Source organism: Stutzerimonas stutzeri, assembly GCF_009789555.1.
GTDB lineage: Bacteria > Pseudomonadota > Gammaproteobacteria > Pseudomonadales > Pseudomonadaceae > Stutzerimonas > Stutzerimonas stutzeri_R.
This window is the reverse complement of the sequence record NZ_CP046903.1, coordinates 222664-265581: the sequence shown is the minus strand read 5'-3', so window position 1 is coordinate 265581 and position 42918 is coordinate 222664. Positions and strand designations below refer to the sequence as shown.

The 42918-nt window shown below is 55.8% G+C and carries 40 protein-coding genes (1 of these 40 only partly in view); 8 read left to right on the top strand and 32 right to left on the bottom strand.

Going from position 1 to position 42918, the window contains the following annotated elements; all coding sequences use genetic code 11:
* Window positions 1-438: 438 nt before the first annotated feature.
* Window positions 439-1203, bottom strand: a complete 765-nt coding sequence (locus GQA94_RS23200) for a TerC family protein (RefSeq protein ID WP_017244576.1) — start codon at window positions 1201-1203, stop codon at window positions 439-441.
* A gap of 553 nt (window positions 1204-1756) precedes the next feature.
* Complete coding sequence (locus GQA94_RS23195; protein WP_017244578.1) at window positions 1757-2848, bottom strand: calcium/sodium antiporter; 1092 nt, start codon at window positions 2846-2848, stop codon at window positions 1757-1759.
* Window positions 2849-3111: 263 nt separating this feature from the next.
* Here GQA94_RS23195 and GQA94_RS23190 point away from each other — a divergent pair, with 263 nt between their 5' ends.
* The 3 genes from GQA94_RS23190 to GQA94_RS23675 all read left to right on the top strand — a co-directional run bounded on the left by GQA94_RS23190 (window position 3112) and on the right by GQA94_RS23675 (window position 4985).
* On the top strand, window positions 3112-3591 hold the full coding sequence (locus GQA94_RS23190; RefSeq protein ID WP_063543707.1) for a hypothetical protein: 480 nt from the start codon (window positions 3112-3114) through the stop codon (window positions 3589-3591).
* A gap of 316 nt (window positions 3592-3907) precedes the next feature.
* Window positions 3908-4516, top strand: a complete 609-nt coding sequence (locus tag GQA94_RS23185; protein WP_045735839.1) for a DUF6088 family protein — start codon at window positions 3908-3910, stop codon at window positions 4514-4516.
* Between the two features lie 154 nt (window positions 4517-4670).
* Window positions 4671-4985, top strand: a complete 315-nt coding sequence (locus GQA94_RS23675; protein WP_224490795.1) for a hypothetical protein — start codon at window positions 4671-4673, stop codon at window positions 4983-4985.
* A 71-nt stretch (window positions 4986-5056) separates the two neighbouring features.
* On the opposite strand, the gene xseA is transcribed toward GQA94_RS23675, so the two are convergent.
* The 10 genes from xseA to GQA94_RS23135 all read right to left on the bottom strand — a co-directional run bounded on the left by xseA (window position 5057) and on the right by GQA94_RS23135 (window position 11824).
* Window positions 5057-6463 carry an exodeoxyribonuclease VII large subunit gene (gene xseA / locus GQA94_RS23180; RefSeq protein ID WP_231098860.1) on the bottom strand — a complete coding sequence of 469 codons (1407 nt, stop codon included), beginning with the start codon at window positions 6461-6463 and terminating at the stop codon, window positions 5057-5059.
* The gene (locus tag GQA94_RS23175) at window positions 6456-6668 is read right to left on the bottom strand and encodes an exodeoxyribonuclease VII small subunit (RefSeq protein ID WP_019406848.1); all 213 of its coding nucleotides are present in this window, start codon (window positions 6666-6668) and stop codon (window positions 6456-6458) included. The genes xseA and GQA94_RS23175 overlap by 8 nt, the downstream gene beginning before the upstream one ends.
* A 66-nt stretch (window positions 6669-6734) precedes the next feature.
* Window positions 6735-7364 (bottom strand): hypothetical protein, encoded by a 630-nt coding sequence (locus GQA94_RS23170; protein WP_063542756.1) that lies wholly within the window; start codon window positions 7362-7364, stop codon window positions 6735-6737.
* A 326-nt stretch (window positions 7365-7690) separates the two neighbouring features.
* Window positions 7691-8188 (bottom strand): hypothetical protein, encoded by a 498-nt coding sequence (locus tag GQA94_RS23165; RefSeq protein ID WP_063542754.1) that lies wholly within the window; start codon window positions 8186-8188, stop codon window positions 7691-7693.
* Between the two features lies 1 nt (window position 8189).
* Window positions 8190-8903, bottom strand: a complete 714-nt coding sequence (locus tag GQA94_RS23160) for a DUF2786 domain-containing protein (RefSeq protein ID WP_063542752.1) — start codon at window positions 8901-8903, stop codon at window positions 8190-8192.
* 87 nt (window positions 8904-8990) lie between these two features.
* Entirely contained in the window at window positions 8991-9455 is a 465-nt protein-coding gene (locus GQA94_RS23155; RefSeq protein ID WP_063542750.1) for a hypothetical protein, read from the bottom strand.
* Window positions 9455-10003, bottom strand: coding sequence for a hypothetical protein (locus tag GQA94_RS23150; RefSeq protein WP_063542748.1), 549 nt, complete (start codon window positions 10001-10003; stop codon window positions 9455-9457). Before GQA94_RS23150 ends, GQA94_RS23155 begins: the two co-directional genes overlap by 1 nt.
* A gap of 77 nt (window positions 10004-10080) precedes the next feature.
* A complete protein-coding gene (locus GQA94_RS23145) occupies window positions 10081-10431 on the bottom strand; it encodes a hypothetical protein (protein WP_063542746.1) in 351 nt (116 codons plus the stop codon).
* A 10-nt stretch (window positions 10432-10441) separates the two neighbouring features.
* A complete protein-coding gene (locus GQA94_RS23140; RefSeq protein ID WP_044316133.1) occupies window positions 10442-10645 on the bottom strand; it encodes a hypothetical protein in 204 nt (67 codons plus the stop codon).
* Between the two features lie 642 nt (window positions 10646-11287).
* A complete protein-coding gene (locus GQA94_RS23135; RefSeq protein ID WP_019406841.1) occupies window positions 11288-11824 on the bottom strand; it encodes a hypothetical protein in 537 nt (178 codons plus the stop codon).
* Between the two features lie 278 nt (window positions 11825-12102).
* Between GQA94_RS23135 and GQA94_RS23510 the strand changes: the two genes are divergently transcribed.
* The 4 genes from GQA94_RS23510 to GQA94_RS23120 all read left to right on the top strand — a co-directional run bounded on the left by GQA94_RS23510 (window position 12103) and on the right by GQA94_RS23120 (window position 14967).
* Entirely contained in the window at window positions 12103-12669 is a 567-nt protein-coding gene (locus GQA94_RS23510; RefSeq protein ID WP_233270281.1) for a hypothetical protein, read from the top strand.
* 46 nt (window positions 12670-12715) lie between these two features.
* The gene (locus GQA94_RS23505; protein ID WP_019406840.1) at window positions 12716-13084 is read left to right on the top strand and encodes a hypothetical protein; all 369 of its coding nucleotides are present in this window, start codon (window positions 12716-12718) and stop codon (window positions 13082-13084) included.
* Between the two features lie 311 nt (window positions 13085-13395).
* Window positions 13396-13941 carry a transglycosylase SLT domain-containing protein gene (locus GQA94_RS23125; protein ID WP_037002714.1) on the top strand — a complete coding sequence of 182 codons (546 nt, stop codon included), beginning with the start codon at window positions 13396-13398 and terminating at the stop codon, window positions 13939-13941.
* A gap of 3 nt (window positions 13942-13944) precedes the next feature.
* Window positions 13945-14967, top strand: coding sequence for a hypothetical protein (locus GQA94_RS23120; protein WP_125869359.1), 1023 nt, complete (start codon window positions 13945-13947; stop codon window positions 14965-14967).
* A gap of 610 nt (window positions 14968-15577) precedes the next feature.
* Here the strand turns inward: GQA94_RS23120 and GQA94_RS23115 are convergent.
* The 6 genes from GQA94_RS23115 to GQA94_RS23090 all read right to left on the bottom strand — a co-directional run bounded on the left by GQA94_RS23115 (window position 15578) and on the right by GQA94_RS23090 (window position 23011).
* Window positions 15578-18403: a conjugal transfer protein TraG N-terminal domain-containing protein gene (locus tag GQA94_RS23115; RefSeq protein WP_158190237.1), complete on the bottom strand. Its 2826-nt coding sequence runs from the start codon at window positions 18401-18403 to the stop codon at window positions 15578-15580.
* Between the two features lie 3 nt (window positions 18404-18406).
* The gene (locus tag GQA94_RS23110) at window positions 18407-19816 is read right to left on the bottom strand and encodes a conjugal transfer protein TraH (protein ID WP_019406567.1); all 1410 of its coding nucleotides are present in this window, start codon (window positions 19814-19816) and stop codon (window positions 18407-18409) included.
* Window positions 19813-20865: a conjugal transfer protein TraF gene (gene traF / locus GQA94_RS23105; protein WP_019406566.1), complete on the bottom strand. Its 1053-nt coding sequence runs from the start codon at window positions 20863-20865 to the stop codon at window positions 19813-19815. Before traF ends, GQA94_RS23110 begins: the two co-directional genes overlap by 4 nt.
* A gap of 72 nt (window positions 20866-20937) precedes the next feature.
* Complete coding sequence (locus GQA94_RS23100; RefSeq protein WP_080587306.1) at window positions 20938-22056, bottom strand: DUF7146 domain-containing protein; 1119 nt, start codon at window positions 22054-22056, stop codon at window positions 20938-20940.
* Between the two features lie 50 nt (window positions 22057-22106).
* Entirely contained in the window at window positions 22107-22694 is a 588-nt protein-coding gene (locus tag GQA94_RS23095; RefSeq protein ID WP_019406564.1) for a hypothetical protein, read from the bottom strand.
* Complete coding sequence (locus GQA94_RS23090; protein WP_019406563.1) at window positions 22691-23011, bottom strand: hypothetical protein; 321 nt, start codon at window positions 23009-23011, stop codon at window positions 22691-22693. Before GQA94_RS23090 ends, GQA94_RS23095 begins: the two co-directional genes overlap by 4 nt.
* Window positions 23012-23467: 456 nt before the next feature.
* Between GQA94_RS23090 and GQA94_RS23085 the strand changes: the two genes are divergently transcribed.
* On the top strand, window positions 23468-24142 hold the full coding sequence (locus tag GQA94_RS23085; RefSeq protein WP_125878296.1) for a DUF1845 domain-containing protein: 675 nt from the start codon (window positions 23468-23470) through the stop codon (window positions 24140-24142).
* Window positions 24143-24488: 346 nt separating this feature from the next.
* Here the strand turns inward: GQA94_RS23085 and GQA94_RS23080 are convergent, their stop codons facing one another.
* From GQA94_RS23080 to GQA94_RS23015, 14 genes are all read right to left on the bottom strand, one after another.
* The gene (locus GQA94_RS23080; protein ID WP_063541250.1) at window positions 24489-25163 is read right to left on the bottom strand and encodes a nuclease-related domain-containing protein; all 675 of its coding nucleotides are present in this window, start codon (window positions 25161-25163) and stop codon (window positions 24489-24491) included.
* Window positions 25164-25177: 14 nt separating this feature from the next.
* A complete protein-coding gene (locus GQA94_RS23075) occupies window positions 25178-26221 on the bottom strand; it encodes a TraU family protein (RefSeq protein WP_019406559.1) in 1044 nt (347 codons plus the stop codon).
* On the bottom strand, window positions 26221-27426 hold the full coding sequence (locus GQA94_RS23070; RefSeq protein ID WP_019406558.1) for a TrbC family F-type conjugative pilus assembly protein: 1206 nt from the start codon (window positions 27424-27426) through the stop codon (window positions 26221-26223). Before GQA94_RS23070 ends, GQA94_RS23075 begins: the two co-directional genes overlap by 1 nt.
* Window positions 27420-27998, bottom strand: coding sequence for a S26 family signal peptidase (locus tag GQA94_RS23065; RefSeq protein WP_019406557.1), 579 nt, complete (start codon window positions 27996-27998; stop codon window positions 27420-27422). Before GQA94_RS23065 ends, GQA94_RS23070 begins: the two co-directional genes overlap by 7 nt.
* Entirely contained in the window at window positions 27998-30472 is a 2475-nt protein-coding gene (gene traC, locus GQA94_RS23060) for a type IV secretion system protein TraC (RefSeq protein ID WP_019406556.1), read from the bottom strand. The genes GQA94_RS23065 and traC overlap by 1 nt, the downstream gene beginning before the upstream one ends.
* Before the next feature lie 10 nt (window positions 30473-30482).
* The gene (locus GQA94_RS23055) at window positions 30483-31184 is read right to left on the bottom strand and encodes a DsbC family protein (RefSeq protein WP_173425588.1); all 702 of its coding nucleotides are present in this window, start codon (window positions 31182-31184) and stop codon (window positions 30483-30485) included.
* Window positions 31185-31315: 131 nt separating this feature from the next.
* A complete protein-coding gene (gene traA, locus GQA94_RS23050; protein WP_026012508.1) occupies window positions 31316-31660 on the bottom strand; it encodes a TraA family conjugative transfer protein in 345 nt (114 codons plus the stop codon).
* 146 nt (window positions 31661-31806) lie between these two features.
* Complete coding sequence (locus GQA94_RS23045) at window positions 31807-38391, bottom strand: tandem-95 repeat protein (RefSeq protein ID WP_158190236.1); 6585 nt, start codon at window positions 38389-38391, stop codon at window positions 31807-31809.
* 40 nt (window positions 38392-38431) lie between these two features.
* Window positions 38432-38908: a type IV conjugative transfer system lipoprotein TraV gene (gene traV / locus GQA94_RS23040; RefSeq protein WP_063542793.1), complete on the bottom strand. Its 477-nt coding sequence runs from the start codon at window positions 38906-38908 to the stop codon at window positions 38432-38434.
* A 10-nt stretch (window positions 38909-38918) separates the two neighbouring features.
* Window positions 38919-40232 (bottom strand): TrbI/VirB10 family protein, encoded by a 1314-nt coding sequence (locus tag GQA94_RS23035; RefSeq protein ID WP_063542791.1) that lies wholly within the window; start codon window positions 40230-40232, stop codon window positions 38919-38921.
* Between the two features lie 14 nt (window positions 40233-40246).
* A complete protein-coding gene (locus GQA94_RS23030) occupies window positions 40247-41314 on the bottom strand; it encodes a TraK domain-containing protein (RefSeq protein ID WP_125878294.1) in 1068 nt (355 codons plus the stop codon).
* Between the two features lie 129 nt (window positions 41315-41443).
* Window positions 41444-42079, bottom strand: coding sequence for a TraE/TraK family type IV conjugative transfer system protein (locus GQA94_RS23025; RefSeq protein WP_063542787.1), 636 nt, complete (start codon window positions 42077-42079; stop codon window positions 41444-41446).
* Window positions 42079-42369, bottom strand: coding sequence for a type IV conjugative transfer system protein TraL (gene traL, locus GQA94_RS23020; RefSeq protein ID WP_019406471.1), 291 nt, complete (start codon window positions 42367-42369; stop codon window positions 42079-42081). The genes GQA94_RS23025 and traL overlap by 1 nt, the downstream gene beginning before the upstream one ends.
* Window positions 42366-42918, bottom strand: the 3' portion of a protein-coding gene (locus tag GQA94_RS23015; RefSeq protein WP_019406472.1) for a DsbA family protein. 221 nt of this gene lie beyond the right edge of the window; only the last 553 of its 774 coding nucleotides appear in the window; the start codon falls outside the window, past its right edge — the gene reads right to left on this strand; its stop codon occupies window positions 42366-42368. The genes traL and GQA94_RS23015 overlap by 4 nt, the downstream gene beginning before the upstream one ends.

Here is a 42918-nt window from a genome sequence, read left to right as displayed (position 1 = left end):
GCTCGGCATGAAAGCGCTCGCTCCCAGCCGCGGAGCCAATCAGCCATGTGGAGAAGAAGCACGGCAACCCGCGGGGATAACACCTAAAGACAGGGCGGATTTCCGCCTTTACTCAGGGTGTGAGGGCGGAGTTCCGCCAGAATTGTCGCGGCGCAGACCAAGCGCAACGGACAAGACCCGCCGGTGCTGGTCGGCGTAAGTTCAGGTGAGAGAAGCGAGAAGCAGGATGAACGTTGCCGGTGGAGCATGGCGATACGAAAGCAGGCGGTGGGCCCACACCGAGTGCCACTTATCTACCAGCAGCGTTGCGCGGCTGGGACGAGCCGATGGTAGGGAGCAGAGGTGTGAAGCAGAAGACTTTCGCCGATTCGTAATAGTCTCGGCTGGACCGGTGCCCGATTGCAGGCACCGGCGTTTATTGAACAGTACGGCCGCCGATTACTCTCGAGGCAGTGCTGCCTTTTTTTGATTGGCGCGCCGCGCCAACATGTTCAGCACCTCAACGCCAGCGGAGAACGCCATGGCGGCATACACATAGCCCTTGGGGACGTGGGCACCGAAACCCTCTGCGATCAGCGTCATTCCGATCATGAGCAGGAAGCCTAGGGCAAGCATCACTACGGTCGGATTGTCGTTGATGAACTTAGCCAGCGGGTTGGCCGCGACCAGCATCACGGTTACTGCGACAACGACCGCGATGACCATGATCGCCACATGGTCAGTCATGCCTACCGCCGTGATGATGCTGTCGACCGAGAACACCAGATCGAGCAGCAGGATCTGTGCGATCGCGGCGCTAAAGCCCATCACCGCAGCGTTCTCCAAAGGCTTGCCTTCAAACATGTCCCCGCCCGGCGTAGGGTCCATGCTGTGGTGAATTTCTTTGGTGGCCTTCCAAAGTAGAAACAGACCGCCTGCAATGAGGATCATGTCTTTCCACGACAAGGCATTGCCAAACAGCTCGACTACCGGCTCGGTGAGCTGAACGATCCACGCCACTGTGCCAAGCAGGCCCAAGCGCAGGATCAGCGCGAGGCCGATACCGATGCGCCGCGCTCGCTCCCGCTGATGCTCGGGAAGCTTGTTGGTTAAAATCGAAATGAAGATCAGGTTATCAATACCGAGAACCACCTCCATCGCGATCAAGGTGGCCAGGGCCACCCAGGTGGTGGGTTCGGAGAACAGCTGGATAAGCGATTCCATCAAGGGTCTCGAGGGTTAGGATGTGATGATGACGGTCCCGAAACAGAGGACCAAGGCGGCGAGAGCATATCCGGAACCCCTCATCGCAGAGAGCAGCAAGCCTGGGCTATTTGTTTCAAGACGATTCAACTCAAACTCGACGTCAAGCCGCCCGCGTCATTGCTCGAAAAACCAGTTGATCGCCGTTCGAAATAGGAGTGGGATACGCCTCGATCACTATCGATCACACCTTCTTCCTACCTCTCGTGAGCTTCTACATGAACGCCTATCACATAGTCCTTTGCACCATCCTCAGCTTGGGTGTCTTGGGTACCGGGGTCCTGCTCGACTATCGCAATGCTGAAAGAGATCGCGCTGCGCGTACAACCGACTATTCGAACCCCAACACCCTTCTGACGGGACGGGCCAAGCCACGAGACGAGGAGGCGAACGGGAAAGTCTAGTCACTGGCCATTGAGCGAGGCTCCGTTTGCTGCCCGCCCAAGCTCGACCGGAGCGGCAATAAGCCGAATGCACGGCATGGGCTTCACTCGATCTGTGGGTGGATATCCGCTTAGCCTCGCTGCTTCTTCCAAGCCTGGCTGGCGATCACCAATAACGTCACCGCAGTCAGCGGCAGTACATAGCCCATCATTGCATCGCCGAAGGTTTCAGCGAACGACTCGCCAGCGCTTGTCATGACCAGATAGGCGGTATAAGCGATGTAATAGGCCAGGAACAGCAGACCTTCCCAGCGACTGATGCTGTAGCCAGTGAAAAATATAGGCAGACACGCCAGCGCCACCGCAATCATCACCGGAAAATCGAACGCCAGGGCACTCGCCGCCACCGCAACGTCCTGCGGTGCGACTAGCGCCGACAGCCCCAGCACGCAAAGCAAATTGAAAATGTTGCTGCCAACGATGTTGCCCACCGCGATGTCCCGCTCGCCCCGAATTGCTGCAAGTATCGAGGTGGCCAGCTCCGGCAGGGAGGTGCCAACGGCAATCACCGTCAAGCCGATCACCAATTCTGACAACCCCAGCGCGCGCGCCAGCGATACGGCGCCCTCCACCAGGAAGTTGGAGCCGACCACCAACAAGACCAGGCCAACGATGACCAGACCTGCATTGATGAAGCTGGAGTAGCGCTTGGGGTGCGCGTCGGCGCTGAACTCTTTGGCAAACTCGTCGCTTGCGGCGGCCTCGGCATTCGCGCGGCGGCTGCTTTGAATGAGGAACAGCGTGTAGCCGATTATCGCGGCGAACAGCAACGTTCCATCGAGACGGCTAAGCGTGCCGTCCCACGCCAATGCATAGGTGACCAGACTGGCACCGATCATGATCGGCACATCAAGGCGGATCAATTGACGGGAGACGATCAAGGGCGCGATTAGCGCCGTGAGACCCAAAATGAACAAGACGTTGGCGATGTTACTGCCGACCACATTGCCGATTGCAATATCGCCACTGCCCGCAAGTGCCGCCTGCACGCTCACCGCGGTCTCAGGCGCACTGGTGCCGAACGCAACCACCGTTAAGCCAATAATCAGCGGGGAAATACCGAATTGGGCGGCCAGCTTTGCCGCGCCGCGCACCAATACCTCTGCGCCAAACACAAGGAGCACAAGGCCTGCGATTAGATAAGCAAACGTTATAAATGTCACGGCACGGGTCCTCTAAAATCAGCGATACAGTGTGCTGCAGTAGCAACATACTAGATCAGCCCTATGCGTCGTGACGTTAGCAATCATGCGTTTCAAATAATTGCTGCAGCAGTCTGTCAGCAACCACTGCTCTTGTGGCCGTGTCGATGTCGGCCAGTTTGTTACACTGGCAACAGAGGCAATCGATTATGCCGTGGGCAACCGAAGCGCAATGCTAGGCTGCCTGAAGCTGGTCACAGCGAAGTACCTGGAGGATGGGCGAGATGCCACGTCTGGATCGTAAACAAAGCTTTGGCGCGCTCCTGGAGACTGTCACCCAGCAGCGCCTTAGCCAAGTTGCGTCCGATGCTCTTGTGGAGCTCGCCAAACAGTTGTGGTACGAAGAGCGCGACCTCGTGCCGGTACTGCAGCGTGAAGTGGCGGGCAAGCTGCGCAAGCCTGAACAGAAGCTGCGAGCCCTCTATCTGGTCGACCTGCTGCGTCGCTTTCCCTGTGTATCAACGGAAAAAGCCGCGCGTCTAAAAGGCTTTGTCAGCAGCTGGTCGAACCTGAAACCGGCTGAACGCTCGCCGCGGGCGACCCAGTTGGTCTCTCGCTACAAGCTCGACAAGCTGGCCTATGAATGGGGGCTGGAGGAAGACGTCAGCAAGCAGATGCAGGATGTCCTGGCTTTCCAAACCCGCCATTACGCCGCCACTCAGGACGTGAAGACAGGCTATTCAGAGCCGGTGCCTGTCGGCTAGCTGGCAGCCTCCGCAGGCCCTCTAATTCGTCCTTTTTTCCAATTTTTCGATCTCGAGTCGGCCACGGATTGCGGGAATTATCTGCAATTATCTCGACATAGATAATTGATCAATTATTAACCGCCCAGGCGGGTTGCGAATCGTGTTCGACGCTCTTCTGCGAGTGCAACCAAGCGACTGATCCGTCCTTTCTCTCTGGATGGCTGTAGCGATTGGGCGCGAATCCTATTCCGACTGCCGATTGCCGCGCCGCAGTTCGTTGATCAGTGTCAGGATTGTTGCTAGGTTTCTGACATATTTCAAAAACCAGCCATCCATGAAATCCCTTTCCGCGGCAATCATCGAACACAGCAGGCTTCTTCCTGAAGGAGGCATCCTTGCACCAAACGAATTCCTTCACTTGGCTGACCGTGCTTCGGTGGACCAAGCATTCTCTCGATTAGCCAAGGGCGGGGAGTTAATGCGGATTTCACGCGGCCTCTATGTGGCGCCGGTCACCGGGCGCTTCGGCAAACGCGCGCCGGCGACGGAGAAGGTTATCAGTGCGATAGCTTCGAAAAGCCATCAGGTAATCGCGTTAAGCGGTGCCCGCGCAGCGAACCTTCTAGGGCTAACGCAACAGGTGTCGATTAGGGAGGTATTTGTTACCGGCGGACGGCCGAGAACCCTGCAGCTAGGCAAGGCTCAGGTGAGAATCGAGCATGCGCCGCATTGGCAAATCGCCCTCGGAACAACCATTGCTGGCGACGCTGTACGTGCGCTTGCCTGGCTGGGGAAACCCCACGCCCCAGAGGCAGTCGCCAAGCTGCGCACGTGCCTGTCGAGTAACGATTGGCAGATTTTGATATCGCATAGATCAAACCTTCCTCAATGGATGGCTGAAGCGATTGGGCGCGAAGCAGTCTTTGCTGAGCAGGGCTTCTGATGCTCGTTTAAATACAATAATTTAGAGAACGAATGTCCTAATTTTGCCTTATCTCGGCAAGACTCAGTTACGTCCTGAAAAGTCTTTATAAAACATGCGGATAGGAGGGAAGTGAGTGAATTTTCCCTTTATCTCGGCATGACCCCTTCTAGGGCTGACGCAGCAGGTGTCGATTAAGGAAGTATTTATCACCAGCGGACGGCCGAGAACCCTGCAATTAGGCAAAATTCAGGTGAGAATCGAACATGCGCCACAGTGGCAGGTCGCCCTCGGAGCGACCATTGCTGGCGACGCTGTACGTGCACTTGCCTGGTTGGGCAAACCCCACGCCCAAGAGGCAGTCGCGAAGCTGCGCACGTGCCTGTCGAATAGCGATTGGCAGGTCTTGAAATCGCATAGATCCAAGCTTCCTCCATGGATGGCTGAAGCGATTGGGCGCGAAGCAGTCTTTGCTGAGAAGGGATTCTAATATTCGTTTAAATACAATAATTTAGAGAACGAATGTCCTAATTTTTGCCTTATCTCGGCATGACCCCGGGTTCATGTCGTCTGTGCTCCATTGGTTGATTCAGTGACTGTTGCGCTCAGGTGGCCATCTGCAAAGGCCAGATCCAGCCGGCCGGCTGCCCGTGCCTGCTGTGCACTGGTAACGATTTCCCCACCAGGGGAACGGATCAGGGCAAATCCCCGGCTCAGCAGTGCGAGCGGGTTGGTCTTGTCGTAGAGGGTACCCGCCAGCGCCAAACGAGCATTTTCCCGTGCGATCAGGGCGAGCGACTGAGCGGAGGCCCTGGAAGCGCCCAGAAGGGCCTTCTGTCGCTCACTGGCGATCAGACCAAGGGTCAAGCGTGAAAAGCGATCCTGCGCAGCCTGCTGCTCGGCCTGCTGCTGGGTAATGAGCCGGGCTCGGCCGCTGTCAAACCGCGACTGACGGTCCAGCAGGTTTCGGTGCTCGGCATGAAGCCGCTCAACCACACGCCGGCTGAAGTAGCCCCATGCACGATCCAGGTACGGCCCCTGCCCCGCCACAAGCCGCTGAATCAGGGCGTTCGCCTGCTCTGCCCGCGCCCGCGCCGCCGATGCCTCGGACATGAGCGCCGTCTTGATGAACCCGATCACCTTGGACGGTGTGTCGAAACGCCGGTGCGCAACCAGATCGAGCACGCATTCGTCCACCTCGTGACCGATGCCGGTGAACACGGGCACCGGCAGCCGGCATACCCACGCCGCGAGGTTCGCATCGTTAAGCCAGGCCAGATCGCTCTTCGCGCCGCCTCCGCGAATGATTGCGACCGCATCGAAGCCCTGAGCCTGGTGACGCTCATGAACCTGCCGCAGCGCATCGCGAATGCTCTCGGAGCAATCCTTGCCCTGGAAGGTCGCTGCGAAATATTCGAACTGACACACGCCGGCGCCGGCCAACTGCTCGGCGTCGCGCTTGAAGTCGGCCAGCCCCGCAGCCTCGTGCGGCGCTACAACCGCCACGCGCCAATATCCACTCGGCGCCGGTAGCCCGCGCTGCAGATCCAGCCAGCCCCGCTCACGTAGGGAGGAAATTATCTTCTGCAGTTTTGCCTGCATGTCGCCCAGGGTGTAGCTGGGGTCAATGCCGGTCACCATGAGGCTGAAGCCAAACTGAGGGGAGAAATCCGCCCTGACTTTGAGCAGTACGTTCATGCCCGCCTGCGGCAAGCCCCCGGTCGCCTCTTGCCATTGCTGCAGCACCTTGCCGGCGACATTGGCGAACATCGTGCACCGTGCCTTGGCCACCCCGTTACCGTCTCGCGATTCGAGGATATCCATGTAGCAATGCCCATTGGGGCGACGCTTGAAGTCGCTCAGCTCGGCGACCACCCAGCAGCTGTCGGGCATCGCAGCGCGAAACGCCTTCTGGATCTGGGTCAGGTAGGCACTCAGGCTCAGGTGGCCCTCAGCCTCATCAGCCACGCTCAATGCCCCGCTCCCCTTCGGTACCCAGTGTTGCCTGCACAACTTGCTCGATGCGCGACAGCCGGTCTGCGCAGAATGCACGGGCCTTAGCGAACTCCTGAGCTAGTGACTCCAGCTCGTCAATGCTGACCTCGTTGCGCTCCAGGCGCTTAACGGTCTGCTCGATGAAGGCGATGTTCGCTTCGTAGGTGTCTCGGCTCATTGGGGATTCCTGTGACAGGGCAGTTTCGAGCCCATTATCACAGGAATACCGGAACACCCAAGCCAATCAGCGAGTCGGTGGGTACCAGTAGCTTTGACCCTGCTCGATGTGACCTGGCTTGTCGCCGTACTTGGCCAGGAACAGCTCCTTGGCCAGGTTCAGGTGGGGCCGGACTAGGTGGTGCACCATTGCGGCGTACTCGCCGAACGCGGGGTGACGCTTCCAGTACCCGCCGCCGATTGCTGCCGACAGAGATCGATCAAACCAGCCCTGTAGCAGCCGTTCCACGCCGGCCAACTCTTCCTCAGCCGAGTTTGCGTCGTCGATCATCTGCCGGCCGTCACGCTTGGCTTGCTCACGCTCGTTGTACGCAGCAGGCAATCGGCCAAGGGCCACAAGCGCCTCCTCGAATGCCAGGTGCCTTTTCTCGTGGCTGATCCGGTCTTCTGCCAGATCCGGCGCGAACTGAAGTCCGCATAACGAACAGGTGACGGTGCCACTGCCAGACCCTGCGCACAGCGCAGCCACCGCATCAGATGCACGCTTGCGCAGCTCATGGTAGTGGCGCACGGCAAAGTGCTCTCGTGCGGTCACGTCCAGTCGCTGGGCATGGGTCAGATCAGGGTGTGAGTGCTTGGCCTGCTTGGCGAGCTTCTTGGCGCGCTCAAGGTCAAGAAGGGGGGTGTGCATTTGCATACGGAAACCTCCAAGGGATTACTCGGTGTCCACTGAAGAGCACCCTGCGAAGGTGCCGGTAGTTGTCTGCTGTGAAGTCGGTAGTGCTTTCGCTTTGCCCGTGTGGACGGCCGGCACCTACCCGGAGTGCCAGCAGAAAATATCTACTGACGTTGGTCGTCAGTCAAGCCAACCGGCTGATCATTTCTTGAGCACGCCCTGCCGCCTCGGTATCTGCTCGCCTGCCTGAGGTTATCCACAAGGTTGCCCACGCTTTCCGTGGATAAACCGCAGGCAGAAAAAATCCCGCTCAAGGCGGGACTTTTCTGGGGTCCATGAAGACGCCATCAGCGCACGGGACGAATCGCGCCAGATGTCAGAGGGCCGGTACCCGAAAACTCATAGCCCGGCTTGTGGCCGAAGAACTCTTCGTAATCGGCGTCATTCAGGTCTTGTGCCTCGCCCTTCAGCACGCTCACCCAGAGGGCATGATCGTCGTCGATGTGGATGAAGCTCGCAGGGCCGTAGCCGTTCTGCTCCAGCCAGTCTGTCAGCTGCACGAACCGAGCCGGCGCGTAGTTCACCTGCCCTGCTCCCTTGCTGCTCGCCTCGCACACTGGCTCGGGCTGCAGGGTGTTGTGGAAGCGGATCTGGCCTTCGCACACGATGATGTTTGCCAGTACCGGCGTGGGAGCCGCTGCCCATTGCCGGTGACCGATCCTGATATCCAGGTAGTCATCATCGGCAGCGTATGCATCCGGCAGCGTCGCCCTGCTGCATCCGCTCAAAGCGCCCGCAAGCATCAGCGGCACGACGAGCGCGTTCGCAAATCTCTGCCCTTTCATTTCAACCTCCGTTGGCCTGTTGTGCGATCTGGGCCACCTGGTCATGTCCCATCGGGGTGTGCAGCGAAACCCCGGCACCATCCTCAAGCCCCTGCTGGTAGGCCCCGTATTCCTCCGGGCTCACCTTGCGGCGCTTCATCTTGCCCACCGGAACATCCGGGTGGTGTTTGCCCATGTAGGCGCTGATGGCACGCTCCACCTCCTCGGACACTCCGGCGAACTCCTCTACCCGGCGTGCTACCGAGGTGATCCACGACTCGGCGTACAGATCGCCGGCGCGGCGCTTGTGTGATGGGCTGGCGAACTGAAATCCAGAAAGATAATTCCTGCGTGAATCGGTCAGCTGCCGAGCCAGCACTTCGTAGGCGTAAGACGCCATTTCGGACGTGCCGGTATCACCGATGAAGGTCAGTGTCTGCCCGGATCGACCGTAGCCGTACAGATTGATACAGCCAAAGGCCTTCGCCACTGTCGCCGCGAGCATTCGCACCCAGCGCGCCGGCATGCTCTTGCCCTTGCCGACTTTCAGGGTGAATTCTTCTGCCCGAGATGCATGTACATCGCCAAGCTCAAGCTTGAACTTGTCCATCAGCTTCTGAGCCTGCCGCATCGCCGCTTCTGCCTCGTGGGCATTGCTCGACTTGGCCAGCGCAAAACACTTCTTGATCTTGTCCAGGGCTCGTTTGCGCTTCTCTGGATCTACTTCACTCGACATTTCTACAACCTCCGCTTCGCGACACATGTTCGCCATCTAAGTACGCGCGATCAGTGAAGCGCGGTTGTGCGATATCCCAAGCCCACATCAGCCATGCCGATTACGAAGTTCCTCAAGGCCAAAAACCATATCTGCCAGCTCTGCAGGACCAGCGTTACGTGTCGAGCGGAAATAATCCGCACGTATTCCGGGCCGTCCTTCGAGCAGAAGTAAAACCGTCTCGCGCTCTACATCGCTCGCAATTCGCAATTGCTCGATCATGCTCACATACGCTTCACGACACGCAAGCAGGAACTCGCCGCATCGATCCTTGCGAGTTAGGCCCATGCATCCAGAATGAACTGCAAGCACTGTGTTGATTGAACGAACAACCAGCGGAATCAGCTTGGAGCAGCGCTGAAAGCAGAACATGGCTTCGACCAGGTTCGCGCCAGCCGGGTAATCGCCCTCCAGTTGAGACAGTTGCTGCCAGAAGCGGTCACTATTTGCAGGTAGCTCAAAACTTGAGAGATTCATTTTCTTTTGGTTTCTGCTGCCCTCGATCATCTGCATCAGGCCTTCGAATCGAAAAGCTGGACTTGAGAACTGTCATTACGGGCATCCATTACTTGCGCTGCTATTACCGCTACTTGCTCTTCATCCAACCACTCCCTGATGCGTCCTGCGGAGAGACGGCCATTATCGCTGTCGGTTTTCAGCGCTTCGTAAGCTTCTTTATTTAGCGGTAGATAACGATTAAAGGCCTCGCGCAGAAGGTCGCTCCATGTTGGGCCTTGGAACCATCCCTTACTATTGCATGTTTTAACGCACCAGTTTTCTATAGGCGCAGTGAAATTCGATAGATTGATCCCAGCCAATATATAACAGAACAATATCAATAGTTTAATGCCATTCACCCATGAGGGGAGTCCCCATTGCTCGACGTTCAGAGTGATCACAAGGAAAAGCACTAGGATATAAATTCCACCGACGACGATTAATGCTTTGGAGCGTATGGCCTCTTCGCGTGGACCGTTCGTGGTGGAATCATTAATCTCCCACAGATACTTTCGCATCTCGGATAGCTGCTTGCTCCGCTCGTTGGTGCTCACTTCATTCATCACCGCATCCCCAAGAAAATATTTACTGTCCTTCCATGTCCCGCATACAGCGTGGATATCCGCTGCGCGACACAGTGTTAAAGCCGCTGCTGCTCGAACGTCACTCGATTCATCAGGCAATACTCGACCGGGTAGCCGTTGACGTACTGCTGAGGCGATAACCCGCTGCCGATGTAATGGCAGGTTCCAACCATGAACTTCAAACCGCCAGAGGGGTATTTCTGGCTGAGCAGCACTGCCTGATCTCCTTGGATTGCGAAGCCGGTAATGTCCCCCCAGTTAAAGCTCACACCCCCACACTCCAGCCCGGTGTTAGTTACCTCCAGGATCTGCTGTACCACCCCTGACTCAGGCGCCTGAGCGAAGAACCTCCCGTTCGGAAGGATCGGTGGCCAGAACTCGCCAGCCCTTATCTCTTTGAATTCCAATCGGCCTCCCTCACTTTCCTAGCAGCCACACCAAAGCCGTCAGCGCATACCGATACACGCGGGCCAACACGACCACACCCGTGAGCGGCGTCAGCACCATGCCAGCTGCCAGCACAAACCCATGGAGCGAATCGGTCCAAAGTCCGAAGCTCGGCAGCAGCGAAATCTCAACTCCCATCGTTGCCCCCTGGATGATCACCAAGCAGGCGGGCATGCAGTGCTCGCACCTTGGCGATGTCGCCTCTCAGTTCGGCCAGCAGATCGCACCAGATCTTCCTAGTACCGACCGCTACCCCGACACCTGCCCCCAGAGCGAAAACGCTCCCTACCAATAGCTCCAGCACCATCAGAAAACACCCGCCTCAGTCACTCCCGGTGGTACCATCTTCACACCTCTCGCGGCAGTCCCAACTGCCCACTGCCTCCCTGGCATCGGCTACATCCGCTACGCGACACAGACTCCCCCGCTTTTTCTGAAAACGAACAGTCGTTGTAGATTTATACGGCATGAACCCCAGTTTTTCCGCCGTAGCTGGAAAGTGATAATGCCTGGTTGCTGGAAGGTGGAAAGTCACTGGAACCCGCGTCATTACTGGCTTTCACAGTTTCCACCCATGGCTAAGGAGGCTTTCACTTTCCACCCTCAGCAGCGTTGGTGGAAATTCTGATCTTCAAGAGTGGAAACTGAGCGTGGAAAGTCACTGGAACCCGCGTCATTACTGGCTTTCACAGTTTCCACCCATGGCTAAGGAGGCTTTCACTTTCCACCCTCAGCAGCGAAGGTGGAAATTCTGGTCTTTAAGAGTGGAAACTGAGCGTGGAAAGTCGCTGGAAGCCCCGTCATTACTGGCTTTTACTAGCTGAATGCCTCTCTGAGACTTTCACCTGCTGATAACGCTGCTTCGCAAGCTTCCAGAGCCTTCTTGGACCTTGCTATTGAGTTGTTCATCGTGCGACACAGCGCCCTGTTTTCGTGGGCAGCTTTGCGAAGGTCGGCGAGAAGACGTTCGTGGTGCATTGCGGCCTCTCTGACCTCCTTGGGCAATGACTTGAAGGTGCTGGGTTTGTAGCTGAAACCCGCTCCTTTAGGTAAATCGATGGTCACGGATCGCCCCGCTGTTGCCAGGCCAGTTGGCCGCAATTTGGCCCCCACGGCGCGGGATAAGCTCGTGTCCTTAATATCGACCTTCTTTGCCCAGGTAGCCGACCAGCACCCCGGCGTTCTGATCCGCACAGAGATGAGCAGGTGCGTATGCAGATCTCGGTCACCAGACCGCGCAATCAACCAGTTGGCATGGGCTAGGTACCCCTCAGCTACAGCCAGCGCCATCTCATAAAGGGCTTGGTATTGCTCATCCAGCGGGTGATCGATGCGCAGCTTCTTGGGACTCATGCCAGGTACCGTAAAATTTTCAGAAGCATGGCAGACCACTGAGCGGTTAGGCGGGCTAAACCTACAAGATTCTTGTACCTTTAGCCCGCACAGGCGGGTTTTTAGTCTCGATAATCTCTCTCCGTGGCCAATCGGCTGCCATGCTGGCAACGATCTGTCGCTTCGACCCTTCGCAGGCGACAAATTAGCAACCTTGTTGCCATTACGGCTCCGCTACGGCATCGCCAAGCACATAACTTTGCCCCAATGCATAACGGGCACTACCTCTGGAGAGAGTCATGAGTACCTTCTTGGGCCTGGATATCGGTTACAGCAACACAATTGGCACCTTTGGTGACGGCGTAGGGCAATCGGAATCCTTCGTAAGGCCGTCTCAGGCTGCACCGCTGGCCTCTATCCCCGGTGATTCAGGTCTGCGGGCCGGCGAGGTCCTGGTTGATGTAAATGGCGAGCCTTGGGTTGCATTCGCTGCCCCTGGAAGGGTCCAGGAAGGCCGAGAGCTACACGAGGATTACACCAGTTCTGAGGCCTATCAGGCCCTGTTTAAAGCATCTCTGCTACATGCAGCAGGTAGTGGAGATGTAATCGACGTGCTTGTAACTGGATTGCCGGTCACTCAAGCACGAGATGAGAGCTATGTTAAAGCGCTCGTTGAAACAATGACTGGTACTCACCGCATCAGTTCAAAACGCGAAGTCACAGTCAAATCCGTCGTAGTTGTTGCACAGCCAATCGGCACCCTTACCGATATTTATTGCACATCAGATAGTGCGGATGTTGTAGAGGAGTCTGTTTCGCTCGTTCTTGATCCCGACGTTCTTCAGTGTGGATTGGGTTCTATTTGATCACCGTGAACTGGTTGCGCAGTCAAGCTCTAGTAGCGTTAAAGCAATGAGCGTTCTACTTCAGGCTTGCAACGAAGAGATTGGCTTGGAACAAGGTGGCATTCCGGGTGTTGAAAAGATCGAGCATGCGCTACAGTCCGGCCGGTCTTACATCCTGATGTTCGGCCGCAAGGTTGAGTTGGACGTTTATTTAAAGCGCGCAGCTGATCGTGTTATTCCTGCGGTGTTAGGTGAAATCAAACAATCTCTTCGTTTTCTTCGTGGTCGCGCAATCGACTGCGTGATTTTGGGAGGCGGTGGCGCCTCGATTTACGAAGAATATGCTCGCTCTGAGTTTCCCGAATCTCTGGTAATTAAGCCTGCCAATAGTGTCAAAAGCAACGCGAACGGCTTCTACATTATCGCCATGTCTTGAGACGCCTTTCAGAAGATAAATGAGGTCTGCTATGCGTTTTCAGGTGAGGGTTGGCGAGCAATATTCGGAACTGCTCGCGCATTTGGAGTCGTTAAAACCAGAGTTGCGAGGGAAACGGCTTCTCGCTTTGGCCGCAATGCAATTAGCTCGAAGTGAAGCATCCGCTCCGTTTAAAGGTCACATTTCCGAGCCGTCCATTGCAGCTGAAACGTGTGCGGAAGTAACTGATGGCGTAGCCCCCGTTGCGCCAGCTAAACGAGCACCAGATTGGATCACGAGAACAGCAAATGGCTCCGCATAGAATTTTGCTAATGCCACTTCTTCTGATTGTGGCACTCGCAAGCCCTACAGTATGGGCGTTCACTTTGAAGGGAACTGTCTGGGAACGGGTTTCCAATGCGAGTTCTTGCAAAGCACCACCACTACTCTTGTACTCGCTCGCGATTCAGGAGTCACGGCATCCGGCAGGGAGGGGGTTAATTACTCCCCATCCGTTCGCATTACGCAATGCAATCAGCGGTTCAAAATATCCAGATAGTCAGGCCGAAGCCGCACGGCTTCTACAGCTCTACATTCAGGAAGATCCGCTTACAGATGTCGGCATGATGCAGATTAATCTTCGGTGGAACGGTGCGCGCGTAAAGTCGCCTGAGATGCTGCTTGATCCAGAAACGAATATCGCGGTGGCTGCCCAGATCCTTTGCGAGTCTCTTTCTGTTAAGCGAAACGACATCGAGCTAGGCATCGGTGGGTACCACACAATGAATCCAGAACGTGAAGCAGACGCTCGTGCATACGCCAGGAATGTCCTGATGATCTGGCGCTCACTTCAAGCTTTAGAGAAATCGGGGAGCTAAGGAATGTACTCACTCAACAGTGCGCTGATTCAGATGACAATGCGCCGCATGATCCTGGCAGGTCCACAGGGCTTCCCGGATGTGCTCCAGGAACAGCGGATCAGTTCAAGGGATGTGATGTGGCTGCACCTGCTCAACCGGAGAAAACTGGAGGCTTTGGACCGGCTTCCGATCTCTCTCTTTAGGATCTCCTATGACAGGTTGGATGTTGGGCGTGGAGGGCTGGATGATGACCTTTTTGAGCGCACATGCATCCGGTTGACCATGGTCACTGAAACCATCAATTTCGCGATCACTAACAAGACGAACCCACTGATCAGCATCGGGTTCGACAATGAAGGCTTCGACCGTTTCCGGCATGAACCTTTTCTGCGACGGCTCATGATGATTCAGAAAGGAGGCTTCAAGGTTGGCCTTCGGTGCGACCTCGCTTCCCTAGAGCTGATGCCGGACAACCCTGAGGCACAGTTGAGTGATTGCCTGCGCATTATCCTCGGCGAGCTGAAGCACCAGCGCGCTAATGGAGGTAAGCGTATGGGCCGCGTGCGGGATTGGAACGCGGAGCTAACCAGTGGTGATGTCGTCGCAGAAAGGCTGCTGAAGGATGGTGTGACCCCCAAACTCGTTACCGCCCACGTTGGCTTGCCTGAGCGCGTTAACAGCCTTCATCGTAAGTTGCGCCGTGAGAATCGTGTTGGCCCGAAGGGAGGCGGTCGAATCGGCAGTCATTCGAGCAGTATCGAGAGAATGCCTCGCCACGCTCTGCTCTTCATGAGCATCTACCTGCTGCTGGCCAAGAACCCCGAGACTCGTATCAATGCGCTGGTCTTTTCGCTCGCGCTCAATGAGTACCGCCTGATCTGGTCGTACCTGAATTTCTCTGAGGCCGATACTCTCGACGCATCTGAATGCTGGCTTCTTGCGTCGGGTTATCGCTCTCAGGAGGTTAGCGTTGTCGAATGCTCCTCCTGCCGTCAGATCAAAATCCAAGATAGGCGAAAGGCGAGCACCTGCCATTGGTGCTAACAAGATAAGGGCTTGATTGCTCACAGTCAGGCTGCAATGAGCTATCGGACCAGGCAATGCCTGGCGTCTTCGTTGGGCTCCCTACCAGGGAGAGCTATGGCGATTATGGGCGCGATATCCGATGAGCATTTGGGTTCCTGCGATACCGAGCGATGATGTAGTCATGACAAGGTTGAAGTGGAAAGAGGTGGCTATGCCGAGCCATGATTCAGTGAAGTGCCAGTGCTGCGGAAAGATGATGGTGCCCAAGACAATCTTTAGTCGCGGCTTCTACGGCGGCTGGGGATGGTGGCTTGGAGGTGGTCGCCCCGTATCGAGCTGCTGCCCGTTCTGCCTATCCGAAAGGTGGGATGGGAGTTCGCCTGACGTCCGTGAAGCGGTCTGGTATCAGGCACTAGGGGTCGTTCTCGCATTCTTGTTTACCTTCATGGTCCTCGTTGCCCTCATCTTTGGCATCGGACTGTTTGATGCAGTTTTCGGTGTCAGGTCTTCGTGGCTTCCTGACCTTATCGCGCTTGTCTGTGCTATATATGCCGGACGTAGCTTCTATAAATGGTTTACACATATACCCGCACAGAGGTAAACAAAAAGCCCGCATCGCGGGCTTTTTTTAGTCTATGCTCGTTGGGCTTCGTGGCTTACTTGATTCCCGATATTTCTCGCCAGCTTCTTGTAGCTCTCTGTAAGTTGTCTGAGCCGCATTTTTTATGCCCTGCCCCGCATTTGAGAAATTCTGAGGCATCTCGCTGAGTTGATGTGTAAGCGGCTCAGGATTGCTCATGAACGTATCCACAACGGGAGGCTGATCCGTTGGCTGATTATTCAGACCTGTTTGATAGTGCTCCTGAACAACTGCTGCATTTGCGTCATCCTTAACGTCAATGACATCTCTACCATCGGCTTTCATAGAATGATAGCCACTTGTATTCATGTCATTCATTTCTAAGAATGCGCCAGCTGCGCCCCTACGAGCATTCTCGAAGCGATCATCCATACCAGAGGTGTCGGGCGCTGCTCCTTTCAGGCCTGCAAGTTCGTTTGAGTTTCCAGAATCAACCTTGAAGTCGAATGGAGAGAACTGAGAGTCTACCAACTCACCCATTCTTCCAGTTTGCTGCATATGAAGCATAGAGGCGGCAATGATTCTTTCATCATTATCCGTAGTGGCTTGCTGAACACTAGCAGAATTCATCAGGTTGCGAATACTTGCGTAGTCCTGTTCATTCTGTCCTGCAAGTTCTCGTATGCCCAGTGCAGCCGCGTGTTTTGTGAGGCCGCTATTTGCAATTGCCTTACCCGCAGCCTGTCCTATGTCAAGGTCTTGCTGGCTTCTCCAGCCCTGGCTAGAAGCCTTGGTATCTGTATATGTAGCTTGTGCCGATTTCGCTTCCGTGAGCGTTCTTCCGATTGTATCGCTATTAGATACCTGCTCCATGGCTTGGTTATTTTGGGTAAATGCTTCAGCTGCAGCAAACGTAGCTGTGTCGCTCCTATTGGAGTCTACAACCTGCTGAAGCTGAAGAACGCCCTCTTTCGTTAATTGCTGCTGCTCGGAACTCATTTGCTGAAACTTTGCAGACTGTTCCAGCCTTCCGCCAGCCAGACCCATTGGAAGGGAACCGCCCAGATGGCCAGATGCTGAGCCAGCTTTAATTTCGTCTTGGCTCCATCCCGCTGAGGAAAGTTTCCTTACAGCCTCATTGTAATTTGTGCTTTCACCGAGCTTTAGATTCGTTTGCAGCTGGTCGCCAATTTGCGAAAGCTGTTGTCTTCCCGCAGATTTTGAAGAGAGCTGCGATGCTCCACTTTGAAGAGTCTCTTGAAGGTTGGATATTTTTTGTTGCGCGTTTGCGTGGCTGCTTTGAACAGTTGCATCAGCTCCTGCAGCCACAGACAACTTAGGTGCTGTTGCTCGCGCGCCCGTGACGCTTGCACCTGTAGTCATCTGATCAGACGTGTAGCTGGCCGATGTGTCCATAATCGGCGCCTGATCCTTAGTACGAGGCATTACATCTTCCGTGCGGAACTTATCGCCCTGAGTCATCTGTCCCATGATGCTATTTGCAACCATGGCTGAACCGGAGACGATGAAGAGCGCGAGCGGCGGTACCGATGCTGCGAGCATGCCTCCGACGCCTAGAGCTTTGGAAATGGCATGATCTATATCGAGCAACTGAAGCATTGCAAAGCTTTGCGAGGTTGCATCGTACCCGTCAAAGATTGCTTGCATCTCCGCGCCGGCATACCAGAGGGTAAAGGCGTTTACGATGCTCAGCAGGGGCATCCAAAGCGCGACTGCCAAGGGAAGCACCATGTACTTCCCAAGAATCGACATGCCCTTGTCGCCGAGTACCAGGGCGAATGCCATGAACGGAGTCATCGCATACAGCAGACCTTCAAAGAAGGCGATCATGGGACGCATATAGTGCTTGAAGGTGTCGCCCTTCCCGGCCCACTGGATCTCTTGATGGTTAAGCGATTCTCGTAGTGCCAGAGCGGCATTCTGTTCCTGCCAGTGGTTCAACGCATTGACACGCGCGTCACCGAAGATTGGTTGGATAAGCGACATCTCGGTGTAGCCCTGAGCACTCTTGGCGCTCATGGCAAAGCTCTGGATAGACTGGTCAATTTGCGCCTGCAGTTCAAATTGCGTAGTAACCTTGCCTGCAGCTTTCTCAGCTGCAAACCCTTTATCCAGAATTTCACCCATCACATCCATCATCGCCTCTCGGATGGCTGCATTGAGGCGAGGCTGGATATTTGTGCATGAGTCCAGACGCCCATTAGGCTGCCCGTCATATATGTACGCAGACTGCGATATAAGCGGCGCAGCAAGAACGGATTCCAGTCCGGCGCCACGATAAAGTTCGTCGATAGTCGTATAGTTTCTAAGGTTGATCGGGTTAAGCGTACAGAACGTCAGATACTCATTTACGCTTTTCGGAAGATCCCATCCACCGTTTCTCCGGTAGTTTACAAATGAGTCAAGCGCTAGCGGATTTCTAAGCACGTCGCGCACTTTGGCCAGTGTATTCAAACTGCTAAACAAACCGTAGTTCGTCATAGATGGAGTCGAAAAAGCCTGCTCTGAGGTTTTCGTAATATTGTAGGCCACAGTTGATATGACGGAGCCAATAAACGTAGGTCCGATAGGGAGGTTATCTACAATGCGGACTTGGTTCGTCGTTGTATCTTCAATGACGGCAGTAGTTGTTTGGCCGTAAAGCATCAGGTATACAACGAATAGCATACCCGCCTTATGAAATGAAATGCCTTGGCCGTTCCATATTGCTTGGAAACTGAGCAGCACCAAACCAATTAGAAAGCCGATGCGCGCCAGATCCTCACTGAATCCAGAGCCTGTAATCATGGCACTTGCGTTCAGGATTATCTCAAGGAACTCGCCGCTGCCAGTCGTATAAATGTTCATGGACATAAATTAGCTCCCTGCCCCCTGGTTCTGACGACCTTGAACTGTTTTGCCATTATCATTGTTCTCAGCCAATTGCAGAATCTCAGAAGCTCGCTTATCTGCATCACGGAAATTGGTTCCGTTCATGAGTTCTTTTGTCCACTCGCTTGTGACTCGTTGCCGCGCGGCACGCAAATCCTCTTTTATTTTTTCCGCTTCAGCGAAGTCAACGCCTGTTAGTCCCGCGTGGGCAGCGTCAATCAGCTCCATAATTGCTGCATATGCAGCGTTGATGGCGATGACATGTGCAAATTCTTCAAAGTAGATATAGCCCTCAGCTGCTCCAGCTTTCTGAATAACACGCATAAGATTGTGTCCAACAGCGCTGGACATGAAATACTGAACTTTTGCGCCATCAGCCTCAGACGCTGTTCCGTTCGCCAGCCTGTCGAAAACACCTGAGGTTCTAACGTCATCGATGATGCGTTGCTTCAAACCTTTGAATGAGCCGAGTGTTCGAACAGATGGGTTCAAACATTGCTCTTTGTCATCGGAATCACAGCTGAGTACCTTTTCGTCCGACCCCTTACTCCCATCCACAAAAAGGGAGATTGATCGGTCTGTGATAGTCGGCTGGATTGGGGACGCAGTTATCTCCTTTCCACCCTTATCATTATCTTTTAGGGTAAGGATATGTGTACCGACAATCGACATGATCAACTCGGCAAACTCGTCGTTTCCGCTAGTGAGGTGTGAAGCGATCCCCATTTTGCGCAAGCCGCACCACATGACGTTGCCTGTGTTGTAACACGGCTTCATCTTGCCTGCGCTTGCAAGCCGCTCTGACGGTGATGTAGCAGTTGCAGTTTTGGATGAAAAGAAGTCAGACGTTACGTTCTCAAGCATGCCAGTGGCAGCCGATTTCAGATCGTTATGTTCGGCATATGCTTTCCTGCCGGCATCTATGACCCCAGTAGCCAATTGGCATGAATTCGAGAACATCTCATTTAGGCGCTGGATGTTGTTGCGCAGCCCTCGAATGATGCTTGCAGTTGACGCATCCATGTAATCCAGCGCGGCTTCAAATGCATAGCCGCTCACGACGCCGGCCGCGTTGGAAGCGATGTTTCTCATCAGCCCGACAAACTCCTCGCCATTGATGAATGAAAAAGAGCCTGTGTAAAGGTTGATACCGCCGCAGCCGCCTTTTGCAGAGGGTGGCGTGATGCTTATCAGGTTGGAAGTGGTAATGCGATTTCGCAGCACAATACCGCCACCCGATACGACACCCCGCGAAGCGGTCTTGTATGAGCCAGGACCTGTCACGTTAATGAGTTGGCCAAACATGCTGTTGACCTGTTGCTCGATGGTGGCAGAGGCCGTTAGGGGAATGGCGATTCCTACAGCAACGGCAAATGCGAGAGCGTTAATCCTCACTGGTCTTCTCCATTCTGGAAATCGAAAGCACGAACTGCGGCATCGCGCATTGCGTTCACAAAGTCTTCGGGTGATTTGGTCGGATCAGCGGGCGCATCGACGATCTGCTCTGGTGCGATCAAGCCGATCTGCGCCAGCCGAGAGGTGGCGTTCATCTCTTCCTTGGAGATCAACCCAACATCGCTTGCCGCTTGCAGGATGCGATTACTGGCAGCCTCCAGCGAAATCGTGCTGTAGCTGATGATGCGAACATCGTTTGGCGGAACCGCCATTGCGATAGCCGGTGTGGTAATGATCCCCAGGTGTTTCGCCAGGCCTGCGTCATACTGCAGATTCTGATACTCCCCTCCTGGCAGGGGCTCCCCGTCCATTGACACAGGGATGATGGTGAAGCCATATGCGTGCTCCAATCCCTGCAGTGCTGATATAGCCTGTCCGCACAATGCACAGTCGCGGCCCTTGAAGAAAATCATCAGCGCTGCATCGTTGGCGATGATTTTCAGCAGCTCTTTCTTCTGTACTTCGGCAGCCGAGGCCAGAGCGCTCGATGCGGCGTTCGATGTCGGATACCGAAGATCCTCATCCAGCAATGGCTCGTTTTTGATCGTCTGCATCGACGCCCTGGAGAACCGCTCGGCCTTGTCCATCATCAGGCGCTGCGCGTAGTAGAAGGCCTTGACGTTCACCTCTGATGGATCGTCGATGGCGGCTTCTTTGAGCTTGGGGATCATGATCTGGAGCCAGGCGACGCTACCAACAGGGGGTAACTCCTCAGCTTTCTCGGTCGGCTGCGGAGGCGGTGTTGGAGCAGGCGGCTCCTCTTTCGGTTGCTCCGGCTCTGGCTCCGGCTCTGGCTCTTCATACCAGAACCACCCTCGTTCCTTATCGGCGTAAAACGACGAGCCGGCGATTGCAGGAGTGGACTCGGCTTTCTGCACATCCTTCGTGGAGGTGGCCGCATTGGCACTCGAAAGCATCGTTGCAATGAGCAGAACTGGGAGTTTTGTATAGGCCATCGTGAATGCCGGCAACTGAACAGTGCGGCTCATTATCCTGATGGCAATAGCGGAGAGGTGGTCTAAACCAACCACATTCTGGTCAGTTTGAAAAAGGCACGAGGCCTACCGCGTAGCGCGGTGGGCCTCGTGAGTCATGAAGCCGAGCGGTCCGAGTGCAATGAGCACATCGTTCCAATCGACCGATTTTTTACCGTCTGGAATCTCCATGGGTGGCATCTTGATCTGAGCACGGATGCCCATCTCCCACAGCCGAACCTTGAGTGCTTCGGCGGCTTTCCTACCACCCCCACTCCGATCCTTGTCTGCCCAAATGCGGACAGCCTTGGTACCGGCCGGAGGAACGAACTGCTCCATCAGGTATGTGTTGACCATTGGCCACACCGGGAGTCCCAGTGCTGTTTCAATGGCCAGTGAAGTTTCCAACCCCTCGGCAACATCAATCACCTCGCTGGCTCGCGAGGTGATGACTGCAGCACCTGGAAGTGTGCGGTCGCTCGGGATAGGGAACATCATTTTGCAGTCGCGCAGTGGTGCCTTCTCGCCTTTAGGTGTTAGGTACAGTCGATTGACGGTTATCCCGTCACCTGCCGGTGATATCACCAACGTGACGATTGCTGGGTGCTGTTGCAGCTTGCCCTTTTCATCCTTGTAGGTCAGTGCCGGGTGGAAACGAACGGATCGCTCCATTCCTGCACGATCCCAACAAAGAATTGCTCGTGAGCGCAGATACAACCGTGCCGGCTCTGCTGCAGGATCTGTGAGGGGTACAGTGCCCTTCCAAATCTTGCGCAGTGACTCTCGAATCCACGCATCACTTGGCCCTTTGTGGACTTTCGCTTGAACAGCAGGCTTAGGGGGTAGCGGCTCGCGGTCACCATCGGCATACCGCCCGTATGGATCTTTTATCCGCAACCGCGCACCCACCTCAGCCAGCGCCTCGCTGAAGGTCCATTTGTTTACCCACATCAGCAGCGCAATGCCATCGGCTTTGACACCACATGTCTGGCACATGCCTCCACTGTGAGTATCAGCGGTTTTTTTGAACACTCGGAAACCATCTTCCCCGCCATGGACAGGACACGGACCATGCCATCCCGGCCGTTTCTGGAACGGAAGAAGCTCTGCAGCGAGTGACTGAAAGATGTCGTCCCAGCGCCCTTCTGCGGCGTCGAGCACATCTTGCTTTTCCGGGGCGTAGTTGCCCGAGGATACATTTGACATGACGACCTCCAATCGTAAGGAACCCGGCCTGTTACGGCCGGGCGCTGGGTTCAAGACAGTTTTCTCACCTCCCAAAGGTTCTTATGGGTGGGTACCCACTCGTCTTCGAGTTGTCCGTTTTTGATATTCGCCTTCCTGAGCACCGTTACTGCTTCTTTACCCATGAAGGTGACGCTGATTGTGCTAACCCCCTTTTCCGCGCCGGAGCGACGAATTTCAGGGGCCAGCTCAACACCCCAGATCAGGTGCTCACCGACTCGCAAGAAAAATGAGGGTCCATTTTTCTTGTTGAAGCGGTAAGGGGCGTGTCCGCTACCGCCATACAGGCCGGTAACTGACTTGCCCGCGATGCCACCGAAGCTCAACTCAACGCCCTTCTCAGATGACTGGATTTCCTGATCATCGGAGTCGTCGGGCTTGAAGGGGATCAACTCCCCTCGAATTTCTTCAGATTGAACATCGGTGTTGACCTGTGCTCTTCCGTTGAAAAGACGGTTGATGACGACAGGTTCCAAGGTTGGCTCCGCAACCTCGTCATCAGCTCCCGGAAGGAGGTGCTGAGAACGGGGTGACAGTATTGCGAGGCCCAGACTGGCCCGCAGGTAGGTTGGCTTATCGAAATCGACGCGAATCATCATTTCACCTCCTGGCAGCGCAGATAGGTGGGAATGATGTAGTTGTCGTAATCGATACTTGGGATGGCTGTCACGCGTGCAGGCACCGGGGTGGTGCACTTAACGCGAAACGTCTTGCTCGCCATGGTGTAGCTTCGGCGGGACTTGAGGTTGGTGGTGACGGCTCGAATTATGTCTGGTGCGTACATCGCGAACGCTGCAAGCACGACACAAAGCGCGAGAGGCATCAGCGCACGTACCACTTCCGGCTGATAGATCATTCCCAGAAAGGTAGCGAGGACGCTATATCCCAGGATGACTTTGACCTTCAGATTTTCCATTTCATTTCTCCGTTTGCTTGCTGCAGACGGAGAAACCCCCGCAGGGAGTTTTCCCCGCTGCGGGTTGTTATGGCACGCAAAAAAAGCCCCTAGTGGGACGCTCTTTCTGTTTGCCGTTGGTTAGATCGGATGAAGCCCCGATTTGGCTGTACCCAGCTCACATGATGATGCTGGGCTGCCTGGCCGAAGATCGGTTCAGGCTCTTGTCGAGTGCAACATGCACCTGACGAAGATTCATTGCGCTGAGGCGCGGGGATGAGGCTGATGTTTCGCAAGCACTACGGAGAACATGAGTGCTTGGCTGAATTTTGAAGCTGTCGAGCGCGTTTCGTCAACCCGATACGTGCGGTATCCCGACGAAGCCTTTTGCTTACCACATTGTTGTCAGATTGGACGTTTTTTGTGCTGCGCGGTTTGGTGAAATGGTGTCGCCACCAACATCACGGAGTTTTTCCAATGGCCCTTACCCCTATAGCCAAGCGCGCACCGTACTCGACTGCAATCATGCGGCAGACGATCACCTTCAAGACTCAGGAAGCCAAGAACTACATCGGCACCTGGCTCAACAACGTCTCCCTTGCTCTCTTCACGCTTGACGTGATTTCGCGCAAGCGCCTCGCACGGCTGAACATGAGCACCAAGCAGCACAAAGCTGCTACCAAGGCGCTGAACAAACTGTTTGCCGACTTCGAGAAAGAAATTAAGGACGACTCGGCCCGCCTCGAAGCCGTGCTCAAGGCCCAGCGGATCACTGATCGCGCTGAGCACAACAATCCGCGCTCGACGCAGGTCGAGATCACTACGCCTGAACTCAAGCGTGCCGTGGATCTGCTGCTGGCGTTCGACAACCTCATCATCCTGGTAGATACCGTCTGGCTGATGGGCATCATGGAAACGGACGAGGCGAATCAGTTCCGCCAGCTCAAGTCTCGCCAGCTCAAGGGCCTGTTCGTCAACATCTACAAGCTCAGCCAGGCAGCGAAAAAGAGCGCCTACGATCAGGAAGACCAGGAAGTGCTCGCTGAGATCGCCGTGGAAGAGCAGAAACACGAGATCACAGACGCACCCAGCGAATTGCCCGACACGGCGGTTGAAGAAGCGGTTGAAACCAAGGCGGAAGCCGTTGCGTAGTGCAACGCTGATTCACGCGTACCGACATCGCCCTGCTTTATGCAGGGCGAATCATTTGAGGGCTCCGAAACATGTCATCTGATGCTGGTAATGCGGTCCCGGTGAGGCGGGGAAGGACTCGACGGGAGCGGAACGACGATCCCACCAACCCGGCAAATGAGGGGAAAGCACTTGCGGCCCTTGGGCCGCAAGAGGTTGATGCGCTGGAGGACTTCGAGCTAGACGTGGTTGATATGGGTAACCATGCGGTACGAGTACCGCTCTTGGACAGTCAGCTCTTCGCTGCGATAGGCATTGGCATGCTGCTGGGCTCTATTGCTGGCATTCCCATCGGAATCTACCTCTACTACAACCCCTGATCCGCATCCTTCCTGCCTCCTTTCGTCTGGGCCTGTAGCCGTTCAACATGACGTTTGCCGGCCCAATACCCCCCTCTGATGCGCCTACGGCGCAATGACGCGCAGATATCGTCCGTGTGCCGCCTGGAGAAGATAGGTGTTTTGTAGCTCTGGATCTTGCGCACCGCTTCCCAGATGCCATAGACGCGCTCAGGCTTGCCATTTGGAAAGTCTGCACTTCCCGCCATGACCGCGTAGCTGAAGATTTTCGTGCTGTGGACTCCTGCAACCTGCTGAACAGCTTTGACGTGGGCATAGTTCTGTAGCAAAGGGCTTTGCATCCTGTATTTGCGCCGCCCAACGATCTGCAGCCACTGCTCTGGCTGCAGGGGGTCGTAGACGATCTTGCCCTTGTAGGCCTTGGTTTCCAGAACGAAAATCCCGTAGCGGGAAACCACCACATGATCGATCTGGGTACTTTCACCCTTGTTTTTTCCCCGGTAGATGCCGTTAGCGAACACGGTGTATTCGCCGCTCAAGCACAGCCGCAGCATCAGGTTGACCTTGTATTCGCCCCACCAGCCCCGGTATGCAGGCGTCTCCATGAGACGAACGTGAAGAAAGCCTGCCAGGATGACCATCGCGATGGTTGGCGGGAGATAGAGAGAGAGAAAGTCAGTCATTTGTTAGCGCTTCACTACAGTTTTGAGCAGCAATCTGTCCATCGCCAGATCATGTACATGCTGTCGTTGAGGGTGCCGGGAATGTGTCGATTCGTGCCGCCGTCCCAGTGGTAGGGGTGCTCACCGATCCACATCCCCTCCTGCGTCATCGCTTTGGGCCAGAACTGTGCGAACTTGTACTGGGATTTCGGAATGGTTGGGTAAATGCCAGCCGTGCAGACGTTTTCGTCACCCATCGTTCTTCTGGCCAGTCCGCGACGGTGCTGCTGGCTCAGCAAGCGGGCACTGATCAATGCAGAGGTGCGATTGAAGTCCTGCGCTGATACATGGCCCGTCAGCGGATATATCCCGCCCCAGGTGCCGGAGCACCACCACATCGACTCCAGGGGCTCCTTGCCAGCGGCCAGGGCGCCAGACTCGACGGCACATGCCGCGCGTGCCACCGGGTTGGCCACCGCTGCAGATTCAGGATGCTGGAAGAAAGCTAGCGTTGCGTTCCCCCAGGTTGGGTCAATTTCGGTGAAGGAAATGATGTCCACGTCCAGATAGCCATCAGGATTGCACTTGGTCGGCGTGTACAGGTCGAGGATCTGCAGCAAGGGGAAGGCGTAGTAGTGAGTCTGGTAGAAAGACCCGTCTTCCATGTCATCGCGCTTTGCATGGTCCTGTACCAGCCGGCCATAGGAACGCTTGGAGCCAAGTGGCAGGGTGACTCCACCGAGAGTGGGCGAGCAGCCGGGCTTACGGACATTCTCAACGATGCGCGCTGGCTCCCACATTGCTGTGATGATGCCCGGCTTGTAGATGCCCGATGTGCCTTCTTGGCAGACGCAGAACACCTGCTTCGAGGCTTTCGCCGGAGCTGTGCCGGGGGTGATCTGCACACCGGAAACCTTGATGGGAAACAGGCACGCCCAGCAAATATCAGTGAACAGCTTTGGCCCGAAAATGCCAGAGTCCTCACACATCGCATCAGCAGCTGATGCTGTCCCTGGTAGGGAGAAGATCACCAACAAGCACGCCGCTATTGCCGGCAGGAACCGTTTGATCCGCCTCATCACTTTTCTGCTCCTTCAAGCTCATCTCGGGTGTACTCGCGCACCGCGAACATTAGTCCCTCGGCCGTCACGACCGATGGTGCTCGCAGGATTTGGAAGCGCTGCGCCATGTCACCCGGCAGCAGGTACAAGGGGCCATTGATCGCGTCCTCCACAGTCTGGAAAAGATCCCAGCCAGAGGAAGGCGGTATTTGTGTCGCCATCACCGTCACAAACAGCTCATCGCCATGCGCCTCGTATTCCCGCTGGGCAAGCCGAACCTGCCAAGCTTGCGTGGGATCGATCACAACGAGTTTCTGATTGAACGGCATCATTTCCAGCGGATTTATTCGCCCCGCTTTCTGCACCACGTTGCCGTTTGCGTCCTTGAGGTCAGCAGGAATGATGACGCTGGGGTCCACGAACCGTGTTGCGGGCGTAGTAACGGGCGGGAGTGGTGTGCCGGTCTGGGTATGCCAGAAACGATCGACAGCGCGCTTCTTCATGGCCTCCATGTCCAGCGCTTCGATGCGTGCCTTGGCCACCTGCAGGAAATCAGGCTCAATGATTTCGCTGGTTGGTCCATACACACCGAGGTCGCGCCCCTTCTCGCCCGATTCCGACAGCGCCTGATCGACCAGGCGAGTCGAAGAGATCCCTGAGGCCTTCACCAGCAGCTCGTCGCTCTCACCTTCCAGGACGATAGCCGGCACGGTTTCGATGCCATGTCGCTGGAACGCGAGCGGGTCCAGCAGCACGCTAACCTGGCTCTGCGTTTCCTGCGTGAGCATGTGCATCTTGGTGACTGCATCGACCATCTTCATGCCTTCAGGGATGCCCCGGAAGACGATGCCTGTTGCAGGGCGTCCATCGTAGCTGGTCAAGATGTCCTTGATGGCCGTGGCGCCTAGCGACCAGGAAACAAAGATCAGCGTGCGCACGCCTTCACCCAGCGGATGTTTCTTGCTGGGCTGCTCGGAGTTACCGGCACCCTGCAGCTGCTCAGGCTGCACGGGGCTTTGCGAAGCAAGCCGCTCAATCCATTGCGTTTCTGTCTCGGGGATCTGCTGGCGAGCACTCTCCCCATCGCTGACAGCCTGCCGGGCCTGTTCCAGTATTTGCGGGTCCATCGTGCTGATATCGATTGGCTTGATGCCAAGGTCACCGGCCACTGCTGAGGTAGAGAGCGCAAGCGCTATGGCCACGCCAACGAGGTGCTTCACCATATCGGGTATGCCCTTCCCACAATCTGTTCACCCTTGACCGATCCCCAATAGCGAGAGTCGAAAGAGTCATTGGTCTTGCCGAAGAACCAGTAACGGTCCTGGGCGATCACCCCCTCGCGCACGTATCGCTGCGGATCGATCCCCTTCTCGGTGGCTACGGCAAGTCCCTCCCCGACCACCTGGTCATTGATCGTGGTCTGCTCTAGTTCCACTTTCACGGTGTCGCCGGGCATACCTTCGAGCACCTTTACGATCTTCGTTCCGTCTTGAAAGATCGGACCGAGGCCCACCGAATGAAAGGCGTAAATGCCGCCCCTCACAGGCTCGCGGTCGCCTTTGTCGATGATCCAGATCCGATATGGCGGTAGGCACAGGTATTCCTGCGGTGCGATGGCGATGCTGTAACGATGTGCGAGGCCAACGATCATTCCGGCCACAACCAAGGACAGTACGCTTCCCTTGATCAGGAATCGTGCGCTTGGCATCGGCCGCGCACCGCGAAGCTTTTTCGCCGCGACGCGGGCCTCGGCTCGCACAACCGCCTGTTCCGGGTCAAACCGTAGAAGGCCCATCAGACCTCCTCGTAAGCGCTGGACTTGAAGGCCACACCGCGATCTCGCAGCACACGAAGAATCGCCTCGTGCTGAGGCACATTGGCTATCGTGTAGTTGCGGATCGCCTGAACATCCTCGGGAGCCGTCGAGTACAACAGCTTCGAATATTCATCCACCGTCAACCGCGCGATACCCGCTCCTCGCGGTGTGAGCATGAAAATTTCGGAGTAGTGGCCCTTGTAGGACTTCACGGTCTTGAGGATGCGGAAACCACCGTCTCCAAGCGGCAGTCGCTTGTTTTCCTGGATGGCGTCAATGGCCTCGGCTTTCTGGCCCAGCAGCAGAGTGAAAGCCGAGTTTTCGGCGATAGCCTGGCCGACCTTGTTCTGATAAAGGTCGTTGACACCCTGCGTGATCACGATGGCACTGCCACCATATTTACGAAAGCGGCGATAGCCATGCTCGATGAACTCACCCACGTTGCCCTGGCTCAGCAATGACCATGCCTCATCGATGATTACCAGCTTCGGCCGGTCGCGCTCACCGAGGTACATGTCCTGCTGGATCTGGTAGATGAGCTGCAGCAGCACAACCTGCTGCAAGTGGGTGCGCCCTTTCAGTTCCTCCAGCTCCAGAACGGTGAAAGGGTTGCGGAAGTCGAGGTTGTTCTTGCCGTTGAAGAAGCGCCCGTATTGACCCTTGGAGGTAAAGGCGAAGAGTTGGTGTCCGATGTCGTTAATTCGCGGATCTTCGTCCTGCAGCAGAGCCTCGGCGATGTCATCGACGATCATCGCTTTGCCTTTGATCTCCCATACCTGAGTCAGATATTTCTTCAGGCCAGCCGTCTGCCGGTCGATCAGCGGCACGGTGGGTGCTGCCATAGCGGCGAGGAGCCCAACAAGCACGTCTTCTTCTTCGGAATAATCTTCGATCAGCTCGAAAGGATTGAGGCACAGCTTCGAATCCTGGCCGAACTCTGCAAAGTCGCCGTTATAGGCCTCGCAGGTTTTCAGGTAGGAACGGCCCACGTCGATACACCAGACCTTCGCTCCAATCGACAGGTAGGACGTGATCAGATAGTTCGTCAGGAACGATTTGCCCGAGCCTGACTGAGCAGCGATGGTTCCGTTGTAGTTGGTGTCCGAGTCAAACAGGTGGAACGATATGGGCTGCCCGTTGCGCGAGATGAATGGCGCCACGGCCGTGCCGGTACCCTTCCAGTCACCGTAAATAGGCAGTAGCGGCAGTGCCTGAGCCAGACTCATTGTCTTGTAGCGGAACATGTCCCGGATCGCGTCAGGGTCCGCACACATCGGCAGCGCGTTAATGAACACCGGCAGGACGACATAACGGTCCTCCATGAAGGTGAAGCTCTGCGTAGAGAAATGACTTTTTGCGTTGGAGGTAGCCTGCGTCAGCTCTTCCTTGTCTCGACCGAACACCACCAGTGTCATTGCGGCCTGTACGTTGGGCAGGCCCTTGTCGAGATCAGTGAAGAGTGTTTCGTATGCGTTTCGCTTCTGGACGATCTTCGGAACGAAGGTGGCCATCGGGCCTTGGGTCTGGTTGATGGCCCAGCTTCGACCGCGTGACAGCTTGTCTTTCGTTTCAAGCTGAGGGGGGAAGAAGAGCGTCATGGTAATCACGCAGTTTCCGCGAATACCGCCGCGCTGGGACATGATGTCGGCCAGATATTGCGATGCCTCACCTTGCCACATGATGTCGGGAAACTTCTTGATGCTCAGCGTTTTGAGCATGCAATCGTCGCCGATCAGAATTCGGTCTGGGCGGACCTGAACCGCGCGATTGAAGTCTAGGATCTGCTCGTTGAGTGGCTTGTCTTCGTCTGCGGTGATCTGTGGATCTTCCCGCCAGCTGGCATGCTGTCCCTGGTTGAGAAGTGAGGTGAAGATTTCCTTGTACAGATCGTTGCTCAGCGGCACTGGGGCCAAGCCGCAACTATCCAACGAGGTGCCCAGGCCGTCCGACAGATCCTTTGCTCGCGTCGCTTCGGTCATAGAAGGCGTGGCATTGGATATCGGCATGGTCACCGAGATGACCAAGCTCTGCTCACGAACACGCACCCCGGAGATCTTGTCCACCGGCTCCAAGGTGCGCTCGGCAAGATAGTCAGCACGGGCATGGGTAACACGCTGCAGCAAGTCCAGAGTCTCTTTGCTCATATCGAACTTGCCGGCTTCCATGAATGCTTGACGCATGCGCGTGAAGCTCGTTTTGATGCGGTTGATGTTTTCAGTGCAGATCAGCGAAAACTGAATCGTGGTTCCTTCAGGCCAGTCCACGGTTAAGCCGGCTTTAAGGCGCGCCCCCTCGTCACCGGAGGAGCCGGCCAGCGGCTGGCAGAGGAACGCGAAACCGAGACGATTGCCTGCCAATTGAAACAGGTGCAGGTTCGGGTCATAGGCTAGACCGTTGATCAGCTTCGACAGCCGGGGGGTCTGGTTGATGAGCGCGGCGAACGACGACAGCATTTGCGATTCCTCAGATTCGGTTGTTTTCAATCCAGGCACGAAGCCCTTCAGTCGGCTTGCCCTCGCGGGTAAGGCCGTCATCACGAATCAGGAAGGGCACGTTGCGTGCCCCAAGGAACTGGGCGGTAATTCGCCGCTTGCCAATCACATCGACATCACAGGCCCCCTCCGGCTTCTGCGCCAGAGGTGTCGTCAGGTCACCCTGCACGCCAGCTTTCCAGGCAGCCGCCTTGTCTTCAGCACAATGCAACTCTTTCGTGCGGGAGGCGCTGCGGTCGCTTAGCAGGGGGAGCATCAGAACATCGAGCCGATAGCCTTCAGGTAGTGAACTGCGCGCCTCGGCGATCACTTCCTTGCAATAGCCGCAGGCCGGATCTGAGAACATCGTAATGGCCTTGTCGCCGGTACCGACAGTCATCGGAGCCAGATCTTCAAAGCCCACATTGGCCTTATCGATAGGGATGTAGTTGGCGGCGACCTTGACCTCTTGCAGGGTCTTCAGCTCCTTCTGGGTCCAGGTGTCGTACAGCATGCCCTGAATGAGGAAGCGGCCGTTGTCGCTGATCACGGCGAACTTGCCATCCTTCTCGATGGCAACCATGCCCGCCGCAGGCAGAATTACCATGTTGTCTTTTTTCGATTGCGCGAACGCGGTAGTGGTAGCTGTGGCAAGTGCCAAGGCACAAATGGAGGAGATCAGAACGCGGGGCATGAGCATTTCTCTTCGGGGAGGATGCTCACAGGATAGGGAGAGGGGAAAGAAAAAGGCCGTCTAAACTTACCAGATTCTGGTCGGTTTAGACGGCCTTTGGCGGAAGGCTCAGGAAGGGGATTATCCCGGATTCAGAGCCCTACCGGCAGGGTGTTCAGCGCTTCGATTACATCCAGGGTAGCAGGAACGGTTGCGGTCATGATCGACTCGATTACGTCCGGTGCAGCGTAGAGGCCAACGCCACCGCCCACGCCTGTGATAAACGGCATCAGAGACTGGCGCAGCGCGCCGGCACCGATACCACCCAGCACCATCAGGCCAATGATGATGCGGCCAAGGGTGCCTTGCATCCAGTCAGTGAGCTGAATCCACACACTGTCGAAGTCATCCCCGCCGGTACCGCCGAACGCAGCGGTGGCCGCGATCATGGCCCCAGCCAGGATAAGGGTTTGCATTGCCGGTTTACTCAGTTGCATCGCATGTCGCTCCTTCAAATATGCGCAGGGCCTGCGCTCGGCAACCATTGTCCATAGTCAAAACGCCTATTTGTGCCGGTATTCGACCAGATCGTTGTAAGTTTTAGGCACGAAAAAAGGGGCCATCGCGTGGCCCCTTGTTTCCATCAGTAGTTCGCCACGGTTGGTGACTCAGCGCCCGAGTCGTCGATGCCGATCAGCGTGATTATCGGCTCCCCATTCGGGTAGCGCCACATCGGTATCGAGATCGAACTGGACGATAGCGACTGCTGTACGCCGTCGATATACCAGAGATGCCGAACGATACGCCCATCTTCATCGGCACAACTGGCGCGGGCGATCCAGCTTGACCGACCTTCGACCACTTCGATGCTGCAGCTCGGCGGGATATTGGACTCGACCTTGATATGCGTCTCGCCAGAAGCGGTATGACCCATCATCGATCCAATCTCCAACCGTACCGTATGCTCACCCTTGTCCAAGACGGCACGGCCATAGTTGCCCGAACCCTCCAGAGGATCACCATTGAGCGTGTACGTGCGTGTCTCAATTCGGTCTTTTGGATGGCCTCCTGTAATGCTTGGTCGAATCAGAACACCCAACGGAGCACGATTGGCCTGGTTATCGCCACTCCAAGAAAGAGTTACCTCGTAGGGCAGTGGATCGCTGAACTCCAGCTCAGTTTCAGCGTAGGTGTAGTTGCCGCGCGCATCACTTACGTGCACACCGAAGGTGTAAGTGCCTGGCTCGGTGATCCGCAGGGAGCGGCTTGTCTGCGAAGTGTCCTTGATGATTTCAAGGCCTGGATACGGCGGGATGTCCCAGTCCATTTCCAGCTCTTCAAACTCCCTGAACAGACCGAGCGAACGCACCTGCAGGTCAAGATCGGCAGGCGAGTAGACGGCCGAAATTCTGGCTTTGATCGCCCAGGTAGGCCAGTCATACGACCAGAAAATCAACCGCTGCTGAGTTAGACCCTTACCGCCCATGTCCTCGTAACCGTTGATCCAGCCCATGAAGCCCAAAAAGCTCTGCTCCTTGTTGAAGTCTTCCATGGTCGGGGTATAGGACACCTCACGTTCGTGCACTTCTTCCCCTGTCGGTAGAATGAAGTACCCATCCATGGTCAGATCCATCTTCGGATAGGGCATCATCATATTGGCTCGCCAAGTCGCCTCTTTTCCGACCTCAGGACGCCCAGGGCCGATGATTTGAACTCGCGGCGGTCGGACTGCGCGAAACGCAACACCTACCCGCAGCCTCTTGTAGACGCGACTGTCATCAGGCGAATCCGCAAATTTCACCCGGCTCATCAGGTAGACCCGCTCAGCCTGGTCGCGCGTCAGCTCGTACTCGCCTGTGCCCTGTACCCATGTCTCTCCTCGATCCTCTGACCACTCGACGACCATCCCTGTAGTGTCTAGGGTTTCACCGTTAAGGTCAGTCAGCACAAACCTTCCAACGTCGCCGATGAAGACGTTGCTCGGTCCTTTTAGCCGCGCTGTCGGGACTTCGTAGGCTATGACCTCGATCTGGGGGGTCATCGACTTGGCTCCCGAGTTCCGGTTTGTCATCTCAGCGCGAAGCAGGTAAGTGCCCTTCTCAAACGTCATCGAGAGACGCTGCGGAATCTTGCCGGTGTTCTCGACTGTATCCCAGGTGACGCCGTTGTCCGTGCTCATCTCCCAGCGAACATCACCCACGTCCTTTGCCTCGAAGCGATCCACCGTCATGGCATAGAAGGTGTTTCGCAGCGGGGCCACACCAATAACGCGCAGTGCTTGGATCACGCCATCCAGCGGTTCGCCGTTTAATATGGTCAGGAACATCGGGTAGTTGGACTGCCGAATTGACTCATAGCCCGGCAGCGGCGAGCGCACACGCGCCTCAGCAATGACCCGAACCGCCTTGTTCGTCAGCATTGCAAGGTCTAGCTCGAAGCTGGCAATCCCCTCCTCGTTTATCGGTTCCCAGTCAGTCACCGGCTCATAGTTGATGCCAGCAGAGGTCATCAGCAGGCGAATGTCCCAATCCCCCATCGTCGCCAGGTTGTAACCATCCTGCGGGTACTGGGTATCGAGCATCTGGACATTTACCGGCAGCGCGACGCTATCCAGAACGCTCCGCTCGTCGTTAAGGATTACTGGCAGAATCTGCTCGTGCGGAACAGCGTAAAGCTGTACTTCCTTGACCGTCTCGACCGCTGGCAGCTTGGTAAAGCGCGCGTCTATGTTGAACGGCGTTAGGCTCCACAGAGGCTTTTCCGTGCCTTCGAGACTGCGCATCAGCCGCTGGTTACGGCCATAGCTCGGGAAAGTCCCCTTTTCAATAACGGTACTGTCACGGCTGAGCTTGAGGTCGATGCTCGCAGGCAGCGCCATTATGGAAAGGCTGCCGACATAGCCTCCTCGCTGCGACACCCAGTAGGTGTTCTCATCGATCTTCTTCTCCTGCGGCAGTTCGATCTCGATGGCAGGCGGCTCGATGACTTCTACCTCATGGGCGCCATGTGTCAGATCAACCTCCTGACCGCTAGGCGTGAATACCGATGCTTTCCATGCGATTGAATGCTGTCCCAGTACCGACGCCGCCCCGACCAACTGAGGTGCATGCCAAGTGGTGCTCTGTGACAGTCCTTCGGGCAGCGCGGTCCAGCGTATAAAGCACATGGAGCGGTTCCAGTTCTTCGCCGCATTGCGCGCAATCGTTTCGTTTGTCGTCAGTTCGCAAACATCGTTGTCCTGGGCGCGCAGCAGCAGCGACAGCTCCTGCACGGCCTGATAGGTCTGCTCTGGCGCCGGCTTAAGTCCGAGCTGCAGCAGGCCCGTGGGCGACACCACTTTCAGGTCATGCGAAAAGTCAGCGATCCAGTGTTTGCCTCCCTTCGGATCGAACACATAGGCCTTAGCTCTGACCGGGAACTGCCCGACCTCGCCGCCAATAGCCACCATAGAAAGCAGGTTGGCATGTCCGGTGTCGCGCCATTCCGTAGGGGTGATTTCCCACTCGATCAAGCAGGTAGGCTCCTGCAGGACATTCTTCGGCTTGACCAGCTGCTCGGATGTCAGAACCGCACATGCGGAACCCTCGGATGCGAAGCTTATCTGAGCAGTTTCGAGCCCCTGTTTTACCTCCCAGCGGTCAGCCTGCAGCGAGCCTTTCGGAGTCCAGACATTCACAGGGATGGCATAGATCGGCCCGCTCATGTCAGCACGCGAAAGGTAAAGATTCGCCGTTCCATCCACACCCGCTTTCAGGCCCGCCAGCTTCGCCTCAAGATAACTGGGCTGCAGTTTGGTAGGCGTCAGCCGCATGCCTAGATCCGGCTCAAGGTCGCGATGCTCAAGCTTCACACCCACCGCAGAATCCGGCGATACAGCCGCCACAATATCGGTACCCAGTGCAGCCAGCAGCTCGGGACTGCTCACCTGTAGGCCATAGCTACCGTTGCGATAGGTCATGAAAGTGGTGACAGCCGGCACCGTAGGTGCAGAACCACTCTGCTCGACTTCCCGGCCCTCGAACATCGCCCATGCCGACTGAAACCTGATCTTGATGTCCTTCTCGAAGATCATTCCGTCCTGGTCGGTCGTCTTCACCCGAATGACGGTCGGTTTGTCGTCATCCGTGCGCAGTGTCAGCGTGTTCCCTTCTATGCTCGCAGTGCCGGCCTCGGGTTGGCCCACAACCGAGAACGTGTGCGATCCCCAGTTATTAGGATCGGTCGCCTGAAGTTGCGTGGTGCCACCGATGCCTGCGTACAGCACCACTTCACCCGGCACGATGTCGGTAGGTGCATAGTTGAACTTCTCAACCACCACATTGGCCACGCCGTCCACGCTGGCCCCAGCCTTATCTGTCGCCCGGATTGTGAAACTATCTTCTCCGAAGAACTGCGGGTTGGGCGTGTACTCAAGCATGCCGTAAACCAACTTGGCCGAGCCATTCGCCGGTTGAGTCAGGATCTCGAAAGAATGCTCGTCGCCGTAGGGCAGATCCACATCGGTTACCGATGGGCGCACATGGTCACTGGCCATCCCTTCCTTGGCAGGGATAAAGGCTTCAGTCGCTGTCGGAGCATCGTTCACATAGGTGACCTCGACCGTGATCGGCATAGGCTCTGAGTACAGACCATGGCTGTCCCGAGCGCGGTAGCTCAGACTCAGCGTGCCGTTCCAGTCCTGTGCCGGCGTGATGGTGATGTCGGAGCCAGCAAAGCTGAACGAACCCTCGGCGGGGTTGAGCGTTCCGATGATGTCAAAAGTGTGCGAATCGCCTTCGATACCCAGGTCAACATCGCTAACGGTCAAACGAATCGTCGTGCTCGTGTCCTCAGGAATGCTTGCAGTTTTCTCGTGTACCACGGCCTTGTCGTTCACCGGCCGCACGTTGATCGTGATGGTTGCAGTATTTGATGTAGCTGATTTGGAGTCAGTGGCGCGGTACGTCAGGGTTGTCGTGCCGTTCCAGTCTTTCACCGGCGTAAAGGTCAGCTTGTTGCCCGAAATGCTGGCTGTGCCGTGCGCGGTGTTCGGTGCGGTTACGATGCTCCAAGTATGGCTGTCGCCCTCGAACTGCAGATCCACATCAGTTACAGCAAGCGTGAGTTCACCAACGGTATCTTCGTCGAGAGCCAGAGTGGTGTTACTCACCGATGGAGCGTCGTTCACAGGGGTCACTGTCACCGTGACAGTCGCGGTGTTGGAGTTCGCCTTTCCGTCATTGGCCCTATAGGTGAAAGTGGTCGTACCGTTCCAGTTCAGCTTCGGTGTGAAAGTAGCTCTGTCGCCGCTAATCGTTACCGTGCCGTGGGCATTGTTCGGCGCGTTCACAAGGCTGTAGGTAAGCGTATCGCCTTCGACATCATTAGCGACCAGCACCACAGTGCCGGCCGTGTCCTCTGCCGTGGTCAGAGTGCGATTGCTTGCCACAGGCGCATCGTTCACCGGCCGCACTGTGATGGTGATGGTAGCAGTGTTGGATGTGGCTGATTTGGAGTCGGTGGCTCGGTATGTCAGGGTCGTCGTGCCGTTCCAGTCTTTCACGGGCGTAAAGGTCAGCTTGTTGCCCGAAATGCTGGCTGTGCCGTGCGCGTTGTTTGGTGCGGTGACGATGCTCCAGGTGTGGCTGTCGCCTTCAAACTGCAGATCGACATCTGCAACGTCCAACGTGAGCGTGCCAACGGTATCTTCATCGAGAGCCAGAGTGGTGTTACTCACCGATGGAGCATCGTTCACAGGGGTCACGGTCACCGTGACAGTCGCGGTGTTGGAGTTCGCCTTACCGTCATTGGCCCTATAGGTGAAAGTGGTCGTACCGTTCCAGTTCGGCTTCGGTGTGAAAGTAGCTCTGTCGCCGCTAATCGTTACCGTGCCGTGGGCATTGTTCGGCGCGGTCACAAGGCTGTAGGTAAGCGTATCGCCTTCGACATCATTAGCGACCAGCACCACAGTGCCGGCCGTGTCCTCTGCCGTGGTCAGAGTGCGATTGCTTGCCACAGGCGCATCGTTCACCGGCCGCACTGTGATGGTGATGGTGGCAGTGTTTGATGTAGCTGATTTGGAATCGGTGGCGCGGTATGTCAGCGTCGTAATCCCGTTCCAGTCTTTCACCGGCGTGAAGGTCAGCTTGTTGCCCGAAATGCTGGCTGTGCCGTGCGCGGTGTTCGGTGCGGTTACGATGCTCCAAGTATGGCTGTCGCCCTCGAACTGCAGATCCACATCAGTTACAGCAAGCGTGAGTTCACCAACGGTATCTTCGTCGAGAGCCAGAGTGGCGTTACTCACCGATGGAGCGTCGTTCACAGGGGTCACTGTCACCGTGACAGTCGCGGTGTTGGAGTTCGCCTTACCGTCATTGGCCCTATAGGTGAAAGTAGTCGTACCGTTCCAATTTGGCTTTGGAATGAAAGTCGCTGTATTGCCGCTCAAGCTCACGCTGCCATGTGCGCTGTGTGGCTGCGAGGTCACGCTATATGTAAGGTGATCACCGTCTTTGTCATACGCATTAAGCTCAAAGGAGACAGCCTTATCTTCTGTGGTTGTAATTGTTTTATTAGGTGCGGTCGGAGGGTTATTAAATTGCCCAATAGCATAACTTAGGGTGTTAAATGAATGTGTATGCGCGAGACTGCTCGGAGTACTCCACTCTTCCACCGAGACTATAAGCTCATACTCTCCCTCTGTAGTGGGAAGATTGTTAGTATAGCCTCCATCAACATTTTTTATAGATAGATCAAACGTGGTCATGCCTGCGCCACATACGACAACTCTTCCATAAATACCCCCAGAGAATTGCGTGTTGCCATTTGCAGTTATTATGAGTACAGGCTCATACGTAGAGGCCCCCTTTCTTCGCCAGTATGCTCTAACAGGGACAATATAGCCCCTATCGATCATATTAGAGCAACCGGATATCTGTTTGTTGAAGGTGTACTTGGCATTTAACTGAAGACTTCCAGGCATATTCACTGGGGGAGAACCACCCGCCCACTCGGCAACACCTTGAAACTGTGCCGCATCCGCCATTGCCGCAAACAGCAACAAAATCATTATTGAAAATAGTTCGCGCACCCAGTAACGCGCTGAAAGTGCACCTGCGCTATGTTTGTGTTCGAAATGTTCATGAAAGGCGGATATTAGGCTTAAGCGACCTGCGGCATAGTATTTATTGGTGGTATTGCTACATATAATGGTAAATATAGATTGGTGCCTGCCTTCAAGCAACTTCATTTTAGATGACTCCCCCACGCTAACAGGATTACAAACGGTCTTACCGCGCCAAAGGTTTTAGCGTAGTCCCTGCTGAGGTCTGCCGAGCCCCAATCTCCCAGCGCCTTGGTTCAATTTCCGTGTAGATAAAGCCAGGCACATAGAGATCACCGTTTTCATCTTCCCAAGGATCTACTGCAATCCGCATAACAACAGCCTGGGTGCGAATCGGAAGCGGGTTTCGAGCGCGCATAGGGATGGGAGCGTTGTCTGCCCCTTCGGCATATAGGACGCGAGTAGTTGGCTCTCCATCTACCTTATCGCTTTTATCTGAGCCATCTTTCGCAGCTTGCTGCTCTGCCTGAAGCATGGTCTTGTAGTTTTCGTTTTCCGTAGCGCTATAAACGTCCTTGGCTGACATACAAGACACCCCTTCCGGCATGCCCTTACAAGCATATTCTGTTGAGCCGATGCTGAGCATGTTCGAGCACCCAGTCACAACGAAAGCTGCAGCACACATTGCAATTAGTTTGTACATATCCAATTCCTTAATTAACGTCTGCAACTTTCAGGGTGGTGGCGTTAAATTTCACTGTCATCCCTTTGTTTACAATAAAATCAACATTCCGCATTGCGTCGATTTCAATAACCGGAAAGATGTTTTCTGCCATTTCGAGGTAATAATCTGCAATGCGCTCCAAAGCCGAACCAGCTCCACGGGCGCCAGCGGCTTGCAGCGCATTCGAATCAAAGGCTTGCTCGTAAACAGGCGCCTGCGTTTCACCACCGTCCTGGAAACCACGGGTGATGTTGATCGATGGCACCTGGCGTACATCAAACGCTGACGCGGCCCCCTCCATGAGGCCTGCCATCAGGCTGCGCGCGATGAGCTGCCCCTGCTTGCTGACCAGTCGCCCTCGAAGCCCCGTCTTGCCGTCTTCGCCAGTGGCGTAAGCTTCGATAGGGGCCTCAAGCACCGTGCCGTCATTACGCACGCAGGAGATACGCTCGGCTCGCATGTATGCGCGCTCGGAGCTGAGGTCGCCCCAACCTCCTGCAATCAACATGCACTCACGAAAATCGGCCCGGAAACGGTTGGGCAGAATGGCCTCGCTCTTGATTCGAAGCAGCGATGGGAATGGGTCACGCTGAGCCTGTTTGCCGGTAGGTGCATCCATGCCGGTAACCAGTACGCCAGAAAGGATCGAGCCGGCCGGGATGGTCACCGACAGCTCCTTATCCTCCTGATCTTCATCCTTGGCCTTCTCGTTGCGGATGACTCGGATCTTCGGTGCCTCGACCTTCTCACTGCTCCGCGCGCGCGGATCGACTGGCGGTGGAGGCGGGAGATTCGAGTAAACGTCTCCCAGGGCATCAGCTGAATTTGTCGCCTTCTGCACAAAGTGAGGATTCCGCTCCGGGATCAACGTCGTCGCGGCTTCCTTCACTGCACCGGCATCATTGCTGCTGCTTTCAGAGTCCTTTTGTGCGTTGCGGCCAACGCGTCCAATCTCTTGATGTAGCAGCTTGATCTGCTCTTCGAGGCTGGTGACTTTTTCCTGTGTTTCAACCAGCTTGCGATCCTTCTCGGCGGCGCCAAGGGTGCGCAGCAGGCGCTGTTGCTCTATCTGCATCTGCCGAAGCTGTGCAGCCATTGCATCGATACCGAGAGCACGCGGATCTTCGTCGGTAAGCACAGCTGCAACTGCTGGCCTCACGGCCTCTCTGGAACGCGCCTCAGGCGTTGCGAGATTCATCGCGTATCCGACCAGCGTACCGACTACCAACACGGTTCCGCCGATTGCGGTGTACATCTTCGTTTTTGGCGACAAGCCTGCAATCGCGTTGCGAATGGATTCCATGGACTGTGTTCTCCTTAATCCAATAGGCTCGGGCGCACGGAAGTGTCGGCGGTGATGGCCGGGACTCGCGTTACTACAAACACTTCGGTTTTCTGGCCTGGCTCAAGCATTTCATGAGGCCAACTGCTTACAGCTGCGCGATTCGGGTGCGAGCACGCGCCATGATCGAACTCGACGGTTTTGCCAGAGATGTTTTCCGCTACAGCCACGTAAACCCGAAAGTCGTGGCCCTGGATCAGCTGAGACTTTGAGAAATCAAAGCTCAGTGCTGGCTGAGCACAGGCCGGGATGCTGTCCCCCGATCTGAGTGCTCCGAAGCTGTATCCGCGAGGCAGCTTGCCCACGGCCATTTCGCGCATGAGCGAACGCAGGGTGTCCATATAGGGTTGGCTGCGCTCCCACTTACGAGCGGTTCCGCTGTAGGCAGTCGAGCCCATCGCCGGCATACCCACAGCCCCGCCCTGGATGCTGCGCGCGAAGATGAGGTTTGCTTGAATCGGAGGAATGCTTTGCGGCAAAAGCGTGAGGGAGATGGCGACAGACTCATCATCCTCAGGTGTCACGAACATCGTGACCGGCTGATCATCCTGTGTGGTGACGTAGATGACATTGCCGCTGGTAGAGATTTCGGCCTGGCTTACGGTCTGGATGTTCGGGCTGTCGAAGGGCGTAACCAGCCGATTAATCTGGGAACGACTGATTGGGATCAGCGTGTTGGTGCCTGATGCAACGACAACATCCTGCCGAGTTTCCACCGGCTTGTGCGGGGCCTGCCGATGCGGCACGACACTGGCTGGAACAGGGGGTAGGTCTTTGGCGCCGTTCTCAACCAGGACAAGACGTTTGGGCGCCTCTGCGGCCTCAGCGGGAGCTGCGGATTGCCCAGGGTTTACTTGGCCCTCATGCTTGTTCTGTTTGGCCTCAGGCGCGGTCTGCGGCTCAACAGGTTGAACGCTTGCAGCCACGGGCATGTTCAGCCCAGGGATCTTGATTTCTTCACTAGCGTGCACCAGCGGCGCGATGGTCATCGCTGCGACGAGCGTGCCCAGTGCGAATGGATTGTTTTGCGGTCGGGTTTTCATCGAAAGGCCTCAGATCACTGATGACCCATTTTCCCGAGTTGAGAGCGCGCCATGGGCTCTAATTCGACAACATTCTGGTAAGCAAAAAAAACCCGGCTTCAGCCGGGTTTGTCTACGCCAAGGGTCCATTCAACCGCGCCGGCGCTCCTCACGCTCTTTGATCTTCTGCGCCTTCTTCGCCTCACGATCAATCACATCCTGCGTTCTAGCATCGCCGGTATTTGTGCTTATCCATGTAATAACTGGCTTGTAGTTCTTGATCTGAAGGTCCACCTCGTAGGTACGGTTTGATCGCCGCTTTCCACCTGCTGGGCCTTCGCTGACTGAGTTGCCTGTGATGAAGAAGCGGTGCTCGTTGACGGTATCGCGCAGCACTTTCTGCGGCTCAAATGAGAGGGTCACCCTGTCCTGACGTATCTGAAATATTTGCTTGTCCAGCACTTCCATCGTGGACTGGTAAATATCAGGGTGGAGGATTGGCCCCAGGGCATCCTTGATGATGGTTGCGTTCTCAGGCGTTACGTTTCCCAGCAGCATGCCTACATACATGGCCCACGCGGTCGTGTACTCACTACTGCTCTGGGTCTTGCTTACCCACGCCGTCTCAGTCAGCGTCGGAGGCACCACCGTGATGATCTGATCTTTCTTCATGGCAGAGCACGAGCTTGCAATCAGCGCGACAGTCATCGCAAAAAGGATCAGCCGCAGGAATTTGTTTTCTCCTCGCATCCCGTCGAACGAGTTTTTCAGATTGGATAGAAGCATCAGATAAAATCTCGCTCGTATGAATTAGGCATGCTGCGGTTGCGCTTGAAGCCAATGGCTCCCATGTACCAGTAGATTGCATGCAGCAGATAACCATCGGGTCGGTTGTCACAGTAGCGACGATAGATGCGCGCCAGGACCAGCCCCAGGCCGAGGCAAATGGTGAGCTGTGCGAGCAGGATGCCGGCGACCAGGCCAACGCCGATGGGCAGAACCTCGTCTATACGCCAGAACAGCAGATAGGGCGGCTCGTCGATATGCGCGGGGATCTTGGTAGGTTCGTCACTCACTGTGCAGCTCCTGTTTTACTGACCTGTTCCATGGCATCGAGGATGCCCTTATGGGATGAGTTATCCCCCTGCAGAACAATCGAGTTGCCTGTGAGGTTGTCGATCACCATCGTCGAGGGGGTTTGCTTGATATCCAGTCGAATCGCGTGATCCATATCGGCTATGACACGCTCTACTACCTGCGAAGAATCCATGCATTGACTGAAGCGCTGCCGGTCGATGTCCATCTCAGCTGCATAACTGCTCAATGATGCGGCGACTCCCTGCCCATTTCCCCTCGTCGTGTCGAACACTCGCTGCGCAAACTTCCATGCCGTTTCTGAACCACCCTGCTCTCCGGCGCATTCAATCGCCAGCGCCTGCTGCCGGGATGCCTCAGACAAGGCCGGCACATGCATCAACGCAGCGTTGATATGCCCGCCAGATGAGTCGATGAGCGACTTGATAACGGGGAAATGCTGCTTGCAGTAGGGACATTCGGTATCCGTCATCTCGACCAGGGTGAAGCGGGCTTTGGTGTTGCCATAGATCCAGTTATCCGGGGCCGAA

Bases quoted from the DNA above. Each gene is read 5' to 3' on its own strand.
- GQA94_RS23200 (WP_017244576.1), bottom strand. From the start codon at position 1,203: ATGGAATCGCTTATCCAGCTGTTCTCCGAACCCACCACCTGGGTGGCC.
- GQA94_RS23190 (WP_063543707.1), top strand. From the start codon at position 3,112: ATGCCACGTCTGGATCGTAAACAAAGCTTTGGCGCGCTCCTGGAGACT.
- GQA94_RS23185 (WP_045735839.1), top strand. From the start codon at position 3,908: ATGAAATCCCTTTCCGCGGCAATCATCGAACACAGCAGGCTTCTTCCT.
- GQA94_RS23175 (WP_019406848.1), bottom strand. From the start codon at position 6,668: ATGAGCCGAGACACCTACGAAGCGAACATCGCCTTCATCGAGCAGACC.
- GQA94_RS23170 (WP_063542756.1), bottom strand. From the start codon at position 7,364: ATGCAAATGCACACCCCCCTTCTTGACCTTGAGCGCGCCAAGAAGCTC.
- GQA94_RS23165 (WP_063542754.1), bottom strand. From the start codon at position 8,188: ATGAAAGGGCAGAGATTTGCGAACGCGCTCGTCGTGCCGCTGATGCTT.
- GQA94_RS23160 (WP_063542752.1), bottom strand. From the start codon at position 8,903: ATGTCGAGTGAAGTAGATCCAGAGAAGCGCAAACGAGCCCTGGACAAG.
- GQA94_RS23155 (WP_063542750.1), bottom strand. From the start codon at position 9,455: ATGCAGATGATCGAGGGCAGCAGAAACCAAAAGAAAATGAATCTCTCA.
- GQA94_RS23150 (WP_063542748.1), bottom strand. From the start codon at position 10,003: ATGAATGAAGTGAGCACCAACGAGCGGAGCAAGCAGCTATCCGAGATG.
- GQA94_RS23140 (WP_044316133.1), bottom strand. From the start codon at position 10,645: ATGCCCGCCTGCTTGGTGATCATCCAGGGGGCAACGATGGGAGTTGAG.
- GQA94_RS23135 (WP_019406841.1), bottom strand. From the start codon at position 11,824: ATGAGTCCCAAGAAGCTGCGCATCGATCACCCGCTGGATGAGCAATAC.
- GQA94_RS23510 (WP_233270281.1), top strand. From the start codon at position 12,103: ATGAGTACCTTCTTGGGCCTGGATATCGGTTACAGCAACACAATTGGC.
- GQA94_RS23505 (WP_019406840.1), top strand. From the start codon at position 12,716: ATGAGCGTTCTACTTCAGGCTTGCAACGAAGAGATTGGCTTGGAACAA.
- GQA94_RS23125 (WP_037002714.1), top strand. From the start codon at position 13,396: ATGCCACTTCTTCTGATTGTGGCACTCGCAAGCCCTACAGTATGGGCG.
- GQA94_RS23120 (WP_125869359.1), top strand. From the start codon at position 13,945: ATGTACTCACTCAACAGTGCGCTGATTCAGATGACAATGCGCCGCATG.
- GQA94_RS23115 (WP_158190237.1), bottom strand. From the start codon at position 18,403: ATGTCCATGAACATTTATACGACTGGCAGCGGCGAGTTCCTTGAGATA.
- traF (WP_019406566.1), bottom strand. From the start codon at position 20,865: ATGAGCCGCACTGTTCAGTTGCCGGCATTCACGATGGCCTATACAAAA.
- GQA94_RS23100 (WP_080587306.1), bottom strand. From the start codon at position 22,056: ATGTCAAATGTATCCTCGGGCAACTACGCCCCGGAAAAGCAAGATGTG.
- GQA94_RS23095 (WP_019406564.1), bottom strand. From the start codon at position 22,694: ATGATGATTCGCGTCGATTTCGATAAGCCAACCTACCTGCGGGCCAGT.
- GQA94_RS23090 (WP_019406563.1), bottom strand. From the start codon at position 23,011: ATGGAAAATCTGAAGGTCAAAGTCATCCTGGGATATAGCGTCCTCGCT.
- GQA94_RS23085 (WP_125878296.1), top strand. From the start codon at position 23,468: ATGGCCCTTACCCCTATAGCCAAGCGCGCACCGTACTCGACTGCAATC.
- GQA94_RS23080 (WP_063541250.1), bottom strand. From the start codon at position 25,163: ATGACTGACTTTCTCTCTCTCTATCTCCCGCCAACCATCGCGATGGTC.
- GQA94_RS23075 (WP_019406559.1), bottom strand. From the start codon at position 26,221: ATGAGGCGGATCAAACGGTTCCTGCCGGCAATAGCGGCGTGCTTGTTG.
- GQA94_RS23070 (WP_019406558.1), bottom strand. From the start codon at position 27,426: ATGGTGAAGCACCTCGTTGGCGTGGCCATAGCGCTTGCGCTCTCTACC.
- GQA94_RS23065 (WP_019406557.1), bottom strand. From the start codon at position 27,998: ATGGGCCTTCTACGGTTTGACCCGGAACAGGCGGTTGTGCGAGCCGAG.
- traC (WP_019406556.1), bottom strand. From the start codon at position 30,472: ATGCTGTCGTCGTTCGCCGCGCTCATCAACCAGACCCCCCGGCTGTCG.
- GQA94_RS23055 (WP_173425588.1), bottom strand. From the start codon at position 31,184: ATGCCCCGCGTTCTGATCTCCTCCATTTGTGCCTTGGCACTTGCCACA.
- traA (WP_026012508.1), bottom strand. From the start codon at position 31,660: ATGCAACTGAGTAAACCGGCAATGCAAACCCTTATCCTGGCTGGGGCC.
- GQA94_RS23045 (WP_158190236.1), bottom strand. From the start codon at position 38,391: ATGAAGTTGCTTGAAGGCAGGCACCAATCTATATTTACCATTATATGT.
- traV (WP_063542793.1), bottom strand. From the start codon at position 38,908: ATGTACAAACTAATTGCAATGTGTGCTGCAGCTTTCGTTGTGACTGGG.
- GQA94_RS23035 (WP_063542791.1), bottom strand. From the start codon at position 40,232: ATGGAATCCATTCGCAACGCGATTGCAGGCTTGTCGCCAAAAACGAAG.
- GQA94_RS23030 (WP_125878294.1), bottom strand. From the start codon at position 41,314: ATGAAAACCCGACCGCAAAACAATCCATTCGCACTGGGCACGCTCGTC.
- GQA94_RS23025 (WP_063542787.1), bottom strand. From the start codon at position 42,079: ATGCTTCTATCCAATCTGAAAAACTCGTTCGACGGGATGCGAGGAGAA.